The organism is Deltaproteobacteria bacterium (assembly GCA_019309545.1).
GTDB lineage: Bacteria > Desulfobacterota > Desulfobaccia > Desulfobaccales > Desulfobaccaceae > Desulfobacca_B.
In genome coordinates this window covers 114,690-161,024 of the sequence record JAFDGA010000004.1, presented here as the reverse complement: position 1 = coordinate 161,024, position 46,335 = coordinate 114,690, and the positions used below count along the sequence as shown (strand labels likewise).

The window sequence follows — 46,335 nt, the reverse complement described above, 5'->3', positions numbered from 1 at the left end:
ACCGCCCTCATTTTGAGGACCATTTCAAATGTCAGGATCCCGCGATGATGGCATTGAAACAATTTTTCCGATATCCCAAAATTTTGCTTTCATGATATAATTCCTTTACCTGGGCGGAGGATAGGGCAACGCTGGAGAGCGACCTGAGCGCCGACCCCGGGGAGCGTACGGATGGGCAGGGCAGTTTGCCCTGTCCTTTCTTTTCCTGCCAATCCGGTGCTCCGCAAAGCGATAAACTCCGGCGGTGCAGGGGCAGAGCCCCAGCCTGGTTTGCTTCCCAGCAAGCCCTAAATTCTGAGGGAGTCAAATAACCCACACTGCTGTGGGAGCAGGCCCTCCGGTTAACGGCTCCTCATGAGAATCTGACAGAATTTTAATTGTAAATTAATATAATTAAGGCAGCATAATGTTATAATCTGGTCAGGACTTATTTAGGAGAAAGTTATGGCCAAAGAACATATCTTGGTGGTAGAGGACGAAGAGGATATCCTGGAACTGGTCAGATATAACCTGTCCCGAGAAGGTTTCCACCTAACCGGAGTGACTTGCGGGGAAGAGGGTTTGAAAACCGCCCGGAACATGGGACCGGATCTGATTTTACTTGATCTGATGTTGCCCGGGATGGACGGCCTGGAGGTCTGCCGGGTGCTGAAACACGATGGCAAAACTCAATATATTCCGATTGTTATTCTAACGGCCAAAGGAGAAGAAGCGGATATCGTGGCCGGCCTGGAACTGGGAGCCGACGATTATATCACCAAACCCTTCAGTCCCCGGGTATTGATTGCCCGGGTGCGGGCCGTGCTGCGCCGCCGGGCTATTGAACCCCCGGGAGAGACCTCCCCGTTAACCATTCATGAACTGGCCATCCACCCCGGACGCCATGAGGTCATGGTGGCTGGCCAGCCGGTGGACCTGACGGTGACCGAGTTCCGACTGTTGCACATGTTGGCCCGGCGTCCGGGTTGGGTATTCACCCGCACCCAGATCATCAACGGGGTCCACGGTGATGATTATCCGGTCTCAGATCGCTCTATCGATGTCCAGATCGTTGGCCTGCGCAAAAAGCTGGGATCTGCTGGCAATTATATTGAAACGGTGCGGGGAGTCGGGTACCGCTTTAAGGAATGACTCATGCGCCGCAAACGGCTTCTCTGGCATCTTTATCCTTCCTATCTGATAATCACTATTATCTCCCTGGTTGCAGTCACCTGGTATATCTCCCGGGTCTGGGAACAGCTCTATCTGAAGCAGATGGCGCTGGATCTGGGAGATCAGGCCAGCCTGCTGGCCATGCAGGTGCAAAAAAGGCTGGGATCGTACCAAGTGGCGGAGATAGACGCCTTGTGTAAATCCTGGGGGCAAGCCAGCCATACCCGCTTCACGATTATCCTGCCCTCGGGCCAGGTCCTGGGTGACTCCCACCAGGACCCGGCTGAGATGGATAACCATGCCGATCGGCCAGAGATCCAAGGGGCGCTGGCCGGCCAAACAGTGACCATTACCCGCAAAAGTTACACCCTGAACCAATACATGATGTATGTGGCCCTTCCCCATAAGGAGCAGGGCCAGGTGAGCGGGGTGGTGCGGGCCGCCATTCCGGTGACTACCATTGATCAGGCCTTGAAGGCAATCTATGTCAAAATAGCCCTGGGGGGGCTGGCTATTGCCCTGATAGCGGCCGCTCTGAGCTTATTCATCTCCCGCCGCATCACCCGGCCGCTGGAGGAGATGAAGCGGGGGGCGGCCCGCTTTGCCCAAGGCAACCTGGATCGCAAGGTGCCGGTGCCCGCCTCAGATGAGTTGGGCAGCCTAGCAGAAGCCTTGAACCAAATGGCGGCCCAGCTAGATGACCGCATCCGCACCATCCTGAGACAACGTCAAGAACATGAGGCCATCCTGTCCAGTATGGTAGAAGGGGTGATCGCCGTCGATCGTCAGGGGCACATCATCACCCTGAATACCGCCGGGGCCCGATTGCTTGGGGTGGAACCCCATGCCGTCCGGCACCGCAGTATCCAGGAAGTAATCAGAAATACCGACCTGCAATGGTTTGTCAGCCGGGCCCAGAGCGCCATCGCGCCGATTGAAGGCGAAATCGTCTTAAACGATGAGGAAGAGCGGTTTTTGCAGGCGCACGGCACCCAACTGCGAGATCTCCAGGGGGCTCCGATCGGGGCTTTGATCGTGGTTCACGATGTCACCCGGCTGCGGGGGCTGGAGAATGCCCGGCGGGACTTTGTGGCCAATGTCTCTCATGAACTCCGCACTCCGATCACCTCCATCAAAGGCTTTGTCGAGACCTTGCAGGACAGGGCCTTGGCGGAGCCGGAGAAAGCCCAAGAATTTTTAGACATTATCGCCCGCCAAGCTGACCGTCTCAACCAAATCATTGAGGACCTGCTCAGCCTATCCCGACTCGAACAAGAGGCCGATCAGGTAAAATTCAGCCTGATCAAAAGCCCGATTAACGAGGTTATACAGGGTGCCGTCCAGGCCTGCGCCAGTCGCGCCGCAGCCAAGGGCATCAATATAGTCACCGTTAGTAAAAATGACGTGCAGGCCCCGATAAATCCCCATCTCCTGGAACAGGCGTTGGTGAATCTGATTGACAACGCCATTAAATACAGCCCCGCCGGGAGTATCGTCCAGGTTAAGACCGACAGCCAGCCCCAGGAAATTATCATCCGCGTGGAGGATCAAGGGATCGGCATCAGCAAAGAGCATCAGTCCCGCATCTTTGAACGCTTCTATCGCGTCGATGCCAGTCGGAGTCGCAAGATCGGCGGCACCGGCCTGGGGCTGGCCATAGTCAAACACATTGCCCAGGCCCATGGCGGCCGGGTGACGGTGGAAAGCACGCCTGGCAAGGGGAGCGTATTTTCCTTGCATCTTCCTCAGAATCAATTCTAAGCAAGCCTTGGGCTTCCTAACCGTAATTTAATTAATTTTAAAGTAATTCCTGACTTTCCCCTTATAAACCGCAAATATCATCCGTGTAACCTTCATTGGCAAGTCTGACCTAAAGCTGTAACCCGCGGCCAAGGTCAAATTACCGGGAGACTCCTCCCAACCTGCCATTGAGAAACCAAATTAGCCAGAAATAGAGGAGGAAGCCAGAGGCCCGGGCTACGAAAAATTTAATTATAAGAGCAACTTTCTATGCGTCTCAAAGAAAGGGGTGATAGGGACAAAATCAACAGGGATTTGGGTTTAGGGCTAAAGTGCGGAGGAGGTGAATCGATTCAGATTCATGGCTTAAATCAAAAACAAGCATAAGGTGAAAGGAGAATAGAGGTGACGAACCCGGTAACCGAACCAAAGGTTGGACCCCGGCCCATACATTATCAATTGGTCAGGCGTGGGAGCCATCGTTTTGCTTTACTGGCCTTGGTGGCCTTAGTCCTGGCCGTTATTCTGGGAACGGCCTCCCCCGGAGCGGCCCGTGATCCGCTTTTGGAGGTGTTGATTCGCAAGGGGGTCCTCACTCCCCAGGAAGCCAAACAGGTTGAACAAGAAGCCCAAGAGCTGGAAAAACAACAGGCTCAGGAAGTCGAACAGCAGGTAGAACAAAAGGTTGAGGACAAAGTAAAGCAGGCTGAAAAACGGGTTGCGCTAAAGGCCGCCGAAGCTACCAAAGGCATGGTACCCAAGGCCTTAAAAGACCTGCGCATCGGGTTCCTGGGCTATGTGGACTACTCGGTAGGACAACAGTCCCAGCCGGAATGGAACGCCTCGGGCGGTCGGTGGAAAAACACCTCCTATAACCAGTTTGACCTGACCCGCGCCTACATTACCATCAAAAAGAAGATCACTCCCTGGCTGTCGGTCCGGGCCACCCTGGACCGTCACCGACCTAACAGGCAAGATTATGAAGTCCGGTTCAAGTACTATTATGCCGAGTTGCGGCCCCCTAATCTGGGGTTCTTGACCGATATGAAATCCGAAATCGGGATGGGGCACATGCCCTGGCTCGATTTTGAAGAGCATATCAACCCCTACCGCTGTCAGGGGACCATGGCCATTGAGCGAGCGGGAATCTTCAATTCTGCGGATTTAGGCGTTAGTCTGCGGGGCTACTTCGGCGGTCGGCTGCCGGAATCCAAGGTGATAATCGGGGATAGTCACTACGACGGCCTCTATGGCAGTTGGCACTTCGGGGTTTATAACGGCGCCAGTTATCACAACCGGGAAAACAATGACAACAAGGTGGTGGAATACCGGGTGACCCTGCGGCCCCTGCCCTATTACCGGTGGCTGGCTGGCTTGCAACTGAGCTATTTTGGCCTGTATGGGAAAGGTAATGACAGTATTTCCACCTCGGGACAACTGGCCGCGGCTGCGCCCCTGGCCACTGACCCCAATTACTTTGCCGATTGGATCGTCCATCTGGTGATGCTGAGTTACCAGAACCCCTGGGTCACTTTCACCGGCCAGTATTACGCGGCCAAAGGCGGTCAGGAAGGCCGCCGGGTCACTCCGACCGGCGCCGGCCTGTGGGGTCAGGGTTTTTCCTTGTTCGGCAATGTCAGGTTTCCCTGGTGGAAACGGCGCTTGAACCTGTTTGCCCGCTTTGACTATTACGATGCCGACAAAGACAATGATTTTTACCCCAGCGCCATGTATCACAAATGGATAACCGGCGTGGCTTATGAAGTTTATAAGAAAAACCTGTTGTTGTTGGTTTTCGAAACCACCAAATTTGGCCGCAATATCGACCGTTGGATCGGTTGGAACGGCACCCGCGGGGCTTTGCTCAGTCCGGCCGGCTTTAACACCGCCCTGGGAGACGATAAACGGTTCCAGATGGTTTATCAGATCTACTTTTAGGATTGGGCCGCGGAAAATCGAATCGGTCCCTGCGACTTCGACCCCAGCAGCAATGCGGTTATGACAAGTCTGTGGTGCATTTGTGCAAAATTAACCGGATCTTAACCAAAGTCTAACATTTTTTATCCAAACTTAATTATCCCGATAGGCAATTTTCCCTGCCGGGATCCAGAGGAGGTTGGCAATGAAGAAAACTCTGTGTCTGGGGTTATCCTTGGCTTTCATTTTGGGGATAGTGGGCTTGGCTCAGGCCGAAACCATGAAGATCAATGGCGCCGGGGCTTCCTTCCCTTACCCGGTCTATTCCCAATGGGCTCATAAATACAAAAATCTAAAAGGGATAGAAGTCAATTATCAATCGATTGGCTCCGGGGGCGGCATTGCCCAGATCAAGGCCAAAACCGTTAACTTCGGCGGCACGGATAAGCCATTGAAGCTTGCGGAGCAGAAAGCATCCGATCTGCTGATGTTCCCTATGCTGATCGGCGGTATCGTCCCGGTGGTCAATATTCCAGGCATCAAAGCCGGGGAGCTGCAGCTTTCCCAAGAGCTGTTAGCCGATATTTTTCTGGGTAAAATCAAATCTTGGAATGACCCCGCGATTAAAAAGGTCAATCCTAAACTGAAGCTGCCCCAGCAGGCGATCACCATTGTCCACCGGGCTGATGGCTCCGGCAGCACCTGGCTGTTTACCCACTATCTGAGCCAAATTTCCCCGGACTGGAAAGCCAAGGTCGGTTACGGCAAAGTGGTCTCCTGGCCCACCGGCATTGGCGCTAAGGGCAACGAAGGGGTGGCGGCCAACGTTAATAGAATAGCGGGCAGCATCGGCTACGTGGAATATGCCTATGCCATCAAGGGCAAGTTGACTTATGCCAAATTACAAAATCAGGCTGGCAAATTTGTCGCTCCCAGCATTGAGTCCTTCCAGTCGGCGGCGGCTTATGCGGATTGGCAAAACGCGCCGGGCTATTACATGGTGCTCACCAACCAGCCCGGGGACAACACCTGGCCTATCGCCGGGGCGACTTTTATCCTGATCAATAAGACCCAACCGGATGCCAAACTGGCCAAGGCCATGTTGGAATATTTTGATTGGTGCTTTAAACATGGCAGCGATATCGCCGAAAAACTGCACTATGTCCCCATGCCCCAGGAAGTGATCAAGATGGTGGAGGCCTCCTGGACCCAGGAAGTTAAGGCCGACGGCCAGGCAGTGTGGCAGTAAAATATAAATCCACTGATCCAGATTTATCATGCCCGGCGATGATTTAATCAAATGCTGCAACCGTAAGGGCGACCTGCCGGGTCGCCCTTACGGGGTACATAAAGGAGTTGGTAGTGCGGGAGAATAGAATTCTAAAATTTCCGCAGCTCTGGCCCAAAACCGGGGCGGAATCCGCCGGTGACATTGGATTTCGCTGGCTCTCAGGCCTTTGCGCCTCTCTGGTGCCGTTACTTATTTGGACCATCTTTCTTCAGCTACTGTGGTACTCGCTCCCCACCATCAAAACCTTTGGACCGGGTTTTCTGGTCTCACAAGCCTGGAACCCGGTCACCCAGGAATTTGGCGCGGCCAGCAGTATTTTTGGCACGGTGGTATCGACCCTGATCGCCATGCTGCTGGCGGTGCCCTTAAGTATGGTGATCGCCCTGCTGCTGGTGGAGTTGGCCCCGCCCCGGCTCAGCCGGGTGATCGGCACCCTGATCGAACTGTTGGCGGCCATTCCCAGCATCATTTATGGCATGTGGGGCCTGTTCGTCTTTGCCCCGTTTATGGCTGATTATGTGCAGCCGGCCCTGGCTGATACCCTGGGCTTCCTGCCGCTTTTTCAAGGGCCGCCCATGGGCATCGGCATGCTGACCGCGGGGATCATCCTGGCCTTTATGATCCTCCCTTTTATTACCATGATCACCCGGGACGTGTTTTTGCTGGTGCCGCCGGTGGTAAAAGAATCGGCCTATGGTATGGGGTCCACCACCTGGGAGGTGACCTATAAAGTCACCATCCCTTATGGTCTGGTCGGGGTGCTGGGGGCCTGCTTTTTGGGGCTGGGCCGGGCCTTGGGCGAAACCATGGCCGTCACTTTTGTAATTGGCAATACTCATCGTATCTCGGCCTCGCTGTTTGCCCCGGGCAACAGCATTGCCTCCTGTCTGGCCAATGAGTTCGCTGAGGCCACAGAGCCCTTATATGTCAGTTCCTTGATTGCCCTGGGGTTGGTCCTGTTCATTGTCACCTATCTGGTGCAAGTACTCTCCCAAATAATGTTGCGGCGCATGTATCGCGCCTGGAGTGTAGGGTTATGAACCGTCGGCCCCCCACCGGACGCCGTCTGATTAATTTTTTGGTGAGTGGTTTTGCCGTTATCGCAGCGCTGTTGGGCATCCTGTTATTGGGATGGATTACCCTGGAAGTTGTCTTGCGCGGTCTGGCGGCGATCAATTTCGACTTTTTCCTTAAGCTGCCCACTCCACCCGGTATGCCGGGGGGCGGCCTGGCCAACGCTATCGCCGGGACCTTGGCCATGACCGGGATGGCCACCCTGATTGCGGTCCCGTTGGGACTGTTGGGAGGAGTCTACCTGGCCGAATATGGCCAAGAATCGCGGCTGGCGGATAATAGCCGCTTTTCCTCCAATGTCCTGATGGGCATGCCCTCTATCATCATCGGGATGTTTATTTATGCCATCGTCGTGGTGCCCCTAAGACACTTTTCCGGATACGCCGGGGCCTTGGCGCTGGCGATCATTATGTTGCCGGTTATCGCCCGGACCACCGAAGACATGCTGCGCCTGGTTCCCAACACCCTGCGGGAAACGGCCTTGGCCTTGGGCGCGTCCCGTTGGAAAGTAACCGTATTGATCGTCTTTCGAGCCGCCCGGGCTGGTTTGATCACCGGGGGCTTGCTGGGAGTAGCCCGGGTCAGTGGCGAAACTGCTCCGCTATTATTTACTGCCCTGAACAGCCCTTATTGGTTCCGTTCCCTGGGGGAACCCACAGCCAATTTAACCGTAACCATCTTCAATTATGCCATGTCCCCCTACAGCGACTGGCAGCAGATGGCCTGGGGGGCATCGCTGCTGATTACCTTTGGGGTCCTGGCCCTTAACTTAACGGCGCGTTTCGTCCTCCAGGAAAAGAAATAAACCAAACTTGCCGGTCAGCCGATAATTACCGTAGGGGCAATCCGCCGGGCCGCCTATACAAACACCCACCGAATCACAATTGCAGAAAAAGGTCATGGAAAAAATGAATACTTTACAACCTGCCATGGTCATTGAGCCCCCGGAGGAAACCCTGAAACCGCCTTGGCCTGAACCAAAGCCCGGCATCAAGCTCTCGGTCCGCCACCTGGATTTCTACTATGGCAGTCAGCAGGCTTTATTCGATAATAACCTGAACATCGCCCAGAATCAGGTGACTGCCATTATTGGTCCGTCAGGCTGCGGCAAATCGACTCATATTCGGGTATATAATCGGATTTTTGAACTTTACCGGGACCAGCGGGCCACGGGTGAGGTACTACTGGATGGGAAAAATATTTTAGATCCCTCTCAAGACCTTATGGAGCTTCGACGTCGGGTCGGCATGATTTTCCAGAAACCAACCCCTTTCCCGATGAGTGTGTTCGATAATGTTGCATTTGGTTTAAAATTGCATTATCGTATGAATAAGAGTGAAATGGCCGATCGGGTCGAGGAAGCCTTGAAGCGGGCGGCCCTGTGGGACGAAGTCAAGGATTTCCTGCGCAAACCGGGTACGGCTCTCTCCGGCGGTCAGCAACAAAGATTATGCATTGCCCGGGCCATTGTGGTTGAACCCGAGCTTTTGTTAATGGACGAACCTTGTTCGGCCATTGATCCGATTGCCACCGGCAAGATCGAAGAATTAATTTATATATTAAAATCTAGGTACACCATTGTCATTGTGACCCATAACATGCAACAGGCGGCTCGGGTCTCCGATTTTACCGCCTTTTTCTTCCAGGGACAGATAATAGAGTTCGGAACTACCGATCAGATTTTTACCAACCCGGCCAACAAGCAGACGGAAGAATATGTTACTGGCCGTTTTGGTTAAGCAATTAGAAAGGACAGGCATTAATGGTCCGGCCGCTCCAGCAAGAAATTGATAAATTAAAAAGCAGGATCCTGTATTTTAGCGCCTTGGTGGAGGAAAACGTCAGAAACGCCATCCGCGCCTTAGTCAAACACGATACTAAACTGGCCAGCAAGGTCATCGACACTGACGCGGATATCGATCAGATGGAGGTTGAGGTTGAGGAGCAATGTTTGAAGATCATTGCCCTGCACCAACCGGTAGCCACCGACCTGCGCTTCATTATCGCGGTGTTCAATATTAATAATGATCTGGAACGCATCGGCGATCTGGCGGTCAATATTGCCGAACGAGCCTTTGCCCTGGCCTCCTGTCCGGAAATAGAAATTCCTTTTGATTTTTCCGGGATGGCCGAAAAGGCCCTGGCCATGCTCAAAAATAGTCTCGACGCCTTGGTAAATTTAGACTCTGGACTGGCCCGCCAGGTGTGTCTGGCCGATGAAGAGGTTGACAACATTAATCAGGAGATCTATGGCCAGGTGGAAGAAAGCATCCGCCAAAACCCTGAGCGGCTGGACTGTCTGATCCAGTTTCCAACCATATCGGCTGAATTGGAGCGGATTGCTGACCACGCCACCAATATTGCCGAGGAAGTAATCTATCTAACCGAAGGCAAGATTGTCCGCCACCAGACGGTGGAGCCCTCCGACTCAACCCCCAAGCGCACTAAAGTCACGGATATGACCAAGTTATTAAAATAAATTTTTAACTCAACCGTGATAACCGCCAGCCCTTTGCCGGCTGGCATTTTTATTTGGCCGCCGATCGGAATTTTTTGTAAATCAAATTTGTCGGCTCCGGCTGATAATTGCGAATCAGTTCAAAATTTAACTTTGACATAATGCCACTTCATACTTAGATTATCTATGGATAAGCAACGGTTAGAGATAAAATATTAAGGTAACCCTCGACCCTTAGTCATTTCAAGGAGAACTAAATGAATGTATCAAAGCAAACCGAAATCGAGCCTGTCCGACTGTCGTTGGATAGTACCTTTAAGTTTCGCTGTCATAAGGGCTTAGATTGTTTTACCCACTGTTGTGCCCGGACCACGATCAGATTAACCCCTTATGATATTCTGCGCCTGCGCCACCGCCTGGGAATTAGTTCGGGGGAGTTTTTAAAACGCTATACCCGTCAGGATCATCATGAAAAAACTGGCCTGCCAGTGGTCATCCTGGATATGAGCCAGGACCCGGAGGGGCGTTGTCCTTTTGTCAGTCCGGAGGGGTGCTCTGTCTATGAAGACCGCCCGGTTACCTGCCGCTACTACCCTTTGGGTCAAGGGAGCGTGCTGACTGATGCCGGCCTGGAAGAGTTCTATGTCTATATTCAGGAGGAGCATTGTCAGGGCTTTGGAGGGGAGAGCGAAACAACCGTGGAAGCCTGGCGACGGGAGCAGGGAGCGGAGAAATATGATGAGATGAACCGGGAGTGGAAGATCATGATGCTCCTTGATTATCCGCAAGATCGGATCGTCATTAATGACCGCATCCGCCGGCTTTTTTATATGGTCGCCTATGACCTGGATCAGTTCCGTAAATTCGTCTTCGAAAGCCCCTTTTTGAATGTGTTCGAGATCGGTCCGGACCTGCTGGCGCGCATCAAGACTGACGATGAGGAACTGCTCCGCTTCGGCTACCAGTACCTCAAACATATGTTGATGATTACGCCGACCCTGAAGATGAGCGACGAGGCCAGCCAACTGGTAAATCCGTCCATAACCCGATTAGACATTGAATTTTAGATTAAAACCGCTCCCTCAAAACACTATCCGGGGGAGCGGCCCAAAATCTCAACTTCATCATAACCCCGACTCGATGCCCGGGCCTAAGGACCGGCCATCGTTGGTTTTTGCTGTTTCCCGCCCTTGACGACTCTGGCTCAAAACCTTCCACTAATCTGGACCGGGTGGAGAGAAATAGGAAAAATTAAAAAAATATTTGCCACCTCGACCCCTACCCATAAACTCAATAACATGCTATTTTAATTAAGCTAGCGGATAGGGTTATTACTCTGACCGATTACAAGGTTAATTTGAGGGGGGCCGGGGGACCAACAGGCACCCCGCCATCCCCTCCCAACCCCCCTTAAGGGGTTGGGGGATGGGTTTGGGAGGGGGTGATGGGTCTGTGACCCCTACCCCCTCTCCCCAGAGCGGTCTGAAATGGGTGATTAACACCAGCATGGCTTAGACATCGCATCAACAGGAGGACTTTATGGATTTGGCGGAAGCGATCTATAGCCGGAAGTGCACCCGGGGTTTTAAATCGGAGCCGGTTCCCAAAAAGACTCTAATGCGTTTGCTGGGAGCCGCCCACCAGGCACCTTCAGCCCGAAACATACAACCCTGGCAGTTTATCGTGGTAACCAATCCCGCTCTGGAGCGGCTGGCCCAGAAACTGGTATCCCGTTACCAGGAGGAGCAAACGGGCACTTTAGGCTGGCCGGAACTCCCTGCGCCGTTTCAGGCGCGCAGCCAGCGTTTTGGTCAAGAATTAGCCACCTTCGCCCAACAGACCCATGGATTTGACCTGGTGACCAGCAGCTTTAATTTTCATGGGGCACCAGCCGCAATCTTGCTCACTATGGACCAGCAGCTGCCAAGTGCCCGTCTTTTGGATCTGGGCATGGCAGCCCAGAACATGGTGTTAAAAGCCCATGCCCTGGGGCTGGGTACCTGTCCCATCGGGATGGTCTTGAGATATGAAGGGGTGATCCGGGAAGAATTGCGCCTACCGGAAAGTGTGAACATTGTTTTGACCATTGCCGTCGGGGTCCCGGACCCGGCTTTGGCGATCAATGAATTTAAATCCTCCCGCGAGGACCTGGCAGAGTTTATGACTTGGATAGAAAATTAATCCAAGTTGCGGTTTTTACTATTAATTTATGAGCTGTGATTGCAGCCCCGAGATTTTTCCGCAGCTGTGTGACCTGGATCTGCCTTCGGCCTGGGAGCAGGCGGCTCAACAGTTTTTGGCCACCGCGGGTCTGACCCTGGTGCTGGGCGGGACCGACAGCGGCAAAAGCACCCTGTGCCGCTATCTGGTCTATCGGGCCTACGTGGCCGGGCGGCGGGTAGCCCTGATTGATTGTGATCTGGGCCAATCCCTTCTGGGTCCCCCGGCGACTCTGGGCTTGGGGCTTTATCCTCCCCGTCATCCCGGCGGTGATGGCCTATTTCCCGAGGCCATCTATTTTATCGGGCAGACCTCACCTGCGGGTCAGGTGCTGGAGGTGGTGGTCGGCACCCGGTGGCTGGCCGATCAGGCCCGGGATCAAAAGGTAAGCCACCTAGTTGTTAATACCAGTGGTTACATCCAGGGGCCGGCGGCCCAGCGGCTGAAATGGGCCCAGATAGAGCTGCTAGGCCCGAAGCTGATTTTGGCTCTCACCAAGTCTCAGGAGCTGGAGCCTATCCTGATTCCCCTGGCCCGGCGGCAGGCCCCAGTTTTGCGCCTGCCGCTTTCGCACCGGGCGGAGGCCAAATCTTTTGAGTATCGGCGGCAGTACCGGGAAGAAAGATTTCGCCGCTATTTTCGCGGGGCTGGGCGGCTGGTCTTTTCGGTGAACCGCTTGGCCTGGCTGGGATTGCCTCTGGGCCGGGGCAAGCCCATGATTATGGAGGAACGACTAAATTTAAGTGATTACCTGGAGTCGCCGGTGCTCTACGGGGAAACCAGCCCTTCGGGTGCGGTTCTGATTCTCTCAGACTTTCCAGAGGAATTTGACAGGTCCGCTCTGGCCCAACGGTTAGCAGTACCAAATTTCTGCTGGCTGGCCGCGTCCCACCTAAACATGCGGCTGGTAGGGTTGTTAGATCAGAATCTGACGGTCCAAGCGCTGGGACTGATCCTACCCTCTCCCTGGGAAAGGTCGGAAGTGGCTATCTGGACGCCGCTTCCGGCCGAGCGCCAAGAGCAGATACGGGTTTGCCGGGTAGGCAAGCTGCGCCTTAGTTTGCGGGGTCAGGAGTTAAACCGAGTATAAGAAGCTGGGCGCAATGACTTGAGTAAAGCCAACCCGTTTGCCCATGAGGAAATCCGCCGTTTGCCCTTATACCTCCCCGCGGGCCTGCAGCTCCGTCAGCCGGCGGGCCCGTCCCGCTGCGGTCCAGCATTTCCTTGTAATAGGTTTCAGCTAGTTAATATGACATTATCCCATAAGTAGTTAACCCCACTTCAACCAAACATCAGGAGGCGACTCGGGCACGGAATTCATCGGCATTGAGGGCGGAAAAGCCCAACCGGTGGGCCAAACGTACTACCAGCGGCGGGTATAGGTGGCAAGCCGCCAGCACCTCTTCCTGGGCCAACACCTGGCGGGTGGGGCCGTCCAACACCAGGCGGCCATCGCGAAGAATAATCAGGCGATTAGCATATTCCGCCGCTGCCCACATAGAATGGGTAACTATTATGATAGTATGGCCCTGGCGGTTGAGATCACGGATCAGGGTCATCATCCCCAATTGCTCAGTGTGATCCAGACCAGTAGTAGGCTCGTCCAGGATAATCACGGTGGGGGCCAAAGCCAGGACTGCGGCCACCGCCAGCCGTTGCCGCTGACCGTTGGTGAGACTGAAGGGATCTTCGTCGGCCAGCTCCACAAGACGAACCTGCTTGAGGGCAGCTTCCACCCGCTCCCGAACCTCCCTCTCTCCCAGACCCAGTTGCCGGGCGACCGACTCGGCTTTGTTTAAGGTCAGGGGCCAAAGCAGCTGTCCCAGGTCATGAAACAGCGCGGCCAGCGGGTGCGGACTCAGCCTCAGACGGCGGAAAATTTTGACCTGGGGCAGGATCTCCGCAGGTGGTCCGGCGGCGGTAATGCTGCCCTGCTCCAAGAAGACAATGCGGTCACAATGCTCGGTCAACCGCAAGTCCTGACCCAGAAGCAGCAGGCTCAGATGCTGTTCCCGGCGCAGTCCTTGCAATATTTGCAGCAAATTATCCACCCACCAGGGATCCAAATCATTGGTCGGTTCATCCAACACCAGCAGTTGGGGCTGTAAGGCCAGCACCGAGGCCAGGGCCAGCAGTTGCTTCTGGCCCCCCGAAAGGCTGGCCGGGTCCCGATCTGACAGGTTATTGAGGCCCAGGCAGGTTAGGGTAGCCCGCACCCGACGGCCAATCTCCTTTATCTACCTGACAAAGCAATCCCTCCCGGTCAGGAGAAAGCGATTGCACCTTTACCGGTTTTAGCAGTAAAATAAATAAATTGATTAAATGAGGAGGACTGACGATGACCACAGATTGGCCCGCCGGCGACTGGTACCTGACGTATGACACCCCCCATGACCTCTCGGCTTACCGCAAGACCCGGGGCCTGGCCCAAGGCCGGACAGAATTTCAGGAGTATGAAATCTGGGAAAACCCCGTTCTGGGGCGGGTATTGGTTCTGGATGGAGTGATTCAGTCAGCAGAGCGGGATGAATTTATTTACCATGAGGCTCTGGTCCATCCGGCGCTGACCGCCCATCCCCAGCCCCGGCAAGTAGCCATACTGGGAGGGGGGGAAGGGGCAACCCTCCGGGAAGTGCTAAAGCATGATTGTGTTAGCCGGGTGGTCATGGTTGATCTGGACGCCGAGATCGTTGCCCTCTGCCGCCAATGGCTGCCAACCTTTCATGCCGGGGCCTTCGACGACCACCGGGTGGAGTTGCGCCATGAAGATGCCCGGGCCTGGTTGGCCCGGCAGCCGGACCACAGCCTTGACGTTATCCTGATGGATATCACCGATCCCCTGGCCGGTGGTCCCGCAATCTTCTTATTTACCAAGGAAATGTTCGAATTGATTCAGGTGAAACTGACCAAGCCAGGGCTGTTTAGCATTCAATCCGGTTCTGCGGAACGGACGCCGCGTCTCATCCCTCATCTTTACCGGACCATCGGCTCAGTTTTTCCGCAGGTATTCCCCTATACTGCCTTTATTGCCAGTTTTGATGACCTGTATGGCTTTATTCTGGCCGGCGGCGATACCCTACAGTGGCCATCCCCAGCCACCGTGGCCCAGCGGCTGGCCACCCGCCACCTGCCGCCGCTCCGTTGGTATGGGCCCGAATTTTCTGCCACCCTGCCATGGCTGCCCCCTTATATTAAAGCACATATTGAACGAGCCGGACAGCTCTGTACCGATGCCCACCCTATTTTAGTAGGTAAGACAATTCCATGACTCTTAAGGGCGGCACATCTTACAGGGACCGTAACCTTGAAAATAGGCTTCCTGGGGATGAGCAAAAATAATCCGGTTTTGCCGCGACATGCGTTTGGCCGCCGGACAGTGGGGACGATGAAAACGAAAGCTGCGGCTGTTGCCAACATAATAAGGTTCATCGGCCTTGAGCGGGCGTTGCCAGATGCCCTTACGCGCCTCCATGGCCTGACGCTGACAGGCCACCAATAAATCCTGGTAGCGAAGATTGGGCGGGATAAGATAGACTTGGGCCAAGCCCTGGCGGATCAGTTCAGCATTGACCATCCGGTTATCGGGCAGAAATAAATAGGCCAACAACCGGCCGTATTGGTCATAGCGCTCTACATCATACTCCAGGCGCAGTCTTTGATTTTGCACCAATTGGGCATTAAATTTTTTGGCCTCCTCGGCCAGGAAATCCGGGGGTTGATGGTTCTGGCCCATCTCTGGGGTATCAATGCCCAGATAGCGCACGGTGCGGCCATCGGTCAGGATTATGGTATCGCCGTCGACGACTTCCTGGACTACTCCGTATTGGGGCGGTCCCTCCGGGCAGCCGCAACCCCAGCCACAAGTCCCCAACCACAGGCAGAGAAAAACCGCCCCAAGAAGCCAGGGCCACTTCCGGTTAATCCAATGGTTTGAGTTTATCCTCAAAATAGGGAATCGTCGCATTTAGCCCTTCAGTCAAAGTAATGGTCGGCGTCCACCCCAGTTGGGCCTTAGCTTTGCTGATATCAGGACAGCGTTGCTTAGGGTCGTCGGGGGGCAATGGTTTAAAAATTAAAGGAGCGCGGCTGCGGGTAAGCTCCAGGACTTTTTGGGCCAACTCCAGGATGGTGAACTCTTGCGGGTTCCCCAGATTAACCGGTCCGTCAAAAGCTTCGTAATTCATCAGCCGTACCAGCCCCTCGACCAGATCGGCCTGGACAATAAAGTTGCTGATCACCCGGCCATCCTTGATCGCCATCCGGGGCCCATAGGTGTTGAAAATCCGGGCAATGCGAATATCTACATGATTCTGCCGGTAATAATCCATCATCAGGGTTTCGGCCACCCGCTTGCCCTCATCATAGCAACTACGCACGCCGATGCAATTGACATTCCCCCAATAATCCTCCTTCTGGGGGTGCATCGTCGGATCACCATAGATTTCCGAGGTGGAGGCTTGCAGGATGCGGGCCTTAACCCGTTTGGCCAGCCCTAGCATATGCAAGGTGCCTAGTACATTGGTCTTGATGGTTTTGACTGGGTTATATTGATAATGCACCGGCGAGGCCGGACAGGCCAGGTTGTAGATCTGATCGACCTCCAGCATTATCGGGTTCACCAGATCATGTCGGATAATTTCCAAGCGGGGATGATCCCGCAGGTGCAAAAGGTTGTCCCTGGAGCCGGTAAAATAATTGTCCAGGGAAATAACCTCCTGCCCCTGCCCCAGCAGGTATTCCACCAGATGTGAGCCGATGAAGCCGGCGCCGCCGGTGACTAAAATACGCGCCATGGAATTAGATCTCCTTGCAGTCATTGTTGAATCTAGCTATTTTTTCCCAAACTATTGCAAAAGTCCAGCAATTTTGCCATTGACAGCAATATTCACTTGCATCATGATGTATAAACGCAGGCACCTGATATGAGGGGAGGCGGCTAAGTGGATTATCGGGATCAATACTTAGGCCTGATGGTTTTGTTGGTCCTTTCCTTGAGCCTATCGGCCTGGGGGCAAGGAAAAAGTAAGTATCCACAGGAAAAGAAAGAGGTCTTTAACTTTCTGGAGATGATTGATCGCGGTGACTATGCTGGCAGCTATGGGCTGACTTCGGCCTATTTTCAGGGCATTGTCAATCAAAAGAAGTGGGTTGAGCTACTCACTGGTGGTAGACGGCCATTGGGACCGCTGATCTCCCGGCACCTCATCAGATCTGAAAGCAAAACCTCCCTGCCGGGTGCTCCTGACGGCCTCTATCAAGTGTTTACAATGAAATCCTCATTTGAGGATAAGAAATCTGCGACCGAAACGGTCACTTTGGAGAAGGAGAAAGATGGCAGCTTTAAGGTGTCGGGATATTATATCCGCTAGCCTGGGCAGATGCTGGGGCTGGAGGCTGAGGTTGGCCCTGGCCGGGTGCCTGGCCCTGATGGCCTGCGGGGCGCCCGCCTCAGAGTTGCAACAGGTTCAGGAGCAGGTCAAGGAGCTCCAGGCCCAAGTGGTTAGACTGGAGGAGAAACTGGGTCAGGTTCAGGCCGATCAGCAAAAAATGCTCTCTATGTTGGCCAAACAGCCGCCACCACACGAGCCTGAGGCCCTTGTCCCAAAAGCCGGCGAACCGGCCGTCAGCCCTACCCCGGCGTTAACCGTCGCCCAGCTGGTGCAAACCAAAGAGCGCTACCTGGAGACCAAGGTGACGGTCAAAGGCCAGCTCGGTCTGGTGCTGATTCACCGCAAGTCTTTTTTCCTCAAAGGCCCCCAGGAGCAGGTCCTGGTGTTCTTTGGCAACCTGACCGATGCCGATACCGTGCAACGCCTGACTACCCAGGGGTGGCCAGGTCAGATTACGGTGACCGGCACCTTTGTCGCCTCAGACCAGATCCGGGAGGGGTATCAGATCATCGCCGAAGCGGTTAATTTCCTTTAAATTTCTACCAAATCTTGGACGACTGGGGATTCTGGGTCGATTCAGGGGGAGATGATCAGCTTACCTTTCCGGACCTCCCTTTCCTTTGCCGGTAAACCCTTTTGGGCGTAATGAATTCCGCCCCCATGGTCAAGAAAAAATAGTTTTTTGAACCAACCTGGTATGGGTCCAAATATCCCTTAATCAGCTGCGGTATTTGGCGTTGATGCGGACGTAATCAGCGGTCAGGTCGCAGGTCAGGTAATAATCCGAAAAATCGCCCCGGTGGAGGCGGATGGTCAGGTCAAAGGAGCCGCTCAGCATCAGTTCATGAGCCGCCTGCTCGGCTTCCACGTCCACTGCTTGGCCATTTTTGACGACTTGATAGGGGCCATAAAAGATCTCCACCCGCTCCGGGTCGAGCCGGGCGCCGGAGCGCCCCAAAGCCGCCATGATTCGCCCCCAATTGGCATCGGCGCCGCTGACCGCGGTTTTCACCAGAGGCGAAGTAGCCACGGTTTCCGCGGCCTTGCGGGCGTCAACGGCACTGGCCGCTCCTTCTACGATTACCCGAAAGCAATGGTGAGCACCCTCGCCATCCCGGACGATCTGGCCGGCCAAGTCAATCATGACCTGGTGCAGCAGGCTGGCAAAAGCCTGACCTTCCGGGCTGTCCGGGTTATCGATGGGCTGGTTGTGAGCCTGACCGCTGGCCAACACCAGGACGGTGTCATTGGTGCTGGTATCGCCATCAACGCTGATCCGGTTGAAACTCTGAGGCAGCCCGGCTTTGAGATAGGTTTTTAAGAGGCGCGGGCCAATGTCCGCATCGGTAAGGATAAAAGCCAACAGGGTGGCCATCCGGGGATGGATCATTCCAGCTCCCTTGGCAATGCCAGCCACGGTGATCGGATAATCCCCGAGATTTCCCTCCATCTGGGCGGTCTTGGGAATGGTATCGGTGGTCATTATGGCCTGGGCCACTTCCGAAAGACTCTCAGGGGCCAGGCGGGCCACTAGCCCGGGCAGGGCCGCCACAATCTTTTCGGGGGCCAACTTCTGGCCGATAACCCCGGTCGAGGCAGGCAAGACCAATTTATCGGGGATGTCCAGATAACGCGCCGCCCAATGCGTCGCTTCCCAGGCTGCTTCCAGGCCATCAGCGCCGGTGCAGGCATTGGCGTTGCCACTGTTGACCAGAATGGCCTGGGCCCGGCCGGACCGCAACCGCTCTCGACAGATCACCACTGGGGCCGCCTTTACTCGGTTGGTGGTAAACACTCCCGCGGCGGCGGCTGGTCGGATGGCGGTAATCAGGGCCAGGTCGAGCTGCTGGCCTTTTTTGATACCGGCCCCCCCGGCCGCGGCCCGAAAGCCCGGCACCATCAACTTATTTGCGGCCACAACACTTTTTGTATTTTTTTCCACTTCCACAGGGACAAGGGTCATTACGCCCTACTTTCTTGCCTTCTCTTTTCACCGGCTGGCGCTCGCCGTTGCCGCCGTGACTGAAAACCAGCGGCTGTTCCTGACGTTCCGGCTCGGCATATTCCTGGGGCTGTCGCAGACGAATATGGAACAGCGCCCGAATGGTATCTTCCTTGATGCGGTGGATCATGTCCACAAACATGCTGTAGCCTTCCCGCTGATACTCCCGGAGAGGATCCACCTGGGCGTACCCCCGGAGCCCGATGCCATCCCGAAGATGATCCATGGATAACAGATGCTCTTTCCAATTATTATCCACCATCTGCAACATGATCATCTGCTGCAATTCCGGAAAAATTTCGGGTCCAAGCTCTTGTTCCTTGGCCTCATAGGCCTGTTGCACCTGTTGATACAGATAATCTTTTAAATCTTCCTGGCTCAGCTCATGGGGATTGCCGGGATTAAGATTCAACTGCAAACCGAACTGCCGTAAACAGGCCATTTCCAGACCTTGCAGATCCCATTCTTCCGGTAAGGCCTGGTCACTGGTATATTCTTCCACCATCTCTTCGACCAGCTCCAGGGCAATATCCAGGACATCCTCCTTGAGGTTCTGGCCTTGCAAAATCTCTCGCCGCTGATTATAGATCACCTCCCGTTGTTTGTTCATGACATTGTCATATTCCAGGAGGTGTTTGCGGATGTCAAAGTTATGGCCTTCCACCCGTTTCTGGGCTCGTTCAATGGCGTTAGTGATCATCTTGTGTTCGATGGGCTGACCATCTTCCATGCCCAGGCGGCCCATAAAGCCCTTGATACGGTCCGAGCCAAAGATGCGCAACAGATCATCCTCCAGGGACAGGTAAAATCTGGAGGTGCCCGGGTCGCCCTGGCGCCCGGAACGGCCGCGCAGCTGATTATCGATGCGACGGCTTTCGTGACGTTCGGTGCCCAGGATATGCAATCCCCCGGTCTCTATCACCCCGGAACCCAGGACGATATCGGTGCCCCGGCCCGCCATGTTAGTGGCGATGGTGACCGCGCCCCATTGTCCGGCCTGGGCCACGATCTGAGCCTCTTTTTCATGGTGCTTGGCATTCAACACCTCGTGCTTGATGCCCTCTCGTTTGAGCATCCGGCTCAGCCGCTCCGACTTTTCCACCGAGGTGGTACCCACCAGAACCGGTTGTCCCCGCTGGTGGCAGTCCTTGATCTCCTCCACGATGGCATTAAACTTTTCGGCCTCCGATTTATAGATGACATCGGGGTTGTCAATTCGAATCATCTGCTTATGGGTAGGGATGACCACCACATCCAGGTTGTAAATCTTTTTGAATTCCTCGGCTTCGGTATCGGCGGTCCCGGTCATTCCGGCCAACTTGTTATACATCCGGAAAAAATTCTGGAAGGTTATGGAGGCCAGGGTCTGGTTCTCGCTTTCGATCCTGACCCCCTCTTTGGCTTCCAGGGCTTGGTGCAGACCATCTGAGTAGCGCCGCCCTGGCATCAGCCGGCCAGTAAATTCGTCGACAATGATCACCTGGCCGTCCTTAACAATGTAATCTACATCCCGTTTGAACAGGCAATGGGCCTTGAGGGCTTGATTGATGTGGTGTAAGATTTCAATATTTTTAGGGTCATAGAGATTGGTCACCCGGATCAGTTTTTCCACCCGGGCCACTCCCTCATCAGTCAGAGCCACGGTGCGGGATTTTTCATCTATGGTATAGTCCTGACCAGATTTCAGCCGGGGCACCACTCGGTCGAGACGGACATAAAGCTCGGTCGATTCCTCTGCCGGTCCGGAAATGATCAGCGGCGTCCGGGCCTCATCGATCAGGATGGAGTCCACTTCGTCGACAATGGCGTAGTTAAAGCCGCGTTGCACGTAATCCGCCAGGGAGAACTTCATGTTATCCCGCAGGTAATCAAAGCCGAATTCATTATTGGTGCCGTAGGTCACATCAGCCGCGTAAGCCTGGCGGCGTTCCTGGTCATCCAGACCGTGGACGATGGTCCCGACGGTTAAACCTAAAAATTGATAAATCCCACCCATCCAGGCACTATCGCGGCGGGCCAGATAATCGTTGACGGTAACCACATGCACGCCCTGGCCGGTCAGGGCGTTGAGATAGACCGGCAATACAGCCACCAGGGTCTTGCCTTCCCCGGTCTTCATCTCGGCAATTTTGCCTTGGTGCAGCACCGCCGCGCCAATAATCTGCACATCAAAGGGGCGCATCCCCAATACCCGGACCGAGGCTTCCCGGGCCACGGCAAAGGCCTCCGGCAACAACTCCTCCAGGCTCTCGCCGTTCTCCAGCCGGGTCTTGAATTCCGCCGTCTTGGCCTGCAACTCGGCGTCGGAGAGTTTTTGCAAACCCGGCTCCAGGCTGTTGACCCGATCTACCAGCGGGACCAACCGGCGCAATTCGCGCTCATTTTTACTGCCAAAAATCTTTTTAACAATTGCTCCAAACATGATTTTAAGCTATCTTCTAAAACCTTTTTTGGTTTACAATATCTTTGGCTAAAATATTAAAGGGGAATCTTAACTTAGTATCGTTTTCGGTGGCACTTGAAACTCAAACTAGTATAACTCGAAGTCCTTCCCAAGGCTGCCAAGCTTTTGGCGGTTAGCATTAAAAAAACCCGATAAAGCCTCACTTCATCGGGATTTACAATAACTTGTCTTCCACGGTTCGTTAAGCCCTAGACTTAGCTTTGTAAAGAATTTCCCCCTTCCAATATTTAATATAATAGCTCTGAATGAGGGGTCTGTCAAGACTCTCCGATTCATCCCGGTAAGTTAATATTCCAGCATCAGGGCGACCTCGTCACAGTCAGGGAACTTGGGACATCTCACACAATCAGCCCAAACTATATGGGGCAGGATGTTTTTATCTATTATTTTAAAGCCAAAACGGGCAAAAAAATCAGGACGGTAGGTGAGGACGAAAACCCGCTCTAAACCCAGAGTGATAGCCTCGGAGAGACACATCTCGACTAATTGACTGCCGATGCCGCGCTGTCGATATGGATCAAGGACGGCAAGAGAGCGTATCTCCCCTAAATCTTCCCAACTGACATGCAAGGCGGCAATGCCACACAGGGGCCCCTGGCCATTCTCTTGGTAGACAAAATAATCCCGGACCTGGCTATAGAGTTCACCCATGGTGCGGGGTAAAAGTTCCCCGCGGCTGGCAAACAGCTGTAAAATACGGCGGATTTCTTTAACGTCGGCAACGCGGGCCTTCCTGATCATCTCGCCCCAGATAATCCCAGATCAATAATTATTGGTTGGACCTTGACATGCCGCGGTTTTTTAGAGAAGCTTAACCAAGCCTTGAAAAGGAGTCACCATTAATGGATATCCAAAAAGATTGTTTCGTCCGGTTAGAATATCGCCTTTGCCTGGATAACGGGGAATTTATTAAAGGCTCGGAAGAGCACCCGGCCATCTTAACTTTCGTTGCCGGCTATAACGAACTTCTCCCCAGCCTGGAAGTGCGACTTATGGGTCTTAAAGAAAATGAGTCCCGCGAATTTGTCATCCCCGCCGCGCAAGCCTTTGGTCCGCATGAACCAAGCCAGGTACAAGCATGGAACCGCAGCTGTTTCCCGGCCGAAATGAAGCTCCACCCGGGACTACGAGTTACCCCGGCCAACTCCTTGATACCTCTAGATTATCCCTTTATTGTTACGGAAGTCAAGGAAAATAGCGTAGTTCTGGATATGAACCATCCACTGGCTGGCAAAGACCTTCACTATTCCGTGCGCATCTTAGAAGTGCGACCAGCTACCCAGGAAGAATTAGAGCCCCGGCAGAAATGCCAAACCTGTCAAGATGATATTTTGGTAGGCTAGAATTGTCTCAAATGTTAAAAATTGCGCTGGCCTTTGACACAGGCCAGCGCTTTTCTGTGAAGCTGAAGCTTAAACCTCGGTGACGGTAATCGCCCCGGTAGGACAGACCTCGATACAGCTTTCACAGCCCAAACATTCTTCCTCATTAACGACTACAGCTTTTTCATTCTGTAGTTCGAGGACTCCAGAGGGACAGACGTTAACGCACTCCTCGCAACCTTCACATTTTTCCTCATCAACCTCAACACGCCACGCCATGGGTTGTTTCACCTCCTTCTTCTTATACTCACTTTGATTAATAAGTACGTCTTGGAAATCAAAAAGCATCCACGTCTAGCAAGCCGTGAGACCATCGGATGCTGATCAATCTCTTTCTGAGGCCTGTTCAACAACCAGAGCGGCTCCTGAAATTATCGGCCTGCCAAACAAGATACTTTTTTCACAATCCCCTATGGTAATTCGTATATAATAGAGCACCAAGCAATGTCAAGGAAAAAGTTATCCCCCCGAAGTTCTGAAAAGAGGGGGATTTTGCCTCTCAAGGGGTTAAATAGCCAGCTCTTTATAGCCGCAAGCCGGGGGGAGGTGGGATCTTGCCAGCCGGTTTTGGTCACGAAATTTAAGCGCTTGATGGACCACGGCTTCGGCCCATCCAGCGGTGCCCAGAGCGTGGATATGAGTAAAAGTAGCCAAAACATTCTTATAGCACACACCATCTCGCTGCTCGATAATGCCTTGACCGCGCTGGAGCCGAAAAACCATGTCCTCAGGCTTTATTTGAGAGTTGATCACCCGGGAATAGTGGAATTCATGGCCCCTTAATTGAGTTCCAACCGGGAAAAAGGGATTCGGTCCTTCCACCGCCGCAATGGTATAGCCGTGACCCTGGGGCCGTTTGCCCAGCTTAAAGGATAAGGGCAGGACTCCGGCCATGGGATAGGTTTGCCCCGCCAGGACCAGGCTTTCCCCTAAATACATTAAACCGCCGCATTCGGCATAAATCGGCAATCCACCCTCGGCGGCTTGCCAGACACAGCGGCGCAAGCTTTCATTATTAGCCAGGGCCGCGGCATGGGTTTCTGGGAAACCACCGCCAATGTACAAAGCATCTATCAGCGGCAGAAAGTGATCCTGCAAGGCATTGATCTCTACCAGGCGGGCTCCCAGGCGGGTTAACAACTCCAGATTTTCTGGATAATAGAATTGAAAGGCGGAATCTCGAACGATCCCGATTACCACCTGTTCTACCCCGGACTGGAACTCATTGCCACCCGCCAATGTCCCCGAGGGCAAAAAAGGCGCCTGGTCCGCCAACTCCCAGAGGCGATCAATATCCAAATATTTCTGGGCCAAATCAAGGGCGGTAGCTACTGCCCGATGGGCTGCCCGGTGCTCTTGGGGAGGCACCAGACCCATGTGGCGTTCAGGAAAGACGGCACACTTAAGGCGAGGAATGGCTCCCAGGACGGGGAGGCCACAGTACCGCTCAATGGCGGCGCGTAGTACCTCTTCGTGGCGCGGACGAGCGATCTGGTTAAGAACCACGGCCCGGAGGGCGACTTCAACATCAAAGCGTTGACAACCCAACACCAAGGCCGCGGCGGTGCGGGTGGTCATGGTGCAATCGACCACCAGCACCACTGGAGCCTGGAGTAATTTGGCGAGCTCGGCTGTGCTGGACGTGCCCTCAACATCGAGGCCATCGTATAGACCGCGGTTGCCTTCGATCAGGACCCCATCAGCTTGGGCGGCATGATGGGCTACCGAGGCCAACACCTGGTCCCGATCCATCAGGAACGGATCCAGGTTGTAGCAGGCCCGGCCGGCGGCCAGAGAATGCCAGGCCGGATCAATATAATCCGGCCCTTTTTTAAAGGGCACGACCGCTCGTCCCTGTTGGCGCCAAGCGGCCAATAGGCCAAGGGTCAGGGTGGTTTTACCCGCCCCGCCCCGCAGGGCCGTTAGTACCAACCGGGGACAGGGTCGCGGCATTAGAGCTTTTTGGCCGCCCCTTCCTCATGGGGCAATTCGACGAAGCTGCCGCCGAAATAGGTATACACGCAGCGGCCGCTATCAATCAACTCTTTGATGGCGTATTTGACATCGTTTTTGCTTACCCGATCGCCATATTTCTTGAGCATCAGCTTGGTAAGATCGCCCGCCTTGAGCTGTTTCTTACCCTGGACTTTGGCCACTTCCTGGTAGATACTTTCTACCAATTCTTCTTTGGGGACTGGTTCAGCCATTATTACACCTTAATTAAAATTTAAAATGCATTGAGGTGTTATAAGTATCGTAGGCCCACTTATAATCATCAATGTGTTGGAAGGTAAACGGAATTTCACACATTTCAAAGAAGCGGTTCCAACCGATCCGCTGGACCCACTCGCCCAATCTTTCCCATTTCTTGGCGTTTTCAGCGTAGGTGGTTAGAATCTTGCGGATAGCCTGAACCACTTCGGGCCAGCGGGGAGGATTGTTGGGCAGATAAGGTACTCCCAAGCGGGAGAACATCGGCGGATGCTTGGCGTTGGACACCTTGCCGCCAATCAACAGGGCCACTCCACCTTTGTCCGGATCAAATAAAGGCATGGCCGGGCACATGGTGTAGCAGTTGCCGCAGTACATGCAACGTTCCTCGTTGACCACCACGCTCTTGATGCTCTTGTCCGGATGCGGCCGGATGGCACCGGTGGGGCAGGAGGCGATGGTGGTGGGGATTTCGCACAAGTGCCTTAATTTATCGTGGAAGATTTTCGGCGCCGTCCGGTGGATGCCCAGGATGGCGATGTCAGAGCAATGCACCGCGCCACACATATTGAGACAGCAGGCCAGGGAGATGCGCACCTGGGCCGGCAGGGTGTGATGGCCAAAATACTCGAACAGATCGTCCATCACCGACTTGACGATCCCCGAGGCGTCAATGGCCGGGGTGTGACAGTGAATCCAGCCCTGAGTATGAACGATACTGGTCACGGCGTGACCGGTACCGCCTACCGGCCAGCCCTGGGCTTTGATGGCCGCAATCAGGGGCTCGACATTCTCTTTTTTGTTGGTCAAAAACTCAATATTATTGCGGCTGGTCCAGCGAACATACCCGTCACAGAATTTGTCGGCAATATCGCAGACCTCCCGGACATAATCTGTGGTTAACAAACGACCGGCCCCACAACGTACCGTATATAGCTCATCGCCGCTTTCGCCGACATGCTTTAACACCCCGGGTTGAGGAATTTCATGATATTTCCATTTCCCGTAATTTGCCTTAATTACCGGGGGTAAGAACTGTTCATAATGTGGGGGCCCAATATCCGTTATTCTTTCTTCTGCCATGTTGTCAACCTCCTGACAAGATTAGAACTCTCGATAAGTTATGCAGTGATAGCGTCATAGATTAGCCGGCACTGATTAAAGCTTTACAATTTGATATAGGTTTTACCTTCGGCCTCAGCCTCGAAATCTTCCGCATGCCAGAAGAAGAAGGGGTTACAGCGCGGCCACTTGATGGACTGGGGCACGGGATCTAGACCCACTGCCTTGCAGAACTCGCGCATGCCCAGCCGCAGGATCAACTCTCCGACCCGCTCCCGGTTCTTGCCGTTTTCTGTCCACCATTCCATGATGTTGGCACCCAATTCCTTCAGCTCATCGAACGGCTTCTCCATTTCCATGAAGGGCACGATCACCCAGCTCATCTGAGCCCCTTCCAGAATCGGGGCATGGGAACCTAACAGGATGGTAGCTCCCTTTTCGGTGCCCGGCCGTAGGGCCTGAGGCATCAGGTTAATACAATGCATGCAGTGGTTACATTCGCGATCATTGATCTTCAGGGTACTGCCATCCCAGCTCATGCATTGGGTGGGGCACAGGTCTACGACATCCTTTTGGATATCCAGTTTGTCAACATGGGCGCCGCCGCCTTTGGGTTTCAGTTCCCCGCCGGCATAGGCCTTAACGGCCGCCTGGTCAATGCGGATATCGTCTTTCCAGACGCCGATTACCGAACAATCGGCCCGCGCTACCGCGGCCACGCAATCATTGGGACAGCCCGAGAACTTAAACTTAAATTTGTAAGGGAACCCAGGCCGATGCAGCTCAAACTGGAATTCCTGGGTGATATCATAGCAGGCTTCCATGGTGTCGTAACAGGACCATTCACACCGGGCCGGGCCGCAGCAACAACTGGGGCTGCGCATGGCCGACCCCGAGCCGCCGATATCGAAACCTTTGTGGGCCAAGGCTTGGAAGCACGGTTCCAAATTATCGGTGGTGGTGCCCAGGAAAATGATATCCCCGGTGGAACCATGCATGTTTAAAACCCCGCTGCCGTACTGGTCCCAGATGTCGCACAGCATGCGCAAGGCCTCGGTAGTATAAAACCATCCCGAGGGATGGTTAATACGCATGGTATGGAAATGCTCCAACCCCGGAAACTCATCCGGCAGGTCGGAATAACGGCCAATGATGCCGGAACCATATCCCAAGACGCCGACGATCCCACCATGCTTCCAGTGGGTAATCTTGTCGCGATAAGAACGCTCCAATTGTCCTAAAAGGTCCTTAACCTGAGGTTTTTGGGCGGCCTTGCGCTTCAAATCTTTAACGAAGCTAGGCCAGGGTCCGGTTTCCAATTGATCTAACATCGGAGTATCTGACATAAAAACCTACCTCCCTTTCTACGGATTATGAGTGACTATTTATCCTTTTTTTCACAAATATTTGTGGATAATATCACTCTTGTAGAAGTATTTGTCAACAAAAAAAATATGAAGCTTCTCAACAAAGCCTAAGCCCCTCAAGACTCAGTCACCAAATTGACCGGTCCCAGGGCTTCCAGATCGCTCTGGCAGAGTGCCGCTGGGCCTACCACCAGGACCACCAGTTTCTCGGGATGGAGGTGTGAGGCAGCGGCGGTCCGGACTTGTTCGAGTTGGACGGTTCGCATCTGGTCGCAATAGGTATGGAGATAATCGAACCCCAGGGAGTGCAAATCAATTTGCAACAAGTGTTGACCAATACCTCCTGGGGACTCTAACCCCATGGGGAAATGGCCGATATAAAAATTTTTAGCATCTTCTAATTCCTGTGCAGTTATGCCGCCCTGCTTTAGTTCCGCCAACACCACTTTCGTCTCCTGGATGACGGCCGCGGTATTACTGGCGGGAGTAAAAGTGGAAATCACAAACGGGCCTGGAGCCCGGCGGAAGTGGAAATGGCTGTTAATGCCATAAGTAAGACCCAGATCCGAACGGATCCGGGTCATCAACCGGGAGGAAAACCCGCCGCCGCCCAGGATATAATTGGCCAACCGCAGAGCAAAATAATCGGGATGTTGGCGCGGCAAACCCAGGTGACCGAGACGAATTTCACTTTGAGTCAAGGCCGGGCGGTCAAGCAGATAAATCCCCGGTTGGCCCAAGCTTGGGGGCGCTTCCTGATAAGGCGGCGCGGGCCGCGCTCCTCCCGACCAGGCTGACCAGAACCGGTCCGCTTCGTGGACCACGGTGGCCTCGGGGACCATGCCGACCACCACCAAAGTGCTTTCGCTAGGATGGAACTGGCGCTGATAAAAAGATTTAAGGTCCTCCAGGGTCAGAGCGGAGATTGACTCCAGATCGCCAGTGATCGGGTGACCGTAAGGACTATTGCCAAAAAACAGCCGGTAATACCAGCGATTGGCGACCTCCCGGGGATTATCCTGCAGATGCACCAACTCCGCCTGCCTTCTACCTTTGAGAAAGGCAAAGTCTTGCTCCGGAAAGTTGGGAGATTGTACCACCTCAGCCAACAGCGCCATCAACTCCCCGAAATCTTCGGCCAGACCTTCCAGGGTGACGACGCTGTAATCCCAATTTCCATGGGCCTCGAGCCTGGCCCCCCGCGACTCCACGTCGATAGCCAGGCGCAGTTGATCACGAGTCGTAGTTCCCAGGGTCAGACCTTCGGCAGTACAATCCGCGGTTCCTCCTTTGCCGGGGGGATCGGCTTCAGCACCCCGTTTGGCCATGAAACAGATACTCAACCACGGGGCCCGGTCATATTCTACTCCCAGCACGGTCAAGCCATTATTCAGATTAGTATGATATATGGCTGGCAAATAGTCGGCTACGGCAGATCCAGTCATGGTTGCTTCAGTCTCCTTATCCTTGCCGCGGCGGGGGGAGGTCAGATCAAGCTACCGGCCCTAAGGCAGCGTTTTCTGCCTCGGAAACTGGTTTGAGCATGACCACCGTGCGGTTGTCTTCGTTAAGATAGCGGCGGGCTGCGGCTTGAATATCGTCAGGAGACACCTGATCATACAAATCGGGAATCCGGTTGACCAGCCCTGCCTCCCCGGTCTTCAGATACAGCAAGGCGGCCAACACCCCCCGATAAAAATTATTGGCCAGGACCTTGACGTATTGAGCCCGCATCATCTTTTTTACCCGGTTGAGTTCTTCGGGAGTGACCCCCTGGTCCTGAATCTGAGCGATTTCATCCCAGACCTCTTCCTCTAAAGTGGCCAGCGGCTGACCGGGGGCAGCGAGGCCAATGATCACCAGAAGCCCAGGATCCTGGTAGGCAAACGGCGGGGGCGGCAGATGCACTTCCAGGTCAATGGCCTTGCCGGGCCGAACAAACCGCTGATAGCCGCGTGAGGCCTTGCCTTCCCCCAGAATCGCGGCCAACAACAGCACCGCATAAATCTCCGGGTCTTTCAGGCCGGGAACATGAAAACCGGCTAAAAAGGCCTCCACCTGAGAGACTTTTTTATAAATGGCCCGGCGTTCGCCGCGTTGGGGCGGCTCCTGGGCGCGGATCGGCGGCGGCACCCCCGGGCTGGGAATCGGACCAAAGTATTTGGCTACCAAATCCTGGGCCTGTTGCGAGTCCACATCCCCGGAGACCACCGCCACCAGGTTGGCCGGATTATAATAGGTGCGATGAAAGTCCAGACAATCTTCCAAAGTAAGATTGCGCAGATCATAATCCCAGCCCAGAATAGGCCATTGGTACGGGTGTTGAGTGTAGGCCATGGCCGACAGCAGTTCCAATGGCAACCCCAAAGGACTATCCACCGCCCGGAGCTTGCGTTCACTGCGCACCACCTCGCGTTCCGTGGCGAAATTATCCTGGGTCAGCCGGAGGTGCACCAATCGTTCGGCTTCTAATCTTACCGCTAATTCCAGATGCGCGGCGGGCAGATTCTCAAAATATGAGGTATTGTCTGAGGTAGTGAAGGCATTGACCTCTCCCCCCTTGGCCTGGATCACCTGGGAGAATTCCTCCGGTCCCAATTCCTTGGAGCCGCGAAACATCATGTGTTCAAACAAGTGGCTGATGCCGGTGATGCCCGGGCGTTCATTCCGGGAACCTACCGCATAATGCACCTGAAAAGAAACAATCGGCAAGCCGTGTTCCGGCAACACCAGCAGTGTGAGACCGTTGTCAAAGCGATATTGCTTGATGTCGATTTCGGGGTGCCAGGCTTCTGGCTTTAACATCTTTTCCATGTTTGGGCCTCTTGGGAGACAAACTTTGGTCTGGGGCTATCCTCTTATATTCCTAGTTTGAAGCCGTTGGTGGTGGATAACCGCTCCATTTTTCCAGCAGCTGCTCGTTTACCTTGATCGTTATTGGGGTCTGGTGCTGGATCGGAATCTGGGCCGGCGATTCGCCCTGGAGCACCCGCCGGGCCAGGGCGGCGGTCATTTTCCCCACCGCCTGATAATCGGTGGTAACACTCAAGATGGCGCCCGGAGCCTGAAAGTCCGGATGGCCGTTGACCACCAGAAGCTTTTGCTCCTGCCCCCATTTAAGGAGCAAAGGCGCATAACGGCGAGCGTTTTGATCCGGCAGAATATAGACTACCTGCACCCTTTGGTCCAGCAGGGCTTGCAATCCCGCCTGGGCTTCGGTTTCCGAAGAAGTTGCCTGCACTACCGGGTTCAGACCAAATTCCGGGGCCAGGCTTTTAAATTGGTCACAGAGCTCGATCGAACTACCTTCCATGGGATTAAAGAGCAGGCCCCAGCGCCGATATGACGGAAACAGTTGGGAGCCCCGCTTTAAAGCCTCGACCACCGGCGGTGGACTGGCAATCCCAGTAATATTGCCCTGATGATTCTCCGGGTGATCGCGGTTATAGGCGGCACCGGTGAAATAGGGATCGGCGACCATGCCGAAGACAATTAACGGACGCGGCTTGATTTTAGGCGCGACCAGGCTTAAGGCCGGAGTACTGAGTACTATCAATAGGGCTAAATCTTCCTGGGCCAGTTGCTCCACCAGCTCCTGGCCCCGGTGCCAGTCGCCTCCGGCTTCCAGCAGGGGCAGGTCGACAACCCCCAATTCCTGCTTTAAACCTTGTATAACCTGCTCCACCCGGGGGTTACGGTCGAAACAAAAGACCTTGATCGGCGCCGGGGGGGGCCCACAGGCGACCTGACCGAAAAGCAGAACGATTAATGATTTCTTAATCCAGATGCAGCAGCTTGAAAGCAACGTCAAAGCTTTACCACCATATCAGATTAATAATGAACAGGCTATATAATTAGGCCATCGGGGTCAAGAATTGGCGCCGGACCAGGTCCGGCTCCGATTTAATGGATCAACTTACCGAGTCGCTGCCAGCGCAGAGTGTGGTCCTGGCGGTCCCAGGACCAGTAGATGATACAGGCCTTGCCCCGCAGGGAGTCCACCGGCACAAACCCCCAGAACCGGCTGTCATAGCTGAAATCGCGATTATCGCCCATGACGAAAAGATGATCCTGGGGAACCGTGACCGGGCCGAAATTATCCCGGGCTGGACCTGCCGGATTGTCTAAAATATTTGGATCCTGGTACACCGCCTGGGGAGTTTCGACCGGCTGATCATTGACATATAAGTGTTTATTAATAATCTGAATTTTGTCCCCTTCGACCCCGATTACTCGTTTAATGTAGTCCTTGCTGGGATCTTCAGGAAACAGAAAAACGACGATATCTCCCCGTTTGGGTTGGCTGACAGGAATAATGACCTTATTAGTAAAAGGATTGCGGATACCATAGATAAATTTGTTGACCAGCAGATAGTCGCCGATCAGCAAGGTGGGCTGCATCGAGCCGGAGGGAATGGAGAAGGCCTGGAACACAAAAGCCCGGATAATCAGGGCCAGAATGAGAGCGGTGACAATGGCTTCGGTATATTCCCGCCAGAGTGGCTTGGTGCGTTTGACGGCCGGGAGGGATCCTGTTCGGGATTGTTCTAGTTCTCGTTGATCCATCGACTTTAGCCCCGCATCCCAAACATGGCTAAAAAGGCCTCGGAGGGAATGTTAATCTGGCCGATCTGTTTCATGCGTTTTTTCCCTTCTTTCTGCTGTTCCAGGAGCTTGCGTTTCCGAGTAATGTCGCCGCCATAGCATTTGGCGGTAACCTGTTTGCGCAGGGGCGGGATGCGCTCCCGGGCAATCACCCGGCTGCCGATGGCCGCCTGGATGACCACCTCAAACATCTGGCGGGGGATAATTTCTTTTAAGCGCCCGGTCAATTCTCGTCCCCAGCGATAGGCCTTGTCTTTATGGACAATGACTGATAAAGCGTCCACGGGCTTGCCATTGACCAACAGGTCCATTTGGACCAGCGGTGCAGTGCAATAACCCAGCCATTCATAATCCATGGAAGCATATCCCCGGCTGAGCGATTTTAAGGCGTCGTAAAAATCAACGACCATCTCATTGAGCGGCAATTCATAAATCACTTGCACCTTCTGATGCTGGAAAAACCGCACTTCGAGCTGGCGGCCGCGTTTATCTTCGCACAATTTTAAGATATTTCCCAGGTATTCGGCCGGAGTAAAGATTTCCACCCGCAGGCGCGGCTCCTCCAGGTGGTCAATTTGGGACCAGGGAGGCAGTTTTAACGGGTTGTCTACCCATAGTTCTTCCCCTTTGGTGGTGACCACCCGGTATACCACAGTCGGCGCAGTGGCCAGCAGGTCCAGATCAAACTCCCGCTCCAGGCGCTCCTTGATGATTTCCAGGTGCAACAGACCCAAAAAACCCAGCCGGAAACCAAACCCCAGGGCTGCCGAGGACTCCGGTTCAAAGGTGAAGGAGGCGTCGTTGAGCCGCAGTTTGTTCAAGGCCTCTTGCAACTGACCAAACTGGCCCGCTTCCACCGGATAGAAACCGCTAAACACCATGGGTTTGATCTTTTTAAAGCCAGGAAAGGGGCAGGGTGTGGGATTGTCGGCGGTAGTGATGGTATCGCCGATCATGGCATCCGCCAGGTTTTTAATATTGGCGCTCAAAAAACCCACTTCCCCCACTCCCAACGAATCTACTGGGGTAGGGTTAGGAGAAAAGATTCCCAACCTGGTGACCTCATAGGTTTTGCCGGTCGCCATTAACTGAATCCGCATCCCTGGCCGGAGCTGTCCGTCCAGCACCCGCCCCATGACAATGGCCCCGTGATAAGGATCAAACCAGGAATCGAAGATCAGCATCTTCAAAGGCTCTTCGACCCGGCCAGCCGGCGGCGGAATCCGGGTAATAATGGCCTCCAGGATCTCGGCGATGCCCTGTCCGGTTTTGGCACTGGCATAGATGCTGCCAGTGGCGTCCAGGCCGATGATCTCTTGGATTTCCTGACGGACTCCCTCGGGATCGGCATTGGCCAGGTCACATTTGTTAATCACCGGGATAATTTCCAGATTGTTTTCCAGGGCCAGATAGACATTGGCCAGGGTTTGGGCCTCAATGCCTTGGGCCGCATCGATTACCAGCAAGGCTCCGTCGCTGGCCGCCAGACTCCGGGAGACTTCATAGCTGAAATCGACATGTCCCGGGGTATCGATAAGATTCAGGAAATACTCCTGGCCATCCCGGGCGTGGTAGCGCATCCGCACCGCCGCCGCCTTAATGGTGATGCCCCGTTCCCGTTCCAGATCCATGCGATCCAGAAACTGATCTCGCATTTCCCGGGCGGTAATAGTGCCGGTGGCCTCCAGCAGTCGATCCGCCAGGGTGGATTTGCCGTGGTCAATGTGGGCAATGATCGAAAAATTTCGGATATATGCAGAGTTCACGTTAAATATCTATACCGGGCAGTCATCCATAATGGGTTGCCAACTTCTGGATCAGGGCCGGCCCCTGGACAAAAGAGTCCAGGTAAAAATCGGCCTGCAATTGGGGGTTGCGGTAGGCGATTAGGCGAACCCCGGCGTTACGGGCAAATTCCTGATCCACCAGGGAATCTCCGATATATACAGCCTCAGTGGGGGCAACCCGAAAATGCTTGAGAATCCGGTGGAAAGACTCCGGATGGGGTTTGGGGTGGGTAACGTCCTGCGCCGAAACCACCAGATCGAACCATGCTTCCAGTTGATGATGCTGAAAAACCGCCTTGGTGGTGGTACTGCGATTGGTCGCCACCGCGGTGCCATAGCCGGGGCGCAGAAAATCTAAAAATTCCATCAAGAAGGGTTCTCGAACCATATAACTGATAAAAGGTCGGTAATCCATGGTCCGATAATATTTCCAAACAGCCTCAAACTGGGGATCATCTTGGAAAAGATACAGCAGGGATTCCCGGGCGGTATGGCTGTGGACATAGTCCACCGCCTCTGGAGACATCAGAGGCCGGTTAAATTGTCGGAGTATCTGATTATAGAAGGCAATATTTGCCTGGCGGGAGTCAAATAATACTCCATCGCAGTCAAAGGCCACAACTTTAAGTGTCATAATATCTGGTAGTTAATTTAATAAATTCTTTTTAATTTAAACAACCTCAGTAAAATTGTCAACTCCACCTGAGGCTTAGAGGCTGTAGTTGTCCCGATCATTGCTACCCGACAAATAAAATACGATCATTTGACTTTTCTTCAGATTTGGAATATTCCCTTAGGAAAATATTTTCTCCAAGGTAGCAGGGCACCATATGAGTTCGCGCAGACTATTAGAACGCCTGATCATGGGACAGCGCTTACTCCAGATCTGGGATTGCGACGCCTTCCTGGTCTCCTGTCCGGAAAATCGTCGCTATTTGAGTGGTTTTAGCGCCCATGATTGCCAACTTAACGAGTCCAGCGGCTATCTGTTGTTCAGCGCCGACACCGCTTGGTTGTTGACGGATTTCCGCTACCGGGAATGGGCCGCCCAAGAAGCACCATATTTTGAGGTCATCGTCTACCCTGAGGGTCTGGCCAAAGTATTGCCGGAACTGCTCCGTCGACTAGGCTGTCGGCGGCTGGGCTTCGAGGCTCCCTACCTGTCTTTTTATCAATATCAGAAACTTACTGAGGCAGTAGCGGAGGCTGAGCTGGAGGTGGCATGGAAGCCCCTGGAGGGAGTGCTGGAGGAACTGCGGGAGGTCAAGGATGAAGAAGAACTGGACACCCTGAAGCGGGCCTTGAGCCTGACCGAGGCCGGGCTGGCCGCGGTTCAGGCCCAACTCCGGGTGGGCCAGACCGAACAAGAAATTGCCTGGATGATTGAATGCCACTTGCGGCAATCCGGGGCCGAAGCCCTGTCCTTCCCGACCATGGTCGCCTCTGGTCCCAATAGCTCCCGGCCCCATCACCATCCCAGCGAGCGGCCTATTCAAGCGGGGGAGCCGATTATCATTGACCTGGGAGCCCGGTGGCGCGGTTACTGTGCGGATATGACCCGAACATTTGTCTTGGGGGAGCCGGATGAGAAGTTTAAAGAAGTCTATGGCGTGGTGCGGACCGCCCAAAAGACCGCGGAGGAAGGCATCCGGGCCGGGATGTTGTCGGATGAGGCTGATGCCCTGGCCCGCCAAGTGATCAGCGCCGCTGGCTACGGCGAATATTTTGGCCATTCCCTAGGGCACGGCGTGGGGCTGGCGGTCCATGAGCGCCCCAGTCTGAGTCCGCTAAAAGAACGAGCCACCATCCTCAAGACGGGAATGGTAACCACGGTGGAACCGGGCATCTATTTACCCGGCTGGGGCGGGGTCCGGCTGGAGGATATGATCCTGATCCATGAGGACGGGGCCGAAGTGCTCAATGCCGACCGGAATTTTTATCGCTTCGACTGAAAAGAGAAAAATCTATTATCTGAGCGATCGAGACTAAAGGCCCTCGGCCTCTTGACAATTATCAGTTCAATGGCCAAAATAAATAATGATTATTGGTTTTGGGCGACTATCATACTCAGTAAGGCAGGCCAGAATTTATTACTCAGGTTGTAAGATAAATAAATTGGGTTAGAAAAAAAACCCTCCCCCATTAAGGGGGGTTGGGAGGGGAGCTTGAGGGGAGGGCGGGGGACCGCTGGCCCCCGCCCTCCCCTCAAATTAACCTTTTAAATGCTCCAAGTAATATCAGCTAGCCAATTTATCCAGTCCAAGATGATAAAATTCCAACATCAGATGATATAAAGGAGATAAGCAGATGAAGATTGCAGTAAGCGGCAAAGGCGGGGTGGGTAAAACCACTCTGGCCGCTTTGTTGATCAAATATTTTCGGGATCAGGGCAAGAAAGTTCTGGCCGTCGATGCCGATCCCGATGCCAATCTTGCCGTGGCCCTGGGCGTTCCCGATCCCAGTTCCATCACCCCGATATCGGAGATGAGGGATCTGGTCGCCGAGCGCACCGAATCCACCCCCGGCAAGATGGGCGGCATGTTCAAGCTCAATCCCAAGGTGGATGATATACCGGAACGTTATTCCGCCTCTCTAGATGGCGTCAAACTCATGGTAATGGGGGGCGTCAAACGCGGCGGCAGCGGCTGTGTCTGTCCCGAGAGCGTGCTGTTGCGGACCCTGATTATCCACCTGGTGCTGTTTCGCGACGAAGTGGTGGTCATGGATATGGAAGCCGGAATCGAACATTTGGGGCGGGCCACCGCCAAGGCGGTGGACAGATTGATCGTCGTCGTCGAACCCGGCCGCCGCAGCATTGAGACCGCGCAACACGTCCAGCAACTGGCCAAAGACATTGGCATCAGTATGGACCAGGTCGTCTTAGTGGGCAATAAAATCCGCAGTGAAGCCGACAAAGAATACCTGGTCAAGAACTTGCCAGATTATAATTTCTTGGGATTTTTGCCCTTTGATGAGAAAGTGATCGAATCCGACCTGAAGGGGACCCCCCCTTATGACCTGAGCCCAGAGAGCCTGACCGCGGCCCAGGAGATCGGTGATAATCTGAGCCGGTTGCAAGGCTGATTTTTTAGGAAAACACAGATCTAACCCCTCGGCCTGGGGATATTTTTTCCCCAGGCCTTGGACTCCACCAGCTCCATCAGCTCTTCTTCTACCACCGCTTTACTGGTCTGCAGATTTTTAATCAACTCGTCGAATCTCTCTTTTCGGCCGTTTCCATCTGGGCGGCACCGGATTTTAACTTCTCGATTTCGGTCTCCACTTCCTTTAGCCGATTCATTACCTGTACCCAATAGACTTTTGGGGGTGCCATAGCTTATACCGATTGGCTTTCAATTGAGTAATTTTATCCTTTATCCCCCGCTGGGGGGAAAGGGCGAGGGTGAGGGGGCATTTTAGCTCTTTGATCGCAACTTGGTATCAGGGGGGGTGGGAGGGGTGCTTAAGGGAGGAGGAGAGGCCGGTGGTCCTCAGACCCTCCCTTCAAATAAATCTTGTAAATGCTCCGGGTGATAAAAAAAGTTCCGGTGGATGATAGTTTTTTTTAGGACCTCAGGTAGAACCAGGTTAAAATCTCTTAAAAAAGGAGGTCAGCAATGAGGTCAAATTTCCGTTAAAATTACGCTTTGGTGCTGTTTAATATGCGTACACGCCTTTAAGGCGTTTGCCCGATTACCGCCTAAGGCAAAGGATAACCACCCAGGTTTTCGAGATATAAGGACTATGACCAATAATGAGAAGTCTGCTAATCCAGTTAATTACCGCGATCCGGTCTGCGGCATGCAGGTGTCACCGGACAGCCACCATCGGCTCACTTACGAGAGCCAGGAGTACCTGTTCTGTTGCGCCCACTGCCTGAAAAAGTTTCAAGTTAATCCCAGTCAATACCTAGACCTTGAAACCAGCAAAGAAACTACCAGTGCAAAAGCGGGGGCTCCGGGGGTCCTTTACACCTGCCCCATGCACCCCGAAGTGCAGCAGTCAGAGCCGGGCAGTTGCCCGAAGTGCGGCATGGCATTGGAGCCGCGCACCGTCTCGCTAGCAGAAGAGGAAAATCCAGAATTAGTGGATATGCGCCGCCGCTTCGCGGTAGCAGTAGTGCTTACCCTGCCAGTGGCGATCATCGCCATGGGCCACCATTTCCCCGGCCGTCCCCTGGAGCGCCTGGCTTCCCGGGAAGTCTTGGGTTGGCTGGAGCTAGCCCTGGCCACCCCGGTGGTGCTCTGGGCAGGCTGGCCCTTTCTGGTGCGAGCCGTGCAATCGGTCCGCAACCGCATTCTCAACATGTTTACCCTCATCGGGCTGGGAGTTTCAGTTGCTTACTGGTACAGCGTGGTGGCTCAGCTGTTTCCCAACCTCTTCCCGGCTTCTTTCCGGGACCCGGCGGGCGAGGTGGGGGTATATTTTGAGGCCGCGGCCATGATCGTCACCCTGGTGCTATTGGGCCAGGTGTTGGAACTCAAGGCCCGCGGCCAGACCAGCGCCGCGCTCAAGGCCCTCCTCGGTCTGGCCCCCAAGACCGCCCGGATCATTCGGGAGGATAGGACGGAAGAGGACATTCCTTTGGACCAGGTGCAGGTCGGTGACCGCCTGCGGGTTCGGCCGGGCGAAAAGGTGCCGGTAGACGGAGTGGTCCTGGAAGGCCGGAGCTCAGTTGATGAATCCATGGTCAGCGGGGAACCTATCCCGGCGGAAAAGGAGCCGGGCAGTCGGGTGATCGGGGCTACAGTGAATGGCAGCGGCTCCCTCATTATGCGGGCCGAACGGGTCGGCGGCGAAACCCTGCTGGCCCAGATCGTGGAGAGGGTGGCCGAAGCCCAGCGCAGCCGGGCGCCCATCCAGAGAGTGGCCGATGTCGCGGCGAGCTACTTTGTTCCGGCTGTGATCCTGGCGGCGATCGTCACCTTCATCGTCTGGGCTCAGATCGGGCCGGAGCCACGCTTGGCGCATGCGGTTATCAACGCCGTGGCCGTGCTGATTATTGCCTGTCCCTGCGCTCTAGGGCTGGCCACACCGATGTCCATTATGGTGGCGACCGGCAAAGGTGCCACCTTGGGGGTGCTTTTTAAAAACGCCGAGGCCATTGAGGTGATGCGTAAGGTTGATACCCTCGTGGTGGATAAGACCGGGACACTGACCGAAGGCAAGCCCAAGCTCGTGACGGTGTCGCCGGTTCATGGGGTGGAGGAATCAACCCTGCTGCGTCTGGCGGCCAGCCTGGAGCGCGGGAGCGAGCACCCACTGGCCGCGGCTATCGTCAATGGTGCCCAGGAACGCCAGATCGAATTTGCTGAAGCAGAATCATTCGAGTACGTTTCGGGGAAGGGCGTTACTGGACGAGTCGACGGACATCGTGGGGCTCTGGGGAATCGGCGGCTGTTGGCGGACCTGGGTTTTGACCCCGGGGACCTGGCCAGAACGGCGGAGTCTTTACGCCATGACGGCCAAACCGTGATGTTCGTGGCCATAGACGGCCAGGTTGCAGGGTTGGTCGGGGTCGCGGATCCTATCAAAGCGACTACCCCGGAAGCCATTGCCCAGCTGCATCAGGATGGTATCCGGATCGTCATGCTTACCGGTGATAGCCAGACTACCGCCCAGGCGGTAGCGCAAAAACTGGGGATCGACGAGGTTATTCCTGAGGTCCTGCCTGATCAGAAGGCGGAAGCGGTAAAACATCTTCAGGCCGAGGGCCGGATGGTCGCCATGGCCGGGGACGGCATCAATGATGCTCCGGCTCTGGCCCAGGCCCAGGTCGGGATTGCAATGGGGACCGGCACCGATGTGGCCATGGAAAGCGCCGGGGTCACGCTGATCAAGGGGGATCTTAACGGTATCGCCCGCGCTCGCCATCTCAGCCGGGCCACCATGCGGAACATTAAGCAGAACCTGTTCTTTGCCTTTGTCTATAATTCGCTGGGGATTCCGATCGCGGCCGGCGTCCTTTATCCGTTCTTCGGCATCCTGCTCAGCCCGATCATCGCGGCCGCGGCCATGAGCTTCAGTTCCGTGTCAGTTGTAGGCAACGCCCTCCGCCTGCGGCGCCTCTTTCTGTAACCGTTTATTCCAGACTTTGGTGACATGCTCAGTGCGGTCCAGAGTTTTGGAATAATTAACACCTGGTGAAAAAAGGGAGTAGGGCCGGATTTATGTTAATCCAGCTGGTGGATAGATTCAATCTATTTCTTCTCAATCCATTGATAAAGAAAGATCGGAGGACGTTATGGGACGTAAGATTTTCTCAATTCTGGTGGCGACAAGTATAATGCTCTCTCCCGCCGGACTACTGGCTCAGATGCATGGCGGTCCTGGTCAGCACCACCAAATGATGGGACCTGGCATGCAGCACAATATGGGGATGATGTCCGGCCTGATACAGGAAATGCACCAGATGATGGGCCAACCGATGGACCCGGTCCAGCAACAGCAAATGCAGGAAATAATGAACCAGATGGGGCAGATAATGCAACAGATGTGCGGTCCCCAAGGCCCTCAGAGCCAATCGCAGCATCAAAAACAATTGCAAGAGATGCGCCAACGCCTCGATGGCCTGAAGGGTCGGATATACAAAAAGCATTGAATCTTGCAGGCTTGCCATGCCGGTCCTGCCCTCACCAAAAATTACACAAAGGAGTTCGATATGAAAAACCGCTGGATATAAGGTGACTTTCTAAGTTTGAGGAAAAAAGTGCTCACTATGGCTGGGGGAGGAGGATTCGAACCTCCATTGGCGGATCCAAAGTCCGCAGTCCTGCCGTTGGACGATCCCCCATCAGGTTGGCCTGGGTAGATTGACTTTTTATGATGGTTTGGCGGGTGGTTCGCTGATTAAGCGGCGCAGAACCCCGGATGCCTTAAAAGTCACTACCCGCCGCGCATTTATGGTTAGATCCTGACCGGTCTGAGGGTTGCGGCCCCGGCGTTCTTTTTTGTCTTTCACCGTCCATTTCCCAAAACCACTGATGAGCACATCGTCTCCAGAGGCCAAGGCCTGTTTGATCAGACCGAATACACTATCAACGGCGCGGGCGGCCTCTGCCTTAGGCAAAATTTCCTTCTCAAAAAGTACCTGCACCAGGGCTGCCTTGGTCAGTGGCATGGGCTCTCCTTAAACTATGTTATTGTCAAGACGCAGCCCAGAACCAAGCTCTGTTCTCCGTCCCCTTTAGGGCGGCTATGAAAAACTACCTGGGCTGACCATCACCTGTAATCAAAATTATAATTCACTATTTGCCTTTAATGCAAGGAATTTGTTTAAGATATGCAGATGCCCGGGCCTTCTCCATTCCTTGTCTAGGGAAAGCCAGGATTCTAACCTAAGGCCCAGGGCGGTGGGCCAGCTTTTTTCGGGAAGATGTGATATAAACCAGGAAAACTTACAACCATCAAACTCGCTGAATGGTGCAGACCAGCCTGGGGATACCGATATGGAAGCGATTCCTGGTCCTTTTGCCTATTATTATGACTGGATTAGTGATAATTCTTATTTTCGGCGATTATACCGCCTGTTGGGGGAAGATTTGCAGAAGGCGCTACCCCCCGGTGGTTTGCTGCTGGATATCGGTACAGGGCCGGGCCGGCTCCTGCTGGGGTTGGCCACCCAAAGGACTGATATCCGGGCCCTGGGTTTGGATCTGTCCCCGCCAATGGTTACTCTGGCGCACCGTCGTCTGCTCCAAGCCCACCTTAGTGATCGGGTGGCAGTGCTGGCCGCCACTGCCACCGCTTTGCCCTTTCCGGCCCAAGTCTTTGATCTGGCGGTGGCCACGATGAGTTATCATCATTGGAGAAACCCGAGCCTGGGGCTGCAAGAATTGTTGCGGGTTCTCAAACCCGAGGGGCGGGCCTGGTTATATGAATTAGACCGGAACGCCGGGATTGTGGAGATTCGCGCCTTTGCCCGCCAGCAGCATCAGAGTTTTTATCTGACCTTCACGGCCATACGGCTTGTGGCCCTCCACTCCGCTCTCCGGGCTCAAGATTTTGAATGGGCCTGTCAGCAAGCCGGAGCACCTTTTTGGCAAATAGAAAAAGTCCATCACATCTTCTGGCGGGCGGAAATCAGACCCCAACGCCCTTAATCAGCCCCAGAATTTAGACCTCTTGCCAGCAAAAGCACCTTCTGGAAAACGGCTTGGAGGGAAAATCCTGTCAGCCCGGCTCATCCGCCATCACTTGCCCTGCAGCAGGGTTATTGGTGAAAGGATGAGCCGGGCCGACAGGGCGCCGAGGATAAGGAGAGGGCGGAAGTGCCCCAGGATTAAAATCATTTCTTGGCGGTGCCAGGTTTATCAGCCTTTGTTCAACTAAAAAAAAACCTCAATTCTCGTTGCTGAGAATTGAGGATTGCACCCAGTTTTCTTGGTCCTCAACCATTACGAAGGGGCGGCTCCGACGGCAGCTTGCTTCGCTTATTTATTACAGGCAGGTCTTCTGGCTCCCGGCTCTTTCTACTTCCAGCGCCTTCCCAACCCCTCTATCAGGCCAGTGGCTTGATGCTGGTTTCGTCCCCGGTTACAGCGGCGGGACCGCGACGGATTTGCACCGTCTTCCCTTTTAACCCCTCGGGGCCTGTAAGTTGTCCCTTTTTAACACGCTAGAGGGGGACTGTCAAGCAAATTTTTTCGCCGGAAGTCAAGGAAGCCGACACCAATTCTTAAAATCAGAAAATATAACCATCATTTATTTTTAAGTATATACTTTACCATTTGCCCGGCTTCCAAGTTTATAAGTATAGGCATTTATACCGGTTTAAACCTTACTTAATGGCGCCCCCAGTCAAAGCACTTCGTCGCTCTCCCCGTCCTCAATTTTTAATAATTTCAAATTAATTACCCTTCATGTTTATCCTTCCCTGTCAATTCTTTGACGGCAACATGGATCTTTGACGGTGGTTGATGGCGGCCGCGGCCTGCTGCGGACCTAAGCTTCATACATATATCTAATGAATATCTTTGATTATTTTTGTCAGCCGGAACATTTTTCCCCTTCTGGCACAATGATTGCTCATCAAGATAACCACCAAAAGAATTAAAAGCCGGCACAGACGGGAAAAAGCAAACTAGCCACGATTGGGGATAGAGACACTCTGGCAAAAAAAGCTGATTAATCCTGGATTTGGTTCTCTTTTTGAGCGTCGTTCCCTTGGCCGGTTAGGAGCCGGGCAGCTTAAAAAATAAGGCTGATATTTTGACGGAACAGTGGGCCAGGTCAGAGTAAAGGTCCTGGAGCAATTGGAAGGCCTCATATCTTGTTGATTTAGAGGTTCGAATGGATCCGAGTTTAAAGAGTTCGGTGAGTTATAAAGACGGTCTGTTTAACCAAGTGGCGCTGGATTCCGACCTGCGACCACGAGTGATTGCCGTAACCAGCGGCAAAGGTGGTGTGGGGAAGTCCAACATTGTGGTCAATTTGGGTTTGGTACTCACCCGTTTGGGTAAGAAAGTGCTGATCATCGATGCTGATCTGGGTTTGGCAAACATTGATGTCCTGTTGGGATTATCTCCCCGGTTTAATATCAAGGACGTCTTTTCCGGCCAAAAAAAATTAGCCGAGGTAATCATCGAATGTCCGTGCGGCATGAAAATCCTTCCGGCCGCCTCAGGTTTTCAGGATATGGCCGAACTGGACAGGAGCCAAAAACTTTTTCTCTTAAATGAGCTGGATAACTACTCTGAGAACTTGGACATCGTATTGATTGATACCGGGGCTGGCATCTCCAGTAATGTGCTTTATTTCAATATTGCTGCCCAAGAACGGATCGTCGTGGTCAAAAATGAACCAACTTCGGTTACCGATGCGTATGCCCTGATCAAAGTCCTGGTTACCAAGTATGCCGAAAAGCGTTTCAAACTGTTGATCAATTACCTTTCCCAGCCCAAAGAGGCTGAGGTTGTCTACCGTAATCTAACCATGATTGCCGATCGCTTTCTGGGCGGAGAGGTAGCCATTGATTATTTGGGCTTTATTCCTCAAGACGGGGCCATCCCTAAAGCCATATTGAAACAACAGGCCGTAACGGAACTTTTCCCGCGTTGCTCGGCAAGCCGGTGTTTTACAGAAATAGCCCACAGATTATTAGAAATGAACCCAAGTCCAGAACTTGATGGGAATATCAAATTTTTTTGGCGACGTCTGGCCACACTTAAGGTTTAAGGAGCCCTTTGAAGGAGTACCCGATCATGGAAAAACATATGGCCATACAACAGATCCAACCTCTGCCCCAGTATGACTGGCCCGAAAAGCCTGACTCAGAATGGCAAGAACGGATGGTGGTCCAATATGTCCCCCTGATTAAATATATCGCCAGTCGCATCGCCTTACGCCTGCCCCCTCATATATCTCTGGATGATTTAATCAGTTCCGGAATGGTGGGACTACTCGATGCCATTCAGAAATTTGATCCACGGAGAAATATCGACTTTAAAACATATGCGGAATTTCGAATAAAAGGCGCGATCTTAGATGAATTGCGTAGCCTCGATTGGATTCCGCGCTCGGTCCGCAAGAAAAGCAGCATGGTGGAAAAAGCTTATGCCGATCTCCAAAAAGAACTCGGTCGACCCGCAGAAGCTGAAGAGGTTGCAGCTTCTCTCGGACTGACTTTAGAAGAATTCTACCATCTCTTAGATGAAACCAAAACGGTATCGGTGATAGATATTGATTCCTTCTGGCGTAGCTTTCCAGAATTATCCGAAGATGAAATTTATGAAATTCTCCAGGATGAAAGCTCTCGAGATCCTTTTATTACCCTCTATTTCTCGGAACTGCGCGCGGAAATTGTGCGCGCCATCGAATCTTTGCCAGATAAGGAAAAATTATTGATCTCGCTTTATTATTATGAGGAACTGACTATGAAGGAAATCGGTGAAATCATGGGCTATACTGAGTCCCGGATTTCCCAAAAACACAGCCAGGCGATTGCTCGGCTGCGTAGTAACCTTAACGAATATTTTCAGAAATTATAAATCGTTTTCGCTTCCGTTGAGACTTTTCCTCATCAGCAAAGTCATTGGCGGGAAGGGATCGCTTGACCGCCGCAAATGAGCTCGGCGGAAGTTTTGTGGGCTTAAAGCTCCCTCCGAATAGAAGCAGGTACTCGGCCGCTCATAGCTTCAAAAGAACGTCCTCAAGATAGCCAAACCACGCCTTGTTGCCCACCGTCCCCTTTATCGGAAAAATCTTGCTTTAGTTCCTCAAGATGATTAATATAGCGATATTTTGTGGAAATATATTAACCTTATAGAACGATCCTTTGATATCCTGATTTCTTAATGACTTGTCCTCAGCAATTGTTAGACATGACCGTTGACCGACTTAAAAACCGAATCCGTGCGGCTCGGGGAAGCATTCCTCCGGATCTGGTCCTAACCGGGGGTCAGGTAATAAACGTCTTCACCGGCACTTTGATGAAGTGTGATGTTGCTTTATTTGATGGGGTGATCGTCGGGCTGGGGTCCTACGAAGGCCCCAGCTTGGACCTCAAAGGACAATTTGTCGCCCCCGGTCTGATCGATGGTCACATTCATCTGGAAAGCACCATGCTTACTCCCCCAGAGTTGGCCGGCGCCGTCGTTCCCCGGGGCACTACCGCCATAGTCACCGACCCGCATGAAATTGCCAATGTCCTGGGATCCACGGGGTTAGACTATATTCTGACCGCCAGCCAGGGGCTGCCCTTGGATGTCTTCCTGATGATACCCTCCTGTATTCCAACTTCCCACCTGGAGACCTCGGGGGCCAGATTGGAGCTGGCAGAAATACGGGCCTACCGATATCACCCCCGGGTCCTGGGGCTGGCAGAAATGATGAATTTTCCCGGGGTGATTAATGGGGTGCCGGAAGTTTTAGAAAAATTAGCGCTGTTTGCCAACGGCCTGGTGGATGGGCATGCCCCGCTACTGTCCGGGCCGGAGCTTAATGCCTACCGGTTGGCTGGCCCCGCCTCTGACCATGAATGTATCATGCTGGCAGAGGCTCAGGAAAAATTAGCCCTCGGGTTCCACCTGATGATTCGGGAGGGGAGTCAGGCCAAAAATCTGCAAGACCTCCTCCCAGCGGTGACCCCGGCCACCATGCGCCGGACCATGTTGGTGACGGATGACTGCCACCCCTACGACCTTCTTAATATAGGCCATATCGACCATCTCATCCGTAAAGCCGTCTCCTTAGGGATAGATGCTATCACCGCCA

41 protein-coding genes, 1 tRNA gene and 1 riboswitch (1 of these 43 cut by a window edge) are annotated in these 46,335 nt (G+C 53.7%); of the genes, 22 read left to right on the top strand and 20 right to left on the bottom strand.

What is annotated here, in order from left to right; genetic code table 11:
• Positions 1–444: 444 nt before the first annotated feature.
• The 11 genes from JRG72_02415 (at position 445) to JRG72_02365 (ending at position 12,942) form a co-directional block, all read left to right on the top strand.
• Positions 445–1,131 carry a response regulator transcription factor gene (locus JRG72_02415; protein MBW2134077.1) on the top strand — a complete coding sequence of 229 codons (687 nt, stop codon included), beginning with the start codon at positions 445–447 and terminating at the stop codon, positions 1,129–1,131.
• Positions 1,132–1,134: 3 nt separating this feature from the next.
• Positions 1,135–2,913, top strand: coding sequence for a HAMP domain-containing protein (locus tag JRG72_02410; protein ID MBW2134076.1), 1,779 nt, complete (start codon positions 1,135–1,137; stop codon positions 2,911–2,913).
• Between the two features lie 384 nt (positions 2,914–3,297).
• The gene (locus JRG72_02405; GenBank protein MBW2134075.1) at positions 3,298–4,830 is read left to right on the top strand and encodes a hypothetical protein; all 1,533 of its coding nucleotides are present in this window, start codon (positions 3,298–3,300) and stop codon (positions 4,828–4,830) included.
• A gap of 184 nt (positions 4,831–5,014) precedes the next feature.
• Positions 5,015–6,058 carry a phosphate ABC transporter substrate-binding protein PstS gene (gene pstS / locus JRG72_02400; GenBank protein ID MBW2134074.1) on the top strand — a complete coding sequence of 348 codons (1,044 nt, stop codon included), beginning with the start codon at positions 5,015–5,017 and terminating at the stop codon, positions 6,056–6,058.
• A gap of 128 nt (positions 6,059–6,186) precedes the next feature.
• Positions 6,187–7,140 carry a phosphate ABC transporter permease subunit PstC gene (gene pstC / locus JRG72_02395; protein ID MBW2134073.1) on the top strand — a complete coding sequence of 318 codons (954 nt, stop codon included), beginning with the start codon at positions 6,187–6,189 and terminating at the stop codon, positions 7,138–7,140.
• On the top strand, positions 7,137–7,979 hold the full coding sequence (gene pstA, locus JRG72_02390) for a phosphate ABC transporter permease PstA (GenBank protein MBW2134072.1): 843 nt from the start codon (positions 7,137–7,139) through the stop codon (positions 7,977–7,979). Before pstC ends, pstA begins: the two co-directional genes overlap by 4 nt.
• A gap of 124 nt (positions 7,980–8,103) precedes the next feature.
• Positions 8,104–8,913: a phosphate ABC transporter ATP-binding protein PstB gene (pstB, locus tag JRG72_02385; protein ID MBW2134071.1), complete on the top strand. Its 810-nt coding sequence runs from the start codon at positions 8,104–8,106 to the stop codon at positions 8,911–8,913.
• A gap of 23 nt (positions 8,914–8,936) precedes the next feature.
• Positions 8,937–9,653, top strand: coding sequence for a phosphate signaling complex protein PhoU (gene phoU / locus JRG72_02380; protein ID MBW2134070.1), 717 nt, complete (start codon positions 8,937–8,939; stop codon positions 9,651–9,653).
• 236 nt (positions 9,654–9,889) lie between these two features.
• Positions 9,890–10,699, top strand: a complete 810-nt coding sequence (locus JRG72_02375) for a YkgJ family cysteine cluster protein (GenBank protein ID MBW2134069.1) — start codon at positions 9,890–9,892, stop codon at positions 10,697–10,699.
• A 472-nt stretch (positions 10,700–11,171) separates the two neighbouring features.
• Positions 11,172–11,813 carry a nitroreductase gene (locus tag JRG72_02370; GenBank protein MBW2134068.1) on the top strand — a complete coding sequence of 214 codons (642 nt, stop codon included), beginning with the start codon at positions 11,172–11,174 and terminating at the stop codon, positions 11,811–11,813.
• A 28-nt stretch (positions 11,814–11,841) separates the two neighbouring features.
• The gene (locus tag JRG72_02365; GenBank protein ID MBW2134067.1) at positions 11,842–12,942 is read left to right on the top strand and encodes a hypothetical protein; all 1,101 of its coding nucleotides are present in this window, start codon (positions 11,842–11,844) and stop codon (positions 12,940–12,942) included.
• 202 nt (positions 12,943–13,144) lie between these two features.
• Here JRG72_02365 and JRG72_02360 read toward each other — a convergent pair whose 3' ends face one another.
• Positions 13,145–14,068 (bottom strand): ATP-binding cassette domain-containing protein, encoded by a 924-nt coding sequence (locus tag JRG72_02360; GenBank protein MBW2134066.1) that lies wholly within the window; start codon positions 14,066–14,068, stop codon positions 13,145–13,147.
• Positions 14,069–14,190: 122 nt separating this feature from the next.
• On the opposite strand from JRG72_02360, the gene JRG72_02355 reads away from it, so the two are divergent.
• Positions 14,191–15,120: a fused MFS/spermidine synthase gene (locus JRG72_02355; protein MBW2134065.1), complete on the top strand. Its 930-nt coding sequence runs from the start codon at positions 14,191–14,193 to the stop codon at positions 15,118–15,120.
• Between the two features lie 3 nt (positions 15,121–15,123).
• Here JRG72_02355 and JRG72_02350 read toward each other — a convergent pair whose 3' ends face one another.
• Both JRG72_02350 and JRG72_02345 read right to left on the bottom strand, forming a co-directional pair.
• Positions 15,124–15,723 carry a thermonuclease family protein gene (locus tag JRG72_02350; GenBank protein ID MBW2134064.1) on the bottom strand — a complete coding sequence of 200 codons (600 nt, stop codon included), beginning with the start codon at positions 15,721–15,723 and terminating at the stop codon, positions 15,124–15,126.
• A gap of 46 nt (positions 15,724–15,769) precedes the next feature.
• Positions 15,770–16,645: an SDR family oxidoreductase gene (locus JRG72_02345; GenBank protein ID MBW2134063.1), complete on the bottom strand. Its 876-nt coding sequence runs from the start codon at positions 16,643–16,645 to the stop codon at positions 15,770–15,772.
• 177 nt (positions 16,646–16,822) lie between these two features.
• On the opposite strand from JRG72_02345, the gene JRG72_02340 reads away from it, so the two are divergent.
• Together JRG72_02340 and JRG72_02335 are read left to right on the top strand one after the other, a co-directional pair.
• Positions 16,823–17,221, top strand: coding sequence for a DUF4019 domain-containing protein (locus JRG72_02340; GenBank protein ID MBW2134062.1), 399 nt, complete (start codon positions 16,823–16,825; stop codon positions 17,219–17,221).
• A 31-nt stretch (positions 17,222–17,252) separates the two neighbouring features.
• Entirely contained in the window at positions 17,253–17,777 is a 525-nt protein-coding gene (locus tag JRG72_02335; GenBank protein ID MBW2134061.1) for a hypothetical protein, read from the top strand.
• 183 nt (positions 17,778–17,960) lie between these two features.
• Here the strand turns inward: JRG72_02335 and argJ are convergent, their stop codons facing one another.
• The 3 genes from argJ to JRG72_02320 form a co-directional block, all read right to left on the bottom strand.
• A complete protein-coding gene (gene argJ / locus JRG72_02330) occupies positions 17,961–19,142 on the bottom strand; it encodes a bifunctional glutamate N-acetyltransferase/amino-acid acetyltransferase ArgJ (GenBank protein ID MBW2134060.1) in 1,182 nt (393 codons plus the stop codon).
• A gap of 4 nt (positions 19,143–19,146) precedes the next feature.
• Positions 19,147–21,666, bottom strand: coding sequence for a preprotein translocase subunit SecA (secA, locus tag JRG72_02325; GenBank protein ID MBW2134059.1), 2,520 nt, complete (start codon positions 21,664–21,666; stop codon positions 19,147–19,149).
• Between the two features lie 327 nt (positions 21,667–21,993).
• Complete coding sequence (locus tag JRG72_02320; protein ID MBW2134058.1) at positions 21,994–22,449, bottom strand: N-acetyltransferase; 456 nt, start codon at positions 22,447–22,449, stop codon at positions 21,994–21,996.
• 101 nt (positions 22,450–22,550) lie between these two features.
• Between JRG72_02320 and JRG72_02315 the strand changes: the two genes are divergently transcribed.
• Positions 22,551–23,051 (top strand): peptidylprolyl isomerase, encoded by a 501-nt coding sequence (locus JRG72_02315; GenBank protein MBW2134057.1) that lies wholly within the window; start codon positions 22,551–22,553, stop codon positions 23,049–23,051.
• Positions 23,052–23,120: 69 nt separating this feature from the next.
• Here the strand turns inward: JRG72_02315 and JRG72_02310 are convergent, their stop codons facing one another.
• From JRG72_02310 to JRG72_02260, 11 genes are all read right to left on the bottom strand, one after another.
• A complete protein-coding gene (locus tag JRG72_02310; protein MBW2134056.1) occupies positions 23,121–23,378 on the bottom strand; it encodes a 4Fe-4S binding protein in 258 nt (85 codons plus the stop codon).
• A 219-nt stretch (positions 23,379–23,597) separates the two neighbouring features.
• Positions 23,598–25,043, bottom strand: a complete 1,446-nt coding sequence (locus tag JRG72_02305; protein MBW2134055.1) for a cobyrinate a,c-diamide synthase — start codon at positions 25,041–25,043, stop codon at positions 23,598–23,600.
• Positions 25,043–25,297, bottom strand: coding sequence for a hypothetical protein (locus tag JRG72_02300; protein ID MBW2134054.1), 255 nt, complete (start codon positions 25,295–25,297; stop codon positions 25,043–25,045). Before JRG72_02300 ends, JRG72_02305 begins: the two co-directional genes overlap by 1 nt.
• A gap of 13 nt (positions 25,298–25,310) precedes the next feature.
• Entirely contained in the window at positions 25,311–26,384 is a 1,074-nt protein-coding gene (gene dsrB / locus JRG72_02295) for a dissimilatory-type sulfite reductase subunit beta (GenBank protein ID MBW2134053.1), read from the bottom strand.
• 83 nt (positions 26,385–26,467) lie between these two features.
• Entirely contained in the window at positions 26,468–27,709 is a 1,242-nt protein-coding gene (gene dsrA / locus JRG72_02290; protein MBW2134052.1) for a dissimilatory-type sulfite reductase subunit alpha, read from the bottom strand.
• Between the two features lie 137 nt (positions 27,710–27,846).
• Positions 27,847–29,175: an insulinase family protein gene (locus JRG72_02285; GenBank protein ID MBW2134051.1), complete on the bottom strand. Its 1,329-nt coding sequence runs from the start codon at positions 29,173–29,175 to the stop codon at positions 27,847–27,849.
• A 46-nt stretch (positions 29,176–29,221) separates the two neighbouring features.
• Positions 29,222–30,544 (bottom strand): insulinase family protein, encoded by a 1,323-nt coding sequence (locus JRG72_02280; protein MBW2134050.1) that lies wholly within the window; start codon positions 30,542–30,544, stop codon positions 29,222–29,224.
• 52 nt (positions 30,545–30,596) lie between these two features.
• Entirely contained in the window at positions 30,597–31,541 is a 945-nt protein-coding gene (locus tag JRG72_02275; protein ID MBW2134049.1) for a hypothetical protein, read from the bottom strand.
• 92 nt (positions 31,542–31,633) lie between these two features.
• Positions 31,634–32,296, bottom strand: coding sequence for a signal peptidase I (lepB, locus tag JRG72_02270; GenBank protein MBW2134048.1), 663 nt, complete (start codon positions 32,294–32,296; stop codon positions 31,634–31,636).
• A 5-nt stretch (positions 32,297–32,301) separates the two neighbouring features.
• Positions 32,302–34,101: an elongation factor 4 gene (lepA, locus tag JRG72_02265; protein ID MBW2134047.1), complete on the bottom strand. Its 1,800-nt coding sequence runs from the start codon at positions 34,099–34,101 to the stop codon at positions 32,302–32,304.
• Between the two features lie 22 nt (positions 34,102–34,123).
• Positions 34,124–34,756, bottom strand: a complete 633-nt coding sequence (locus JRG72_02260) for an HAD-IA family hydrolase (protein ID MBW2134046.1) — start codon at positions 34,754–34,756, stop codon at positions 34,124–34,126.
• A gap of 196 nt (positions 34,757–34,952) precedes the next feature.
• Between JRG72_02260 and JRG72_02255 the strand changes: the two genes are divergently transcribed.
• The 3 genes from JRG72_02255 (at position 34,953) to JRG72_02245 (ending at position 40,200) form a co-directional block, all read left to right on the top strand.
• On the top strand, positions 34,953–36,074 hold the full coding sequence (locus JRG72_02255; protein MBW2134045.1) for an aminopeptidase P family protein: 1,122 nt from the start codon (positions 34,953–34,955) through the stop codon (positions 36,072–36,074).
• A 355-nt stretch (positions 36,075–36,429) separates the two neighbouring features.
• On the top strand, positions 36,430–37,206 hold the full coding sequence (locus JRG72_02250; GenBank protein MBW2134044.1) for an AAA family ATPase: 777 nt from the start codon (positions 36,430–36,432) through the stop codon (positions 37,204–37,206).
• A gap of 660 nt (positions 37,207–37,866) precedes the next feature.
• The gene (locus tag JRG72_02245) at positions 37,867–40,200 is read left to right on the top strand and encodes a heavy metal translocating P-type ATPase (GenBank protein MBW2134043.1); all 2,334 of its coding nucleotides are present in this window, start codon (positions 37,867–37,869) and stop codon (positions 40,198–40,200) included.
• A gap of 226 nt (positions 40,201–40,426) precedes the next feature.
• Here the strand turns inward: JRG72_02245 and JRG72_02240 are convergent, their stop codons facing one another.
• The 3 genes from JRG72_02240 to JRG72_02230 form a co-directional block, all read right to left on the bottom strand.
• Positions 40,427–40,741, bottom strand: coding sequence for a hypothetical protein (locus JRG72_02240; GenBank protein MBW2134042.1), 315 nt, complete (start codon positions 40,739–40,741; stop codon positions 40,427–40,429).
• Positions 40,742–40,841: 100 nt separating this feature from the next.
• Positions 40,842–40,915 (bottom strand) — tRNA-Gln (locus tag JRG72_02235).
• A 27-nt stretch (positions 40,916–40,942) separates the two neighbouring features.
• Positions 40,943–41,242 (bottom strand): integration host factor subunit alpha, encoded by a 300-nt coding sequence (locus JRG72_02230; protein MBW2134041.1) that lies wholly within the window; start codon positions 41,240–41,242, stop codon positions 40,943–40,945.
• Between the two features lie 328 nt (positions 41,243–41,570).
• Between JRG72_02230 and JRG72_02225 the strand changes: the two genes are divergently transcribed.
• The 4 genes from JRG72_02225 to ade all read left to right on the top strand — a co-directional run.
• Entirely contained in the window at positions 41,571–42,224 is a 654-nt protein-coding gene (locus JRG72_02225; protein ID MBW2134040.1) for a class I SAM-dependent methyltransferase, read from the top strand.
• Positions 42,225–42,548: 324 nt separating this feature from the next.
• A riboswitch (cobalamin riboswitch) is annotated at positions 42,549–42,733 on the bottom strand.
• Between the two features lie 680 nt (positions 42,734–43,413).
• A complete protein-coding gene (locus JRG72_02220) occupies positions 43,414–44,298 on the top strand; it encodes a MinD/ParA family protein (GenBank protein ID MBW2134039.1) in 885 nt (294 codons plus the stop codon).
• A 26-nt stretch (positions 44,299–44,324) separates the two neighbouring features.
• Positions 44,325–45,110, top strand: a complete 786-nt coding sequence (locus tag JRG72_02215) for a FliA/WhiG family RNA polymerase sigma factor (GenBank protein MBW2134038.1) — start codon at positions 44,325–44,327, stop codon at positions 45,108–45,110.
• Between the two features lie 333 nt (positions 45,111–45,443).
• On the top strand, positions 45,444–46,335 hold the 5' portion of the coding sequence (ade, locus tag JRG72_02210) for an adenine deaminase (protein MBW2134037.1). The gene runs 824 nt beyond the window's last position; the window shows 892 of its 1,716 coding nt (coding positions 1–892); it begins with the start codon at positions 45,444–45,446; its stop codon lies off the right edge, out of view.

What these genes read in the sequence shown, in the direction of transcription:
- JRG72_02415 (MBW2134077.1), top strand. Translation starts at nt 445, where the DNA reads ATGGCCAAAGAACATATCTTGGTGGTAGAGGACGAAGAGGATATCCTG.
- JRG72_02410 (MBW2134076.1), top strand. Translation starts at nt 1,135, where the DNA reads ATGCGCCGCAAACGGCTTCTCTGGCATCTTTATCCTTCCTATCTGATA.
- pstS (MBW2134074.1), top strand. Translation starts at nt 5,015, where the DNA reads ATGAAGAAAACTCTGTGTCTGGGGTTATCCTTGGCTTTCATTTTGGGG.
- pstA (MBW2134072.1), top strand. Translation starts at nt 7,137, where the DNA reads ATGAACCGTCGGCCCCCCACCGGACGCCGTCTGATTAATTTTTTGGTG.
- pstB (MBW2134071.1), top strand. Translation starts at nt 8,104, where the DNA reads ATGGTCATTGAGCCCCCGGAGGAAACCCTGAAACCGCCTTGGCCTGAA.
- phoU (MBW2134070.1), top strand. Translation starts at nt 8,937, where the DNA reads ATGGTCCGGCCGCTCCAGCAAGAAATTGATAAATTAAAAAGCAGGATC.
- JRG72_02375 (MBW2134069.1), top strand. Translation starts at nt 9,890, where the DNA reads ATGAATGTATCAAAGCAAACCGAAATCGAGCCTGTCCGACTGTCGTTG.
- JRG72_02370 (MBW2134068.1), top strand. Translation starts at nt 11,172, where the DNA reads ATGGATTTGGCGGAAGCGATCTATAGCCGGAAGTGCACCCGGGGTTTT.
- JRG72_02365 (MBW2134067.1), top strand. Translation starts at nt 11,842, where the DNA reads ATGAGCTGTGATTGCAGCCCCGAGATTTTTCCGCAGCTGTGTGACCTG.
- JRG72_02355 (MBW2134065.1), top strand. Translation starts at nt 14,191, where the DNA reads ATGACCACAGATTGGCCCGCCGGCGACTGGTACCTGACGTATGACACC.
- JRG72_02345 (MBW2134063.1), bottom strand. Translation starts at nt 16,645, where the DNA reads ATGGCGCGTATTTTAGTCACCGGCGGCGCCGGCTTCATCGGCTCACAT.
- JRG72_02340 (MBW2134062.1), top strand. Translation starts at nt 16,823, where the DNA reads ATGGTTTTGTTGGTCCTTTCCTTGAGCCTATCGGCCTGGGGGCAAGGA.
- argJ (MBW2134060.1), bottom strand. Translation starts at nt 19,142, where the DNA reads ATGGTGCCGGGCTTTCGGGCCGCGGCCGGGGGGGCCGGTATCAAAAAA.
- secA (MBW2134059.1), bottom strand. Translation starts at nt 21,666, where the DNA reads ATGTTTGGAGCAATTGTTAAAAAGATTTTTGGCAGTAAAAATGAGCGC.
- JRG72_02320 (MBW2134058.1), bottom strand. Translation starts at nt 22,449, where the DNA reads ATGATCAGGAAGGCCCGCGTTGCCGACGTTAAAGAAATCCGCCGTATT.
- JRG72_02315 (MBW2134057.1), top strand. Translation starts at nt 22,551, where the DNA reads ATGGATATCCAAAAAGATTGTTTCGTCCGGTTAGAATATCGCCTTTGC.
- JRG72_02310 (MBW2134056.1), bottom strand. Translation starts at nt 23,378, where the DNA reads ATGCTTTTTGATTTCCAAGACGTACTTATTAATCAAAGTGAGTATAAG.
- JRG72_02305 (MBW2134055.1), bottom strand. Translation starts at nt 25,043, where the DNA reads ATGCCGCGACCCTGTCCCCGGTTGGTACTAACGGCCCTGCGGGGCGGG.
- JRG72_02300 (MBW2134054.1), bottom strand. Translation starts at nt 25,297, where the DNA reads ATGGCTGAACCAGTCCCCAAAGAAGAATTGGTAGAAAGTATCTACCAG.
- dsrB (MBW2134053.1), bottom strand. Translation starts at nt 26,384, where the DNA reads ATGGCAGAAGAAAGAATAACGGATATTGGGCCCCCACATTATGAACAG.
- dsrA (MBW2134052.1), bottom strand. Translation starts at nt 27,709, where the DNA reads ATGTCAGATACTCCGATGTTAGATCAATTGGAAACCGGACCCTGGCCT.
- JRG72_02285 (MBW2134051.1), bottom strand. Translation starts at nt 29,175, where the DNA reads ATGACTGGATCTGCCGTAGCCGACTATTTGCCAGCCATATATCATACT.
- JRG72_02280 (MBW2134050.1), bottom strand. Translation starts at nt 30,544, where the DNA reads ATGGAAAAGATGTTAAAGCCAGAAGCCTGGCACCCCGAAATCGACATC.
- lepB (MBW2134048.1), bottom strand. Translation starts at nt 32,296, where the DNA reads ATGGATCAACGAGAACTAGAACAATCCCGAACAGGATCCCTCCCGGCC.
- JRG72_02260 (MBW2134046.1), bottom strand. Translation starts at nt 34,756, where the DNA reads ATGACACTTAAAGTTGTGGCCTTTGACTGCGATGGAGTATTATTTGAC.
- JRG72_02255 (MBW2134045.1), top strand. Translation starts at nt 34,953, where the DNA reads ATGAGTTCGCGCAGACTATTAGAACGCCTGATCATGGGACAGCGCTTA.
- JRG72_02250 (MBW2134044.1), top strand. Translation starts at nt 36,430, where the DNA reads ATGAAGATTGCAGTAAGCGGCAAAGGCGGGGTGGGTAAAACCACTCTG.
- JRG72_02245 (MBW2134043.1), top strand. Translation starts at nt 37,867, where the DNA reads ATGACCAATAATGAGAAGTCTGCTAATCCAGTTAATTACCGCGATCCG.
- JRG72_02240 (MBW2134042.1), bottom strand. Translation starts at nt 40,741, where the DNA reads ATGGCAAGCCTGCAAGATTCAATGCTTTTTGTATATCCGACCCTTCAG.
- JRG72_02230 (MBW2134041.1), bottom strand. Translation starts at nt 41,242, where the DNA reads ATGCCACTGACCAAGGCAGCCCTGGTGCAGGTACTTTTTGAGAAGGAA.
- JRG72_02225 (MBW2134040.1), top strand. Translation starts at nt 41,571, where the DNA reads ATGGAAGCGATTCCTGGTCCTTTTGCCTATTATTATGACTGGATTAGT.
- JRG72_02220 (MBW2134039.1), top strand. Translation starts at nt 43,414, where the DNA reads ATGGATCCGAGTTTAAAGAGTTCGGTGAGTTATAAAGACGGTCTGTTT.
- JRG72_02215 (MBW2134038.1), top strand. Translation starts at nt 44,325, where the DNA reads ATGGAAAAACATATGGCCATACAACAGATCCAACCTCTGCCCCAGTAT.